At 64.1% G+C, this 57671-nt stretch carries 52 protein-coding genes (1 of these 52 running past the window's edge); 28 read left to right on the plus strand and 24 right to left on the minus strand.

All coding sequences use genetic code 11. The features are described 5' to 3' along the window. The first annotated feature begins 304 nt into the window (after nucleotides 1–304). The gene (locus C487_RS06525) at nucleotides 305–1084 is read left to right on the plus strand and encodes a PHP domain-containing protein (protein WP_006184910.1); all 780 of its coding nucleotides are present in this window, start codon (nucleotides 305–307) and stop codon (nucleotides 1082–1084) included. A gap of 56 nt (nucleotides 1085–1140) precedes the next feature. Next, nucleotides 1141–1305, plus strand: coding sequence for a DUF6757 family protein (locus C487_RS20965; protein ID WP_006183007.1), 165 nt, complete (start codon nucleotides 1141–1143; stop codon nucleotides 1303–1305). Nucleotides 1306–1321: 16 nt separating this feature from the next. Here the strand turns inward: C487_RS20965 and C487_RS06530 are convergent, their stop codons facing one another. After that, nucleotides 1322–1645 carry a 4Fe-4S dicluster domain-containing protein gene (locus C487_RS06530; RefSeq protein WP_006184912.1) on the minus strand — a complete coding sequence of 108 codons (324 nt, stop codon included), beginning with the start codon at nucleotides 1643–1645 and terminating at the stop codon, nucleotides 1322–1324. 229 nt (nucleotides 1646–1874) lie between these two features. On the opposite strand from C487_RS06530, the gene hemB reads away from it, so the two are divergent. From hemB to hemL, 3 genes are all read left to right on the plus strand, one after another. After that, the gene (gene hemB, locus C487_RS06535) at nucleotides 1875–2885 is read left to right on the plus strand and encodes a porphobilinogen synthase (RefSeq protein WP_006184913.1); all 1011 of its coding nucleotides are present in this window, start codon (nucleotides 1875–1877) and stop codon (nucleotides 2883–2885) included. A gap of 493 nt (nucleotides 2886–3378) precedes the next feature. Further along, nucleotides 3379–5079 carry an ammonium transporter gene (locus C487_RS06540; protein ID WP_006184914.1) on the plus strand — a complete coding sequence of 567 codons (1701 nt, stop codon included), beginning with the start codon at nucleotides 3379–3381 and terminating at the stop codon, nucleotides 5077–5079. Nucleotides 5080–5295: 216 nt separating this feature from the next. Further along, a complete protein-coding gene (gene hemL, locus C487_RS06545; RefSeq protein WP_006184915.1) occupies nucleotides 5296–6642 on the plus strand; it encodes a glutamate-1-semialdehyde 2,1-aminomutase in 1347 nt (448 codons plus the stop codon). 138 nt (nucleotides 6643–6780) lie between these two features. On the opposite strand, the gene C487_RS06550 is transcribed toward hemL, so the two are convergent. Continuing rightward, nucleotides 6781–9096, minus strand: coding sequence for a nitric-oxide reductase large subunit (locus C487_RS06550; RefSeq protein ID WP_006184916.1), 2316 nt, complete (start codon nucleotides 9094–9096; stop codon nucleotides 6781–6783). A gap of 186 nt (nucleotides 9097–9282) precedes the next feature. Continuing rightward, entirely contained in the window at nucleotides 9283–9648 is a 366-nt protein-coding gene (locus C487_RS06555; RefSeq protein ID WP_006184917.1) for a group I truncated hemoglobin, read from the minus strand. A gap of 209 nt (nucleotides 9649–9857) precedes the next feature. Here C487_RS06555 and hemC point away from each other — a divergent pair, with 209 nt between their 5' ends. From hemC to C487_RS06580, 5 genes are all read left to right on the plus strand, one after another. Then, a complete protein-coding gene (gene hemC / locus C487_RS06560; RefSeq protein WP_006184918.1) occupies nucleotides 9858–10997 on the plus strand; it encodes a hydroxymethylbilane synthase in 1140 nt (379 codons plus the stop codon). 14 nt (nucleotides 10998–11011) lie between these two features. Next, entirely contained in the window at nucleotides 11012–11809 is a 798-nt protein-coding gene (gene cobA, locus C487_RS06565) for a uroporphyrinogen-III C-methyltransferase (RefSeq protein ID WP_006184919.1), read from the plus strand. Between the two features lie 3 nt (nucleotides 11810–11812). Beyond that, nucleotides 11813–12556: a uroporphyrinogen-III synthase gene (locus C487_RS06570; protein WP_049907987.1), complete on the plus strand. Its 744-nt coding sequence runs from the start codon at nucleotides 11813–11815 to the stop codon at nucleotides 12554–12556. A gap of 84 nt (nucleotides 12557–12640) precedes the next feature. Continuing rightward, nucleotides 12641–12970 carry a PQQ-binding-like beta-propeller repeat protein gene (locus C487_RS06575; RefSeq protein WP_006184921.1) on the plus strand — a complete coding sequence of 110 codons (330 nt, stop codon included), beginning with the start codon at nucleotides 12641–12643 and terminating at the stop codon, nucleotides 12968–12970. A 167-nt stretch (nucleotides 12971–13137) separates the two neighbouring features. Next, nucleotides 13138–14622 carry a DHH family phosphoesterase gene (locus tag C487_RS06580; protein WP_006184922.1) on the plus strand — a complete coding sequence of 495 codons (1485 nt, stop codon included), beginning with the start codon at nucleotides 13138–13140 and terminating at the stop codon, nucleotides 14620–14622. 76 nt (nucleotides 14623–14698) lie between these two features. Here the strand turns inward: C487_RS06580 and C487_RS06585 are convergent, their stop codons facing one another. Continuing rightward, nucleotides 14699–15454 (minus strand): CehA/McbA family metallohydrolase, encoded by a 756-nt coding sequence (locus C487_RS06585; protein ID WP_006184923.1) that lies wholly within the window; start codon nucleotides 15452–15454, stop codon nucleotides 14699–14701. Between the two features lie 1070 nt (nucleotides 15455–16524). Between C487_RS06585 and C487_RS06590 the strand changes: the two genes are divergently transcribed. Both C487_RS06590 and C487_RS06595 read left to right on the plus strand, forming a co-directional pair. After that, nucleotides 16525–17463 (plus strand): DUF7551 domain-containing protein, encoded by a 939-nt coding sequence (locus C487_RS06590; protein ID WP_049907988.1) that lies wholly within the window; start codon nucleotides 16525–16527, stop codon nucleotides 17461–17463. Then, complete coding sequence (locus C487_RS06595; protein WP_006184925.1) at nucleotides 17460–18260, plus strand: DUF7260 family protein; 801 nt, start codon at nucleotides 17460–17462, stop codon at nucleotides 18258–18260. Before C487_RS06590 ends, C487_RS06595 begins: the two co-directional genes overlap by 4 nt. Before the next feature lie 30 nt (nucleotides 18261–18290). On the opposite strand, the gene C487_RS06600 is transcribed toward C487_RS06595, so the two are convergent. After that, entirely contained in the window at nucleotides 18291–18683 is a 393-nt protein-coding gene (locus C487_RS06600) for a hypothetical protein (protein ID WP_006184926.1), read from the minus strand. Nucleotides 18684–18903: 220 nt separating this feature from the next. Between C487_RS06600 and C487_RS06605 the strand changes: the two genes are divergently transcribed. Both C487_RS06605 and C487_RS06610 read left to right on the plus strand, forming a co-directional pair. Then, nucleotides 18904–19221: a DUF5783 family protein gene (locus tag C487_RS06605; protein ID WP_006184927.1), complete on the plus strand. Its 318-nt coding sequence runs from the start codon at nucleotides 18904–18906 to the stop codon at nucleotides 19219–19221. A gap of 78 nt (nucleotides 19222–19299) precedes the next feature. Further along, a complete protein-coding gene (locus C487_RS06610) occupies nucleotides 19300–19665 on the plus strand; it encodes a NifU family protein (protein WP_006184928.1) in 366 nt (121 codons plus the stop codon). A gap of 127 nt (nucleotides 19666–19792) precedes the next feature. On the opposite strand, the gene C487_RS06615 is transcribed toward C487_RS06610, so the two are convergent. The 4 genes from C487_RS06615 to C487_RS06630 all read right to left on the minus strand — a co-directional run bounded on the left by C487_RS06615 (nucleotide 19793) and on the right by C487_RS06630 (nucleotide 24452). Then, on the minus strand, nucleotides 19793–20701 hold the full coding sequence (locus tag C487_RS06615; protein ID WP_006184929.1) for a ketopantoate reductase family protein: 909 nt from the start codon (nucleotides 20699–20701) through the stop codon (nucleotides 19793–19795). A gap of 116 nt (nucleotides 20702–20817) precedes the next feature. Further along, nucleotides 20818–23268, minus strand: a complete 2451-nt coding sequence (gene csg / locus C487_RS06620; protein ID WP_006184930.1) for an HVO_2072 family ArtA-dependent S-layer glycoprotein — start codon at nucleotides 23266–23268, stop codon at nucleotides 20818–20820. 455 nt (nucleotides 23269–23723) lie between these two features. Then, complete coding sequence (locus tag C487_RS06625) at nucleotides 23724–24017, minus strand: DUF7130 family rubredoxin-like protein (protein WP_006184931.1); 294 nt, start codon at nucleotides 24015–24017, stop codon at nucleotides 23724–23726. A 96-nt stretch (nucleotides 24018–24113) separates the two neighbouring features. Next, complete coding sequence (locus C487_RS06630) at nucleotides 24114–24452, minus strand: DUF7130 family rubredoxin-like protein (RefSeq protein WP_006184932.1); 339 nt, start codon at nucleotides 24450–24452, stop codon at nucleotides 24114–24116. Nucleotides 24453–24862: 410 nt separating this feature from the next. Here C487_RS06630 and C487_RS06635 point away from each other — a divergent pair, with 410 nt between their 5' ends. Continuing rightward, complete coding sequence (locus tag C487_RS06635) at nucleotides 24863–25774, plus strand: alpha/beta fold hydrolase (RefSeq protein ID WP_006184933.1); 912 nt, start codon at nucleotides 24863–24865, stop codon at nucleotides 25772–25774. Nucleotides 25775–26028: 254 nt separating this feature from the next. Here C487_RS06635 and C487_RS06640 read toward each other — a convergent pair whose 3' ends face one another. Then, nucleotides 26029–29691, minus strand: a complete 3663-nt coding sequence (locus C487_RS06640) for a DNA polymerase II large subunit (RefSeq protein WP_006184934.1) — start codon at nucleotides 29689–29691, stop codon at nucleotides 26029–26031. 1 nt (nucleotide 29692) lies between these two features. Then, the gene (locus C487_RS06645) at nucleotides 29693–30112 is read right to left on the minus strand and encodes a PPC domain-containing DNA-binding protein (RefSeq protein ID WP_006184935.1); all 420 of its coding nucleotides are present in this window, start codon (nucleotides 30110–30112) and stop codon (nucleotides 29693–29695) included. 253 nt (nucleotides 30113–30365) lie between these two features. Here C487_RS06645 and C487_RS06650 point away from each other — a divergent pair, with 253 nt between their 5' ends. The 6 genes from C487_RS06650 (at nucleotide 30366) to C487_RS20970 (ending at nucleotide 36897) form a co-directional block, all read left to right on the plus strand. Then, nucleotides 30366–31949, plus strand: coding sequence for an ABC transporter substrate-binding protein (locus C487_RS06650; RefSeq protein ID WP_049907989.1), 1584 nt, complete (start codon nucleotides 30366–30368; stop codon nucleotides 31947–31949). A 114-nt stretch (nucleotides 31950–32063) separates the two neighbouring features. Continuing rightward, the gene (locus C487_RS06655) at nucleotides 32064–33065 is read left to right on the plus strand and encodes an ABC transporter permease (protein WP_006184937.1); all 1002 of its coding nucleotides are present in this window, start codon (nucleotides 32064–32066) and stop codon (nucleotides 33063–33065) included. Between the two features lie 2 nt (nucleotides 33066–33067). Beyond that, entirely contained in the window at nucleotides 33068–34099 is a 1032-nt protein-coding gene (locus C487_RS06660) for an ABC transporter permease (RefSeq protein ID WP_006184938.1), read from the plus strand. Nucleotides 34100–34101: 2 nt separating this feature from the next. After that, nucleotides 34102–35268: an ABC transporter ATP-binding protein gene (locus C487_RS06665; RefSeq protein ID WP_006184939.1), complete on the plus strand. Its 1167-nt coding sequence runs from the start codon at nucleotides 34102–34104 to the stop codon at nucleotides 35266–35268. A gap of 10 nt (nucleotides 35269–35278) precedes the next feature. Continuing rightward, on the plus strand, nucleotides 35279–36595 hold the full coding sequence (locus C487_RS06670) for an ABC transporter ATP-binding protein (protein ID WP_006184940.1): 1317 nt from the start codon (nucleotides 35279–35281) through the stop codon (nucleotides 36593–36595). Nucleotides 36596–36741: 146 nt separating this feature from the next. After that, complete coding sequence (locus C487_RS20970) at nucleotides 36742–36897, plus strand: hypothetical protein (RefSeq protein WP_162831889.1); 156 nt, start codon at nucleotides 36742–36744, stop codon at nucleotides 36895–36897. 146 nt (nucleotides 36898–37043) lie between these two features. Here the strand turns inward: C487_RS20970 and C487_RS06680 are convergent, their stop codons facing one another. The 3 genes from C487_RS06680 to C487_RS20975 form a co-directional block, all read right to left on the minus strand. After that, the gene (locus C487_RS06680) at nucleotides 37044–37676 is read right to left on the minus strand and encodes a hypothetical protein (RefSeq protein WP_238705313.1); all 633 of its coding nucleotides are present in this window, start codon (nucleotides 37674–37676) and stop codon (nucleotides 37044–37046) included. A gap of 222 nt (nucleotides 37677–37898) precedes the next feature. Continuing rightward, complete coding sequence (locus tag C487_RS06685) at nucleotides 37899–38414, minus strand: hypothetical protein (protein ID WP_006184942.1); 516 nt, start codon at nucleotides 38412–38414, stop codon at nucleotides 37899–37901. Nucleotides 38415–38584: 170 nt separating this feature from the next. Further along, nucleotides 38585–38746, minus strand: coding sequence for a DUF7556 family protein (locus C487_RS20975; protein WP_162831890.1), 162 nt, complete (start codon nucleotides 38744–38746; stop codon nucleotides 38585–38587). A 132-nt stretch (nucleotides 38747–38878) separates the two neighbouring features. On the opposite strand from C487_RS20975, the gene C487_RS06690 reads away from it, so the two are divergent. The 3 genes from C487_RS06690 (at nucleotide 38879) to C487_RS06700 (ending at nucleotide 42291) form a co-directional block, all read left to right on the plus strand. Next, on the plus strand, nucleotides 38879–39733 hold the full coding sequence (locus tag C487_RS06690; RefSeq protein WP_006184944.1) for a CBS domain-containing protein: 855 nt from the start codon (nucleotides 38879–38881) through the stop codon (nucleotides 39731–39733). Beyond that, nucleotides 39726–41507 (plus strand): glycine--tRNA ligase, encoded by a 1782-nt coding sequence (gene glyS / locus C487_RS06695; RefSeq protein ID WP_006184945.1) that lies wholly within the window; start codon nucleotides 39726–39728, stop codon nucleotides 41505–41507. The genes C487_RS06690 and glyS overlap by 8 nt, the downstream gene beginning before the upstream one ends. A gap of 193 nt (nucleotides 41508–41700) precedes the next feature. Further along, entirely contained in the window at nucleotides 41701–42291 is a 591-nt protein-coding gene (locus C487_RS06700; protein ID WP_049907995.1) for a diacylglycerol/polyprenol kinase family protein, read from the plus strand. Between the two features lie 42 nt (nucleotides 42292–42333). Here the strand turns inward: C487_RS06700 and C487_RS06705 are convergent, their stop codons facing one another. The 5 genes from C487_RS06705 to C487_RS06720 all read right to left on the minus strand — a co-directional run bounded on the left by C487_RS06705 (nucleotide 42334) and on the right by C487_RS06720 (nucleotide 46485). Beyond that, the gene (locus tag C487_RS06705; protein WP_006184947.1) at nucleotides 42334–42834 is read right to left on the minus strand and encodes a TspO/MBR family protein; all 501 of its coding nucleotides are present in this window, start codon (nucleotides 42832–42834) and stop codon (nucleotides 42334–42336) included. A gap of 99 nt (nucleotides 42835–42933) precedes the next feature. After that, nucleotides 42934–43800: a hypothetical protein gene (locus C487_RS06710; RefSeq protein ID WP_006184948.1), complete on the minus strand. Its 867-nt coding sequence runs from the start codon at nucleotides 43798–43800 to the stop codon at nucleotides 42934–42936. A 249-nt stretch (nucleotides 43801–44049) separates the two neighbouring features. Beyond that, nucleotides 44050–44988: a M48 family metalloprotease gene (locus C487_RS06715; protein ID WP_006184949.1), complete on the minus strand. Its 939-nt coding sequence runs from the start codon at nucleotides 44986–44988 to the stop codon at nucleotides 44050–44052. A 231-nt stretch (nucleotides 44989–45219) separates the two neighbouring features. After that, a complete protein-coding gene (locus tag C487_RS20190) occupies nucleotides 45220–45546 on the minus strand; it encodes a hypothetical protein (protein ID WP_152422483.1) in 327 nt (108 codons plus the stop codon). Between the two features lie 168 nt (nucleotides 45547–45714). Then, entirely contained in the window at nucleotides 45715–46485 is a 771-nt protein-coding gene (locus C487_RS06720; RefSeq protein ID WP_006184950.1) for an SH2 domain-containing protein, read from the minus strand. Nucleotides 46486–46989: 504 nt separating this feature from the next. Between C487_RS06720 and C487_RS06725 the strand changes: the two genes are divergently transcribed. After that, a complete protein-coding gene (locus C487_RS06725; protein ID WP_006184951.1) occupies nucleotides 46990–49437 on the plus strand; it encodes a DEAD/DEAH box helicase in 2448 nt (815 codons plus the stop codon). A 69-nt stretch (nucleotides 49438–49506) separates the two neighbouring features. On the opposite strand, the gene C487_RS06730 is transcribed toward C487_RS06725, so the two are convergent. The 3 genes from C487_RS06730 to C487_RS06740 all read right to left on the minus strand — a co-directional run bounded on the left by C487_RS06730 (nucleotide 49507) and on the right by C487_RS06740 (nucleotide 52049). Further along, the gene (locus C487_RS06730; RefSeq protein ID WP_049907992.1) at nucleotides 49507–50358 is read right to left on the minus strand and encodes a phosphatase PAP2 family protein; all 852 of its coding nucleotides are present in this window, start codon (nucleotides 50356–50358) and stop codon (nucleotides 49507–49509) included. Between the two features lie 404 nt (nucleotides 50359–50762). Beyond that, on the minus strand, nucleotides 50763–51509 hold the full coding sequence (locus C487_RS06735; protein ID WP_006184953.1) for an Sjogren's syndrome/scleroderma autoantigen 1 family protein: 747 nt from the start codon (nucleotides 51507–51509) through the stop codon (nucleotides 50763–50765). 75 nt (nucleotides 51510–51584) lie between these two features. Then, entirely contained in the window at nucleotides 51585–52049 is a 465-nt protein-coding gene (locus tag C487_RS06740) for a TIGR00725 family protein (RefSeq protein ID WP_049907996.1), read from the minus strand. Nucleotides 52050–52289: 240 nt separating this feature from the next. Between C487_RS06740 and mdh the strand changes: the two genes are divergently transcribed. Continuing rightward, on the plus strand, nucleotides 52290–53204 hold the full coding sequence (gene mdh / locus C487_RS06745) for a malate dehydrogenase (protein WP_006184955.1): 915 nt from the start codon (nucleotides 52290–52292) through the stop codon (nucleotides 53202–53204). Between the two features lie 81 nt (nucleotides 53205–53285). Here mdh and C487_RS06750 read toward each other — a convergent pair whose 3' ends face one another. Next, a complete protein-coding gene (locus C487_RS06750) occupies nucleotides 53286–53531 on the minus strand; it encodes a ferredoxin (RefSeq protein WP_006184956.1) in 246 nt (81 codons plus the stop codon). 213 nt (nucleotides 53532–53744) lie between these two features. On the opposite strand from C487_RS06750, the gene C487_RS06755 reads away from it, so the two are divergent. Then, nucleotides 53745–54953, plus strand: coding sequence for an inorganic phosphate transporter (locus C487_RS06755; protein WP_006184957.1), 1209 nt, complete (start codon nucleotides 53745–53747; stop codon nucleotides 54951–54953). Nucleotides 54954–54978: 25 nt separating this feature from the next. Here the strand turns inward: C487_RS06755 and C487_RS06760 are convergent, their stop codons facing one another. Continuing rightward, the gene (locus tag C487_RS06760; RefSeq protein ID WP_006184958.1) at nucleotides 54979–55443 is read right to left on the minus strand and encodes a universal stress protein; all 465 of its coding nucleotides are present in this window, start codon (nucleotides 55441–55443) and stop codon (nucleotides 54979–54981) included. A gap of 141 nt (nucleotides 55444–55584) precedes the next feature. On the opposite strand from C487_RS06760, the gene C487_RS06765 reads away from it, so the two are divergent. Next, nucleotides 55585–57671, plus strand: partial view of an ATP-dependent DNA helicase gene (locus tag C487_RS06765; protein ID WP_006184959.1) — the 5' portion only. The gene runs 283 nt beyond the window's last position; 2087 of the gene's 2370 nt are visible here — the first part of the coding sequence; it begins with the start codon at nucleotides 55585–55587; its stop codon lies beyond the right edge, outside the window.

A 57671-nucleotide genomic window follows, 5' to 3' on the forward strand; every position in this document is an offset into this window, starting at 1 on the left:
TACGAAGAGCTTCGTCGAGTCATCAGCAGCAATGAGATGCTCTCACGGGCTCACGCTGTGCCGGCTGTCGAGACCTCGGGGTAAACACGTACTATAAATCAAATAGAGGGTGCTGTTTTCAGCCGTCTCAGTGGCTCAGCCAGGAACTCTATGGGGGTAAACACATGCGATAATTATAAACATTGTCCATGCATGTTTCCTAGTAGCACTGTATACCTAATACACCTAGTAGGCCCCTAGAGATCGCGACGGTCGGGACGGGAATGAAGAAATGCCTTTAGCAACGGGGCCGTTCGGATACCGTATGACATATGCGGACTTACACGTCCACACGACCCGCTCGGACGGCAGCCTCGCGCTCGAGGCGGTCCCCGAGGCCGCTCGTCGCGGCGGCGTCGAGGTCGTCGCGGTGACGGATCACGATCGGGTCCAGCCCTTCGACGGGCCGGTCGTCGAGCGCGACGGTGTGACGCTCGTACACGGAATCGAGTTGCGGGTCGAGACGCCGGGGGGACAGCGGATCGACCTGCTGGGGTACGGACTCGAGCCGAGCGCGTCGCTCGAGGCGATTCTCGCCGACATTCAGGACAACCGGATCGAACGCGGGCGGGCGATCGTCGACTGCGTGGAGTCGCGACTGGGGATCGATCTCGACGTGACCATCGACGGCGGATTCGGGCGACCGCACATCGCGCGAGCGATCGAGGCCCATCCCGGAACAGAGTACGAGTATCAGGGCGCGTTCGATCACCTCATCGGCTCCGACTGTCCGTGTTACGTGCCCCGGGACGTCCCGTCGTTCGAGACGGGGCGGGACGCACTGGCCGAGTCGTGTCGGCTCGTCTCGCTTGCGCATCCGCTGCGATACCGGGACCCGGACCGCGCGCTCGCGCTGGCGGCCGACCTCGATGCCGTCGAACTCCAGTATCCCTACGGCCGGGATGTCGCCCGCGAGCCGGTCAAGCGCGCCATCGAACGCCACGACCTGCTCGCGACCGGCGGCAGCGACGCTCACGACGACCGCCTGGGAATCGACGGCCTCTCTCGGCGCGCGTACGACCGACTCGGGTTGACAGATAACTAACCCAAATCCTGGCCGCGAGCGGAGGGTTCAATGTGACGTGGTCCCAACAGCGGGATATGAACTGCCACTACTGTGACCGCGAGGCCGCCTTTGCGGCTGAGTCCGATGGACTCAAAGTCGGCCTCTGCGAGGAACACTTCCGCGAGCGGTTACAGGAACTCGCCGAAGCCGACGGGCTCGAGAGCCTGAAGGAGAAAGTCGACGTCGATCGCGCCGAGTAAGCGTCGCCGCGTCGTTTCAAGCCGTTCGTCCGGCGTCGACGTCGATGGCGTCGACCGGACAGACGTCGACACAGAGCATGCAATCGATACACTGTGCTTCGTTCGCTGGGTCGGCTTTCTCTTCGCTCTCGGGGTGACCCGGCGTATCGATCCACTCGAAGACGTCGACGGGACAGTCCTCGACGCAGGCACCGTCGGCGAGACAGATGTCGAAGTCCACGGCGACGTGCGTTCCGTGAATACCGAGTTCTTCGGGCTCGTCGACGGGGCCCCAGACCGAGTGGCCCTCGTGTTCGTCGACCTGGTCGCGGTTCTCGTGGAACTGTGGGTCTATGGCCATTGCTAGCAGCTTAAATGTGAGACGCGTACTTAAAAGTGCGTACTCGCTGCAATTCGCGTTGCGACGGGACCCGCGGAACGGGACAGCGCATACGTCGAGGGGCCGTGGGACGACCGAGTTGGCCGCCGAGCGACACCGAAACCGGTCGGGATGGCGGCTCCGGACCCGACAGCGGCGAGGATCGATCCGCGAGCGAGGCGCTTTTGCGACTCCTCTCGAAAACACGAATATGGATCTCACCCATCGCCCCCGGCGACTCCGACAGGATCGCGTTCGCGACCTCGTCAGCGAGACGAGCCTCGAGCCCGCCGATCTCATCGCGCCGGTGTTCGTCGATGCGACGACCGACGAGCGCATCCCCATCGAGTCGATGCCCGGCCACGACCGCGTGCCGATCGACGGGATCGTCGCCCGCGTCGAGGACGTCCTCGAGACCGGGGTCGAGGCGGTCATGCTCTTTGGCATCCCCGAATCGAAGGATCCCGAGGGGAGTCGCGCCTGGGCCGACGACGGCGTCGTACAGGAGTCGGTGCGGCGGATCACCAGCGAGACGGACGCTTACGTCATTACCGACGTGTGTCTCTGTGAGTACACCGATCACGGTCACTGCGGTCCGCTCGAAGCGGAGCTACGCAGCGAGGGCGGTCTCGAGGACGGGCCGGCCTGCGAACCCACGATGACCGTCGATAACGACGCGACGCTCGCGGCCCTGGAACAGATCGTCACCTCCCACGCCCGTGCGGGCGCTGACATGGTCGCCCCGAGCGGGATGATGGACGGGATGGTCGGAACCATCCGATCGGCGCTGGACGAAGCGGGGTTCGAACACGTCCCGATCATGAGCTACGCGGCCAAGTACGAGAGCGCGTTCTACGGCCCGTTCCGGGACGCCGCTGACGGCGCGCCCGCGTTCGGGAACCGCCGGCACTATCAGATGGATCCGGCCAACGCCCGCGAGGCCGTACGAGAGGTTCGCCTGGACGCCGAGCAGGGCGCGGACGTGATGATGGTCAAACCCGCGCTCCCGTACCTCGACATCATCAGTACCATCCGCCGCGAGTTCGACCACCCCGTCGCCGCCTACAACGTCTCCGGCGAGTACGCCATGCTTCACGCCGCCGCCGAGAAGGGCTGGCTCGAGCTCGAGGCAGTCGCCACGGAATCGCTGCTGTCGATCAAGCGGGCAGGTGCGGATCTCATCCTGACGTATTTCGCCGAAGACGTTGCACAGCGGCTGTAGCGACGGTCTCGACCGCTGCCGATTCTCTCGTGTGAGCCCCCGAATCGAAACCGACCACGTTCTGCCGCAGGGAACGGTCGATTAGACGAACGTCAATATCGTCCCCGGATCGCGTGACGGGGCGGCAATATCTGCCGCGCGCGGGCGCAATCGCGTCGGGACGGCCCGTTCGGGCGACGATTCGCGGGGAAAGTATTCGATTTCGAGCCGTTCGCCACCCGATCCTGGGTGACAAACACGTAAAATATAACCGCCGCTCGAAAAAGACGTGATTTCCAATGCCCTTATATGCATTAAATCTGCTTTAGCATTGGACGGATAAACCTATTACAGCCAATATTCCGCCCATTCGTCAACGCTAATCCTTAAATAGAGCAGAGACAATCGACCCAAACGTGATTAAGAGGACGATCATGAACGAAGCTGCACTAAAAGAGGGCGATCGTATGGTGAGTGGAAGTTGCAGTGACCGGGAGAGAGGGGTGAGTATCTGATGGAGCCGACGCTCCTGCAGACCGACGTGGACCCACAGGTCATCGCCGACGGGGTCAATCTCCTGTGGGTGCTCGTCGCGACCTTCCTGATCTTCTTCATGCACGCCGGCTTCGCCATGCTCGAGGCGGGACAAGTGCGCTCGAAGAACGTCGCCAACCAGCTGACGAAGAACCTGTTGACCTGGAGCGTCGGGGTCGCCGTGTTCTTCCTGATCGGTGCGGCGATCTCCGGCGTCGTCGGCGGCGATGGATTCTCGCTGACGTTGGCCGCCGAAAACCCGAACGCGTGGGTCGACTGGCTGTTCGGTGCCGTCTTCGCGATGACGGCGGCGACCATCGTGTCGGGAGCCGTCGCCGGCCGTGCGAAGCTTCGTGCGTACGTCGGCTACACCTTCGTGCTGGCCGCGGTCATTTACCCGGTCGTCGCCGGGATGGGGTGGGGCACGGCAGGGCCGCTCACTGCAGATGGCGTGCTCGGTGCCGTTATCGGAGCCGGATTCCACGACTTCGCCGGCGGGATGATCGTCCACGGAATGGGCGGCATCGCCGGTCTCACCGCTGCCTGGGTGCTCGGCCCGCGCATGGACCGGTACAACGACGACGGCAGTGCAAACGTTATTCCCGGCCACTCGCTGACCTTCGCCGTGCTCGGAACGCTCATCCTCGCGTTCGGCTGGTACGGCTTCAACGTCGGAACCGCGGCGACCGTCTTCGAGGTCACCGACTCCGGTGACCTCGCGCTCGCTTCCTTCGCGACCGTCGGCCGCGTCGCCCTGACCACGACGCTCGCGATGGCGTGCGGTGCGATCGGAGCCGGCCTCGTCGCGTGGCTCAAGACCGGCAAGGTCGATACGCTCTACGTCGCGAACGGCCTCCTCGCCGGTCTGGTCGGCATCACCGCGATCCCCGACACCACTGCGTGGTGGGGCGCGTTCGTCGTCGGCGGCATCGCCGGCGCACAGTTACCGATCGTCTTCGAGTTCGTCGAGGACTACCTGAAGATCGACGACGTCTGTGCGGTCTTCCCCGTCCACGGCTCTGCGGGTATCATCGGAACGCTCCTGTTCCCGTTCGTGGCGGCACCGGGCGTCGTCGATAGCGTCGGGACCGCGTTCGCGGCGCAGATCGCTGGCGTCGCCGTCATCACCGTCTGGACGGTCGCTGCGACCGCGATCGTCTTCGGCGCGTTCAAGGCCGTCGGACAGGCCCGCGTCTCCGAGGAACACGAACGCGACGGCCTCGACGTCTCCGAACACGGCGTCGACACCTACCCCGAGTTCGGCCAGCCCGATGTCGCCACCGATGGCGGCCACACGGAGGAGATCATCCGTTCCGACGGCGGCGATCCGAACGACGGGCGGATCAAGATGGTCACCGCGATCGTCCGCCCCGACCGCCTCGGCGCGATCAAGCAGTCGCTGGCCGAAGCCGGCGCACCGTCGCTGACCGTCACCAACGTCTCCGGTCGCGGCTCTCAGCCCGCGAAGAAGGGCCAGTGGCGCGGCGAGGAGTACACGGTCGATCTCCACCAGAAGGTCAAAATCGAATGCGTCGTCGCCGACATCCCCGCCCAGGAGGTCGTCGATGCCATCCGCGAGGGTGCCGAAACCGGCGAACCCGGCGACGGCAAAATCTTCGTCATGCCCGTCGAGGGCGCGACGCAGATCCGCACCGGCAAGACCGGACCCGACGCCGTCTGAATTCGGGACGCGGCCGACCGTGCGGTCCCCGTCGATTCGATCGAAGGCACCGGCAGTCGATGCGGTCTCGTCCGGTTCCCCGGTTTCTCGAGCGACCACGAGTGGCGGGTGAGCGGCCGAGTAAACGACCCCACGCGTACACGTTCGGCAGTTCCTGCCGGCGGATCGGCGTCGAACCTCGGTACTACTTTGCCCCGCGACTGCGAAAGCCCGCGCATGACCGAGGACAATTCACGCGAGCTGTACGACCGGGCGCTATCGGTGATGCCCGGCGGTGTCAACTCAGCGGTTCGCGCGGCAATCGAACCCTATCCGTTCTTCGTGCGGAAAGGCGAAGGCGGTCACGTCATCGACGCCGACGGGAACCGCTATATCGACTGGGTGATGGGGCTCGGCCCGCTGCTGTTGGGTCACGACCTCCCCGAGCAGGTCCAGGCCGCCATCCAGCAGAAGGCCAGCGAGGGACCGATGTACGGCACGCCCACGCCGGTCGAAGTCGACCTGGCGGAGTTCGTCGTCCGCCACGTCCCCAGCGTCGAGAAGATCCGGTTCGTCAACTCCGGGACCGAAGCCACCACCTCCGCCGTGCGACTCGCGCGGGGGTACACCGGCCGGAACAAGATCGTCGTCATGCAGGGCGGCTACCACGGTGCCCAGGAGTCGACGCTGGTCGAGGGCGACGCCGACGATCCGAAACCGTCCTCGGCGGGGATTCCGCAGTCGTTCTCCGAGCACACCCTTCCCGTCCCGTTCAACGACGAGGAGGCCATGCGCGAGGTCTTCGAAGACCACGGCGACGACATCGCGGCGGTCCTCACCGAACCCATTCTGGGTAACTACGGCATCGTCTACCCCGAATCGGGCTATCACGAGTTCCTCCGCGAGATCACCGACGACCACGGCTCCCTGCTGATCTTCGACGAGGTCATCACCGGCTTCCGCGTCGGCGGGCTGGGTTGTGCACAAAGCGAATTCGGCGTCACGCCGGACCTGACGACGTTCGGCAAGATCATCGGCGGCGGCTTCCCCGTCGGCGCGATCGGCGGTCGCGCCGAGATCATCGAGCAGTTCACACCCTCCGGCGACGTCTTCCAGGCCGGCACCTTCTCGGGTCACCCCGTCACGATGGCGGCCGGCCTCGAGACGCTGAAGTTCGCCGCCGCAAACGACGTCTACGACCACGTCAACGGACTCGGCGACCGGCTCCGGCATGGGCTGACCGACATCGTAACCGATCAGGCCCCCAGCTATACCGTCACCGGAACGGACAGCCTGTTCAAAGTAATCTTTACGCGGGACGGGCCGGGTCCGGACTCGCTCGAGGAGCAGTGCGAGGCCGGCTGTCGGCAGGACCCGACCTGTTCGCGATACGACTACTGTCCGAAAAACGCCGCGGACGTCAAAAACGCCGAGACGGAGCGCTGGCGGCGCATCTTCTGGGGCGAAATGAAAGATCGGGATGTCTTCCTCTCGCAGAACCAGTTCGAGTGTCAGTTCGTCAGTTACGGCCACACCGTCGCGGACGTCGAGGAGACGCTCGAGGCGTACAAGGAAGCGCTCTGATCGCGTCCCGTTCGGTGTGTTCCCGACGGCGAACTCGCCGCGACCGGCGGTATCGGCGGGGCCGACGGCGTCACGGCCGCGCGCTCACGGCTCCCGACCGAGCGTCGAACGGCGAAAACCGAGGCGGAGTCACCAGGGTCAGTCGTCGTCGCTGACCGGGTCGGCCGGGCTGCGGTCGCCGAAGATTCGGTCGGCGATGACGTGACCGCTCGTCTCCTCGGCGGTCGCCTTCCGCTGGAAGAGGAGTTTCGCAACGACGTCCCAGGCGAACAGGACCGCTCCGAGGATCAACAGCGTATCACCGGGCATACGCAGCCAGAACAGCGTCTGGATGAGCCCGCCGTTGTAGAACTCGAGGCTTCGCGAGGCGGCATACCCCTGCGTGAACGCGGTCTCGAGTTGGAGGAAACCGACGGGGAGCAGCGACAGGAACAACATCAGCGCGAGGCCGAGGTTGCACAGCCAGAACGACCAGCGCAGCCGGCGTTCGGACCAGTGGGTGTTACGAGTGGTCACGCGGAGGATGTAGACGGCCATTCCCATCGCGAGGAAGCCGAACGCACCGAACATCGCGCCGTGGGCGTGGGCGACCGTCAGATAGGTCCCGCTCTCGAAGTAGCTGATCACCGGCAGGTTGATGAAGAAGCCGATCACGCCGGCCCCGAAGAAGTTCCAGACGGACGAGGCGACGATGAAGTAGAAGGCCATTCGGTAGGGGAAGTCCGTGCCGGCGGTGTCCATCGCACGGTACTGTCCCAGCGCCTCGTAGAGGATAAAGAGCAGCGGGATGAACTCGAGGGTCGAGAAGACGCTCCCGATCGGCAGCCAGACTTCGGGGAGGCCGGCCCACCAGTAGTGGTGAGAGACGCCGATGATGCCGCTGCCCATGACCAGCGCGGCCTGGAAGATGACGGCTTTCTCGGCGGATTTCTTGGTGAGGAGGTTCATCGAGACCAGCGTCAGCGCGATAACGACGATGATGAAGAACTCGAAGACGCCTTCGACCCACATGTGGACGACCCACCAGCGCCAGAACTCCGTCATGACGAAGTTCGTCTCGGGCGTGTAGAGGAAGCCGGCCATGAACAGCAGGCCGATAGACCCGCCCGCGTAGACGATCATATGGGCCAGCCCGTAGCGGGGTTCGCGGTCGAGTAACGGTTTGAACCCGCGTGCGACCAGGGCAGTCCAGCCGAGGAAGCCGACCAGCAGCCCGGCCTGCCAGATACGGCCGATCTCGACGTACTCCAGCCCCTCGTTGCCCAGGAGCCACCAGAGTTGGCCGTCGAAGACGTTGTTGATGCCAAGCCAGATGCCGGCCAGACCGCCGACGGCGACGACGAGCAGCGCGCCGATCAGACCCTTGATGTAGAGGGCCTGCTTGCGCGGTTCGTGACCCGTCAACAGCGGCGCGAGGAACAGTCCGGCACCGAGCCACATCGTGGCGATCCAGAGCACGCCGAGGTCGACGTGCCAGGTCCGGGCGATCGACCAGGGAAGCCACTGGAGGATGTCGAACCCGAGTAGCTCGTTGAGGCCGAAGAAGCCGTCACGCTCGATGTAGTAGTGGGCGAGCAGACCGCCGAGGAACGTCTGGAGAACGAACAGCACCGCCCCGATGAGGATAAATCTGGTACTCAGTAGCTGACTCGGCGTCAGATCGATCTCCTTCGGATGGGGGATCGAGACGCCCCCGGCCTCCGGTTCGGGGAGTTCGACGGCCTGGTAGAGCCAGATCGCGATCCCGGCACCGGCGACCAGCAACACCATCGCGATGACGCTCCAGGTCATCACGGCCCCGCCGGCGTCGTTACCCGCGGCCGGCGAGTACGGGAAGTCGTTCGTGAACGAGACGTCGGTTCCCGGACGGTCGGTGTGAGAAATCCAGGCGGTCCACAGCGCGAAGTCGGCGAACTGCTCGGCCTCTTCCTCCGTCGGAATCAGCCCCTCCTGAATCCCCCGCTCGCGGTCGCCCTCGTGGTACGTCTCGACGTAGTCCTGACGCACCTGCTCGTGGGCATACGCCTCCGCCGCGGAGTACTCGACCCGCTCGCCGTGGGTACTCGACTGGAGTTCCTGACGAACCGTCTCGTCGATCGCGGCCTGTTCGGGCGTCTCGAGGTCCTCGTAGGCCGTCTCGTACTCCTCCTGCGCGTAGTAGTCGCGCATGTAGTCGGTCTTCAACTCGAGGGTATCGGCCGTGTAGTCGACGTCGTAGTAACTACCGCGGCCCAGCATCGACCCCTGGTTCATCAAGCCGTTCTCCTGGAAGACGGTTTTCCCGGACTGCACATCGTCGCTCGTCGCGACCGTTTCGCCGTCCGGACCGACGATCGTGTTCGGGATCTCCGGTTCGTTCTCGTAGGAGAGCCACGCCCCGCCGCCCATGACGACGAGGTTCACGACGAAAATCGTCGCGAGAAACATGGCGAGTTGTTTTCTGGATATCTGCATGACAATCGGACCTCGAACCTGAACCCCCCTCAAATAACCCAGTAGTTCCTACGATCTGGAAGAAGGCCCGAACACGTTCGCAGGGGCTGTTAGGGGACGTGAGTTCGTAGCGATCCCCCAACCGTCCGTCGATCGACGGCGGTCGGGGGCTCCGACCCGCTCACGAAGCGGAACGGGCGAAAACAGTCAGTCCGCGGCCGTGACGATCGCGTCCTGATAGCTCGCGATTTCCTCGAGAACCGACTCGCGGTCGTCTTCGTCGACGTCGAACTCGGCGGGCGCGTCGTCGAGGTGCGTCGCGATGGCCTGGAAGTCCGTCGGCGTGATACCCATATCCGCGTGAACGGCTTCCATCTCGCCGCCATCGTACTCGACCGGACCGCCGGTGACCGAACTGATGAACTGGGCCTGATGTGCGCGCTGTTTCTGCATATCGACGTCGTCGAAGTAGCCGACGACCTGGTCGTCCGCCATGATACGGTCGTAGAATTCGTCGACGACAGCCGTAATCGCGTCTTCACCGCCGAGTCGCTCGTAGAGGGTGTCTGCCATTCGGTCAAATATTCGACTGCCACGTAATATAAATAGCATCCCGAACGTGTTTCGCGAAAACATTGTGTGTCAACCTCAATCGAATGAGTTCGGAGCCACTGCAGCAGTTCCATCACGCGACCCGATTCCGTTCCGGTTCGTGAAATCGCGTGCGTTTCCCGCGTCGGACAAGCGTGCGCTTTTCATACTCGAGGCACCGACTGCACCCTATGAGAACGCGCGGGACGTTGCGACTGGCGACGAGGGGGTCCACACTCGCCCGGCGACAGGCCACCCTGGTACAGGAGGCCCTCGAGGAACGGCGGTACGAGGTCGAACTCGTCACCGTGGAGACGACGGGGGACCAGATCAGAGACGAATTGATCCATCAACTCGGGAAGACCGGCGCGTTCGTCCGCGAACTGGACGAACGCGTCCTCGACGGGGAGCTCGACGCCGCGATCCACTCGATGAAGGACATGCCGACCGAACAGCCCGCGGAACTCGTGACCGCAGCGGTCCCCGAACGGGGACGGCCCGGCGACGTCCTCGTCACGCCCGACGGGGCGACGCTCGAGGAACTGCCATCGGGCGCGACCGTCGGGACCTCGAGTCTCCGCCGGCGCGCGCAACTGCTCTCCGAGCGCTCGGACCTCGAGGTCGAGCCACTGCGCGGGAACGTCGACACGCGCCTCGAGAAGTTGCTCGCGCCCGCGCTGCAAGCGGAACACCAGGAGCGCTCGGAGGCGGACAAAGAGCGCAAGGGCAACACCGGTAACGAGGACTTCGAGCCCGAATACGACCGCACGGTCGACGAGTGGTTCGACGATCTCTCGGAACTCGAGAAGGGCGCGCTCGGCCGCGAGGTCGAGACCGAGTACGACGCTATCGTCCTCGCTGGCGCGGGCCTCGAGCGCAGCGGGCTCGCCCACTACGTCGACTATCAGGAGTTGTCGACGTCGACGTTCGTTCCCGCACCGGGACAGGGGGCGCTCGCGGTGACCGCACCCGACGGGGAGACGGCTCGGGATATTCAGACGCACATCGATCACCCGCGAAGCCGCGTCGAGACGACCGTCGAGCGGACGATTCTGTCGGAACTCGGCGGCGGCTGTATCGCGCCGATCGGCATCTACGCGATCGTGCAGGGCGAGTACGTCCACACGAACGTCAGCGTCTTCGACCGCGACGGCGAGGAGTCGGTGACCGCCAGCCGGGACCTGCCGGTCGAGACGTACGCCGATGCCGCCCGCTCGTTCGCGCGGGACCTCGCGGATCGCGGCGCGGCGGAACTGATCGAGCAGGCCCGAGCGGCGGCTGACGGCGACGACGGGACCGCCTCCGAGGGAGATAAGCCTGAGGGGAAATAGCTAGCGAGTACCGAATGTCAGACAACGCTATCGACGTCGACTCGGGCACCGTCTACCTCGTCGGCAGCGGACCCGGCGACCCCGACCTCTTGACCGTCAAGGCAATGCGCCTGCTCGAGGCCGCGGATGTCGTCCTCCACGACAAGCTACCCGGCCCTGAAATCATCGATATGCTCCCCGAGGACCGCCGCGAGGACGTCGGCAAGCGCGCCGGCGGCGAGCGAACGCCGCAGTCGGAGATCAACGAGCGACTGGTCGAACTCGCCCGCGAGAGGAACGCCGTCGTCCGGCTCAAGGGCGGCGACTCCTTCGTCTTCGGTCGCGGCGGCGAGGAGGCGGAGTACCTCGCGGCCCACGACGTGCCGTTCGAAGTCGTCCCCGCCGTCACCTCGGCGATCGCCGCACCCGCGGTGGCCGGAATTCCAGTCACGCACCGCGATCACGCCTCCTCGGTTTCCTTCGTGACGGGCCACGAGGACCCCACGAAGGAGGAGTCGGCGGTCGACTGGGACGCCCTGGCCGCAACCGGCGGTACCATCGTCGTCCTGATGGGTGTCGGCCGGCTCCCGGACTACACGGACGCGCTGCTCGAGGCTGGCATGGCTCCCGAAACGCCGGTCGCACTGGTCGAGCGGGGCACCTGGCCGGGCCAGCAGGTCGCGACGGGGACTCTCGAGACCATCGTCGACGCCCGTGACGAGGCGGGTATCTCCCCGCCCGCGATAACGGTGATCGGCGATGTCGCCGGCACGCGCGAGTCCATCGTCGACTTCTTGCGAAACGACTACGGGACAGCCGAGGACGAGGCGTAACCGATGAGTATCTCACCTACAGTGGCCGTCTTCCGCCCCGACGACGACCGCCTCGAGCGGGCCGTCGACGTGCTCGAGACCCTTGGAGCCGAGCCGGTCCCCGACCCGATGCTGGCAGTCAACGCGACCGGCACGGTTCCTCGAACAGACGCCGAGTACGTCGTCTTCACCAGCAAGACCGGCGCGGCACTCGTCTCCGAGGCGGGCTGGGAGCCGGGCGACGAGATCGTCTGTGCGATCGGCCCGGCGACGGCCGACGCGCTCCGTGAAAAAGGGTATGCGGTCGACCTCGTCCCCGACGAGTTCACCTCGAGCGGGCTCGTTACGGCGCTCGAGAGCCGGGTCGACGGCGCGCGCGTCGAGGTCGCGCGTAGCGACCACGGCAGTTCGGTGTTGCTCGAGGGGCTCGACGACGCGGGCGCGTACGTCCACGAAACGATCCTGTATCGGCTCGTTCGGCCCGAGGAAAGCGGCCGCTCGGTCGAACTGGCCGCCGAGGGGGACCTCGACGCCGCCTGTTTCACCTCGTCGTTGACCGTCGAGCACTTCCTCGAAGCCGCCGCCGAACGCGGGGTTCGCGAGGACGCACTCGCGGGACTCGCGGATGCGACCGTCGGCGTGATCGGCGAGCCGACGGCCGAGACTGCCGCCTCGCTCGGAATCGACGTCGACGTGGTGCCCGCCGAGGCCACGTTCGATGCGCTCGCTCACGAGACGGTCGCAGCGATCCCGAGTCGGAGCGAGTGAGCCCGTCTCACGGGGCCACCCGTCCCGGGGAAGAATCGGCGATCTGGAAGGCTTTATTTATCGCCGACGGGGCAGGTGTCATTCGTGACCGACCGTCGTCCCGTCCTCAAAACGATCGCCATCGGTTTGAGCAGCGCGGCCGGGTGTCTCGGCACGACCGGCGATGACGCCGTCAAACGACTGGCCCCCGAACGGGAACTGTGGTCGTTCGAAGCCGACGGTCGACTCCTCGCGACTCCCGCCGTGTCCACGTCGGTAGCCTCGATCGGAACGTCTACGCGCTCGATCCGGAGACGGGCGAGGCTCACGCGGTTCGAAACTGACAACGTCGTCATCGCCGCACCGGTCGTCGCCGACGACGTTGCTTACATCGCGAGCAACGACGGACGGGTCTATGCCCTCGACGTACTCTGATTCGAGGCCTCCCCTCCCGATGAGAGACTCGTGTGCGAGGGCGGCGGCCTCGATCACCGTACTGACTGGTGTGGCGGATCGAACGGGAACCGTACTCGATAGCGATCGGACTCGCCACGATCCGCGTGACCGCACCTTTATCCCCGAAGCCGCCCCACAATCCCTCGATGGCAGGGCCGGTTCCCGAACTCGAGGATCGCGCGAGGGCGTGCGCAACACGGCTGTGCACGGCCGATCGCGTGTTGCTCGCTTCCCACATCGACGCCGACGGACTCACCAGCGCCGCGATCGCTGCACAAGCGCTCGAGCGCGCGGAAATTCCGTTCGAAACGGTCTTCGAGAAGCAACTCGACGAGGACGCGATCGCCGCGATCGCGGCGACCGACTACGAGACCGTTCTCTTTACCGACTTCGGGAGCGGCCAGCTCGACATCATCGGCGACCACGAGGATGCGGGCGAGTTCACGCCCGTCATCGCCGACCACCACCAGCCCGCCGACCGGGACACGGAGTTCCACCTCAACCCGCTCCTGTTCGGCATCGACGGGGCCTCGGAACTCTCGGGTGCCGGCGCGAGTTACGTCCTCGCCCGGGCGCTGGCCGACGTGTCCGACACCGATCCGGAGACATCGGTTGCGGCCGATGGAGGGGCCGCCACCGCGTCGGGGACCGCGAACGCCCGCGCCGACAACCGCGACCTCGCCGCCCTCGCCGTCGTCGGTGCCGTCGGCGACATGCAGGCCGCCGGCGGCGAACTCCACGGCGCGAACGAGGGCATCGTCGAGGAGGGCGTCGCGGCCGGCGTCCTCGAGACGGGGAAGGACCTCGCACTGTACGGCAAACAGACCCGGCCGCTCCCGAAACTGCTCGAGTACGCCACCGACGTCCACATCCCCGGCATCTCGAACGACGAGAACGGCGCGCTTCGCTTTCTCGACGGGCTCGACCTCGAGTTGCAACGCGACGGCGAGTGGCGGCGCTGGGCCGATCTTTCAAACGACGAGAAACGGACGGTCGCCAGCGCGCTCGTCCGGCGTGCCGTCTCGAGCGGCGTGCCCGCGACGAAGATCGACGGGCTCGTCAGTACGGCCTACGTCCTGTGCGAGGAACCCGTCGGGACCGAACTCCGGGATGCAAGCGAGTTCTCGACCCTGTTGAACGCGACCGCCCGCTACGAGCGGGCCGACGTCGGGCTGGGTGTCTGTCTCGGGGACCGAGACGGCGCGCTCGAGCGGGCGCGCCAACTGCTGCGGGAGCACCGACGGAACCTCTCGGCGGGCATCGATCTCGTCACGAGCGAGGGGGCGACCCAGGAGGAGCACGTCCAGTGGTTCCACGCGAGCGACGAGATCCGTGAGACCATCGTCGGTATCGTCGCCGGGATGGCGATGGGGAACGCGGGGATCAGCCGCTCGAAGCCGATTATCGCCTTCGCCGAAAAGAACGACGAGGAGATCAAGGTCTCATCGCGAGGCACCCACTCGCTCGTCCGGCAGGGACTCGACCTCTCGGTCGTGATGGGCGAGGCCTCCCGGGCCGTCGGCGGCGACGGGGGCGGTCACGACGTCGCGGCAGGGGCCACGGTTCCGAAAGGGAAAGAGGACGTGTTCGTCGAACGCGCCGACGAAATCGTCGGCGAGCAACTCTCCTGATCCCAACAGGCGACCGTTTTTCGAACCGGCTCGGAGAACGAAGTCCTACAAGGAGGCGAGCGACTCGAGACGCGACTCAGGTCGATCCGTCCATCGAGGCCGGGACCGTCGGTAACAGCGGCGCGCGCGAGGTGAACATGTAGGCCGTTTTCCGCACCGCACCCTTCCCGTACTGGACGGCGCTCTTGTGGATCGGTGTCCGCTTCCCGCGGATCTGGGTCCGGCCTTCGAGGATGGCCTCGACGAGATGGGCACCGTCGATGTCGGCTTTCGTCGGGGTTGCCGTGTCGGGTGTCACGACGACCTCGGTGTAGGCTTTGCCGACGTTCGGCAGGTAGTGGGCGTCGCTGGCACCGATCTGTGGATAGTCGCGGCGCTCGGCGAACGTCCGGGCGCGTCGATTGCGGTAGCCGGTAAAGACCATCGAGTTGTAGGTCTCGATCGCGTCGGCGTCCTCGATGGTGCCTTTTCGGACACCGTGTCGGCTGCGCTGGAACGGATGGGGGACGATCGCCACGCCGCCGAGTTCGCGGACGGTTTCGACGGTCTCCATGAACGGTTGCCCGGCATCGGGCCGCGTCTCGACGCCGATCGCCAGCAGGTGGCCGTGCTGCGTCGAGACCTCGACACCGGGGATACCGATCAGCCCGTAGTCGGGCGCGAGATCGGCGGCACGCCGTGATTCATCGATCTCGTCGTGGTCGGTGATAACGACACCGTCGAGCCCGATATCGGCGGCATGCTCGAGGATGAGTTCGATCGGTTCGTGCCCGTCGTAGGAGTCGTCGGAGTGGACGTGAAAGTCGATCGCGAACGTGATCTGAGTTGTCATAGGGGCCAACGGTGCAGCGGGAGCGCTACCACCAATAACTCGTTATCCCGCATAAACACTGTGCTGCCGCCGGCAGTCACGGATCGGTCGAAATTCAATATATCGTTACTTGGTTTATTGGTCGGATCGTCCGTCCCCGAGGGCAGACGCTGAGGGCTCGAGACGGGGCCACGCGGCCGAAACCGATCGACAGCCGTTCCAACGGTATTGACGACCGAAAACGTCGGGAACCGACGGCCCGTCGAAACAGGTCTCGCCGAAAGCCGGTTCGACGCCGCACTTCGACGGTGGCACGGTTCGAGTGCCCGTCGCAGTTCGATCCTCATGCGCTCTCACCCTGGGTTCGACGACCGCGGATGGGAGAGGACGGGCCGCTCGAGAACTGCCGCGCGGGCGAGTTCGAGCGTGTCGATGGAACTCCGTGGACACCACGAGTTCGTCCGGGAACTCGTCGATTCGGACCGTAGCCGGCCCGATGAGGTCGCCCGTGCGCTACCCAGAAGCAGGCGGTCAGCAGCCCTCCACCGGTCACTCGGAGCACTCGCGTCGCCGATGGCGTCGGAGTCGAATGGACAAACACCGTTCGCGCCGCTTCGCAAGACACTGGTGACGTGGCCGTGCTCGAGGCGATTCGCTGCGGTTCGTCCGCACCGAAAAGAGAACGATCAGCCGCGCGGGTCGGTTTGGTGGCCGAACTGCTCGCGAACGGTTGCACCACCGGCGATGCCGCAGGTCGCCCCAGAACGGTCGTGTGGAACGTCGGTCAGCGGCGCAAAGACTCGAGTTCCGAACCGGAAACGACGGAGCGGATCGACTTTCTGCCCGTGAATAAATTGTATATCGCTACATGAAATTGCCGGTCGGCGTGCCAGGAATCGTCGCGGAGCGTGATTAGGCGGGCCTAAAATTCGGTGGACTTATCATGTTTTAGGTTAGCCTAAATGATAAGCGAGCGGTCCCCGATGGTACTGGTGAGAGCGGATAGCGGTAAACGGGCTTCAGTCCGACTCTCGCCGGCGCGAACGGTCGGGACGGCCGCGACGGAACCCGAACACGACTGGAGGAAACCCATGGTCGGAACGACACTCCGCGACATTCGAACCCACATCGAACGACTGGCCAGCGACGACGGGGAGTACTACGTCGTCTGTGCGCGCTCCGGCGAACGACCCGTGCCGGTCGCCGGGAAGCGGTTCGCGACCCGGACGGACGCGGCCGACGCCGCACAGGCGACCGAACAGTACCGCGCCGCGCTCCGACGGTACGATCCGCAGTTGCCGTTTTACGATCCGGTCGCCTGTCAGGAACGGCCGGCGGACGCGAACGCAGCGGCGCAGGCGGCCGGGGAGTCCAACGCTCCCACGCGAGCGCTTGGGAACGGCGATACCCAGACCACCCCGCCATCGGTCGATCGGGACCCCTGGGACGACAGCCCGTTGATCAGTTTCTGCCACGACGTCTCGGGGGCCGTCTTCGAGTCGCTCTCAGCCCGCGACCACGAGGACGCTGAGCGGGCGATCATGGAGACGTACATGGCCGCCGCCGAAGCGACGACCGACCGGAACACGCTCTGTCTGGTCTTGCTCGAGACCATGGCATCGGAGCTCGAAGCGCACCTCGAGACGGCCGAACGGATGCAGGTACTCCGGGCCGCGGCGACGAACCTCTCGCCGGTCGAACCGGCGGCCGATCCGGTGGAAGCGAGCCTCGCCTTTCTGGACTCGCTGTCGCTGATCCGGGAGTACGGCGTGACGCGGGATTCGACCGATTCGACGGACGGGACCGACGACGTCTGGACCGTCTCCCTGCGGGGCTACGCGATCGAGTGTGGCGAGTCCCGGTTTCCGACGCTGCCGATCGGGATCGATATTCTGCGACGGTCGGGAACGCCGGACGAACCGCTGGGCGTGACCGACGTCACCGCGCTCGGCGAAGGCGACTGGCAGTTCGTCCTGCGAAGCGATGCGACGGCGAGCGGACTCGTCTGTACGTGGGGGGAGCGTCAATGACCGGATCGACCGCCGTTCATCGGGCACTCGACTGTGTCGACGAGGAACGGGCAGCCGTCGAGAAACGGGACGCGGCGTTCGAGGCGTTCGCACGGCGCGTTCGCGAAGTCCCGGCGGAGCGTCCCGCGGCCGCCCGCTCCCAGCAAGCGGTCGCAGCGACACCGGCGATGGCGACGACGGTTCAGACCGGGCGATCGACTACGACGGGCGATCGCTGTGTCACCGTTCGGGAGGCGTTCGCCGAAACCGTCCGTCCCCACAGTATCGCCGACTGCGAGGCGGACGAGTCGCTCACCGAGACGATCGCCGCGGAACTGAGCGAAGACATCGCCGTCGCGCTCGCGTCGGAAACGGGCTGGACGCCGCCGCTCAAACGGGCCGTCCTCGAGACGGTCGAGACCAGGCGAACGGAAGCAGACGTCGTCCAGCAAACCCTCCGGAGCGAGCGGGAGACGCTCACGGACGCCCGCGACGAGATCGACGACATCCTCGCGTGGCTCCAGTCGATGGCCGACGAGTCGCTCCTCCAACGTGACTTCGAGACGTTACGGGAGAACCACGATCGACTCGCGACCTATCGGGATCGACTCGAGACGCTCACGGCGGACCGACAGGCGCAGTTTACCCGCTCGACGAACCGCTACGGACCGGGCGGGACCCGATATCGAACGCTGGTCGAATCCGTCTACTCGGACTGTGCGGTCCGATACCCGCTGCTCTCGAGCGCGACGCGGCTGTACGGGATCTGCGGTGACTGTCAGCGGACGGTTCGAGCGCACCTGTCGCGGCGCGTGTAAGCCGACGGGACGCGACCGCGAACCTGGCGGCTACTCGGAGGACGCGGACATCCCGCTCGGCACGAGATCGGAGAGCGAGACGCTATGGAGGACCTCACGGACCGTGAACGGGTCGTCCGCCGCCGAGACCGTATCGTGAATGCGATGCATACACTCGAGCAATCCGTCGACGGCGGCTCGCTGCGTCGAGACGCGGCCGATCGACTCCGAGATCGCACGGTCCGTGAGGAAATACCGATAGCGAAGCTCCCAACACCGACAGAGACCGAGCCCCGGATGCGACCGGTCGGCCGCGGTGGCCTCCGCGATCAGTTCGATCGGGGGGCGGCTGTGCCGATAGGTGAACCGTTCGTCACGGCGTTCGGCGAGTCCCCATCTCGGCGGAAGCGCCTCCGGCGGGATGGGGTCCTGTGTAGCGGCCATGTACGTTCGATGTCGCCCAGACAGGGAGTGTCCGTTCCGCTTGCGAGCGCGTGGTCCTATATACCGTCCCCCTACTACGGCAGCGACCTGTCACGTTTTCGGGTCGACACGGTCGGTCCGCGATGCGAACGTGCTTCGGTGCGGTCGATCCGGACCGCGGCGTGCCCGCGAAGCGAGGGGGATCGTCCGACTTTTGTCTCCGCCAGCGCTGAACTAGGGTATGGCCGACTTCGATCCCGAGAAGTTCGAGGACAAATACGCCAACTACTTCCCCGAACTCCAGCAGGCGTACAAGAACGCGTTCAACCGGATGAACGACCGCTACGACTCCCAACTCGTCCACGCGATCGACCAGGAGGTGTTGAACGAGAGCGAACCGTTCTACGAGGGCGACGGCGAGTTCCGCGTCGAACTCCCCGACGAGCCCTACGATCGGCTCTCGGGTGTGCTCGTGGAAGAAGAACGATTCGACGATGTCTTGGAGACACACGTCGAGGAGATCGAGACCGAGCTCCGGCGAGTATTCGGGTTCAACTAGGGGGGTAGCCGTCGCCGACGCCGGCAGGCGAACATGGAGGACGGAAGGTTTAGGGGGGCTGATACCCAATGGATTTCCATGAGCACGGAAACCCAGAACGACGGGGACGACCTCGAGGACCGCGTGACGAACTTCCTGCGACGGAACTTCCCGCAGATCCAGATGCACGGCGGCAGCGCAGCGATTCAGGACATCGACCGCGAGAGCGGCGAAGTCAGCATCGCCCTCGGCGGGGCGTGTAGCGGCTGCGGTATCTCGCCGATGACGATCCAGGCGATCAAGAGCCGGATGGTCAAGGAAATCCCCGAAATCGAGAAAGTCAACGCGTCCACCGGCATGGACGGCGGCGACGAGGAGATGGGCGGCATGAGTCCCTCCTTCCCCGGCGAGACCGTCGACGACGACGGCGGCAACGCCGACGAAGGACCGGAAGCACCGTTCTAACTCGTCCTCGTCCGGCGGAGGTCGAACACCGATTCGATGGGTTTGCTAACGTGACCGCAGAGCCCCGACTCCGTGATCCGTCGGTATAGTCGGGGCAGTCCCCGAGAAGCGCGATCGTGGACGGCCCTCATCGCACGTCGCGGCCGCGCTCCCAGGTCCTGACCAGTGTCGTGAGCGTCCGGTTCGTCGGTACCTCGAGCCCCAACGCTGCCGCTCGGTCGACGACGTGGCCGTTGATCGCGTCGATCTCGGTGCGCCGTTCGGCGAGAACGTCCTGGCGCATCGAGGACGTGTTCGTGGCCGTCGCTTCGGCGACGGCTTCCATCGCGGACCGCGCCTCACGGTTCGAGAGGGGGACATCACAGGCACGAGCGACGCGGGCCGTCTCTCGGACGGCCGCCCGCGAGAGGCCATCGGCCGGGTCCTCGAGCACGGCCCCGTTTTCTATCGCTGTCAGGGCCGTGACCGGGTTGATGCCGGCGTTGACCGCGAGTTTCTCCCACAGGCGTCGGGGCATGTCCTCGGCGACGGTCGTCTCGAGGCCCGCCGCCGCGAACGCCTCGCCGAGTCGGACCGCAAGCGCCGACGGGCCGCCCGCTCGCGCACCGAGGACGACCTCACCGACGCCAGTACAGTCGACGACGCCCGGCTCCCGCAGGACCGCCCCATAGGTCGCCGTCCCGGCGAGAACTGGGGCCTCGAGTCGCGCCGCAAGCGTCGCTTCGTTTCCCATGCCGTTCTGGAGCGAGAGAACGCCGTCGAACGTTCCCGTCGCGAGCCGTTCGGCGGCCGCTGCGGTGTCGAACGACTTGACCGTCACGAGGGCCAGATCCGCCTCGAGTCCGGTTCCGTCGGTCGTCGCCGCCGGAAACACGCGGTCGGGGGAGTCCGCTACCGCTCCCTCGAGACGCAGCCCCGACTCGTTGACGGCGCGGGCGTGGGCCTCGCGAGCGACGAGCGTGACGTCGTGCTCGCGGGCGAGCAGCCCGCCGATGAGACTGCCGAGGCTCCCGGCACCGAAAACGACGAGTTCCATGGCTCGAGGTGGTGCGAGCGCGATGATAACGATTACTGTCGGCGGCCGTACTCGAGACGGCAAAAGAGTTTGCCGTGGATATGGCGGCTACCGTACGATCGAACGCGAAACGACGGTTAGTGGTGCCGATCGTCGCGACGAAGTGCCAGCACGGCTGCGAGCAGCGCGCCGATCGTAACGGTGATGCCAAAGCCCGGCATCCCGTCGTCGCTGATCTCATTGGACGCTTTGTCACTGGTATCGTCGGCCGTGTCGTCACCGTTGTCGTCGGATATGCCGTCGCTGCTCTCGTCGGCCGTGTCGTCGGAGTGGTCATCATCCGAGTTCTCGTCGTCCGATCCGCCGTCAGCAACGTCTTCGGGCTCCTCGGTGATCCGGATGTCCGCTCTATCGGTACTATCGCCGTCGTTGGTTTCGATGGTATAGGTACCGGGGTCGATACCCTCGGTGTCCAGTGTAACGTTCCACCGACCGTCAGCACCCCACTGCTCGGTCAATGCGAGATCGAACTGCGTGGCGGACGGACCATCGGTGACCTCCACCGAGATGGTGTTATCGTCGGGCTGGCGGTTCGTGACGCCTGTAACGGTCATCGCTTCTCCGGCGACGACCGTGCCCTCGCCAGCGCTGGCGCTCGAGACGTTCTCGATCGTGGTCTGTGGGTCGGTGTACTGGAACTGGAACAGACGGGAAATGTCGTCGCTCCCGGAGTCCCGCGTCGTTTCGCTCGCGATTCGTTCCATGACCTGCTGTTGGGACGTGGACCCGGTGTTGAGCTGTGTGTACATACTCACGAACTGTTGTTCGACGGTACCGCCGTCGACGCTTTCGACCGATCCGTCCCCGGGGACGTTGTCACGGCCCTTCGAGTAGACGCTCATATAGACCGTCCCCTGGTTGATACTGGTATCAGTGCCGATCTCGGGTCCGAGATTGTTCCCGACCTGAATGTCTTCCGTCTCGAACACGTACTCCGAGTCGGTCGAGATCGGTCTCCGATCGTACGTCCCGTGCGGGCCGTAGAAGGACACGTATACCGAATCCTGGCCGGGAGCGGTCCCGCGGATCGAAAGCGTCTCCCCGTCGGCGACTTGGCCGTCGATAATACTGACGTGGTCGACGGTCAACTCGCCCTCAACCACACGCAACGACGAGGTGGTGCTCGTCCCCTGGTTGAAGTCCGACGTGGAGATGGTGTTATCGTCGGCCATCACCTCGTCAGCATCCGACTGGTCGATGACGCCGAAGCGGTACGTACCGGGCAGGCTGAGGCTATCGGAACCGGCCCCGCCGTCCCTGGAGAGCACGTAGTCCTCCTCTTCGAAGGTACCGTCGGAGTCGACGGCGATCCCCTGCTCGACGAGTCTCCAGTCGGCGTTATCGCGAACGAAGACCGCGACTTCGTCGGAGCCGTCCGCGGTACCGTTGATATCGATTTCGGACCCGATGACGTAGGAGTTCTCCGGGTTCTCGATCGTGATGTCGCCTCCCGAAACGTCGAGCGAGACGTCATCGATGGAGTCTGCACCGGCATCGACATCGGCAGCATCCACGCCGGTGTCGTAGACGTCTACGTCAACGGAACCGTCGTCGAGGTACTGGGTTTCGATCTGGCCGACGGCCGTCGTGCCGCCGATCCCGACTTCGGCCCACGCGAAGTCGATGTTCTCAGTGTCGTCGCTCCCGGGATAGACGCCAACTGCTTCCGTATCGTCGACGTTCCGGAAGATGCTCTCGGCATTGTCGGCAGTGATGCCGTCGCGGAATTCGGAGCGTTCGATCACAACGAGATGGGTGTCGCCATCGCTCCCCCCGCTGACGGTGTACCCGACGTTGTCGCCACGGACGGCACTGTCGGTGTCGACCTCGAGACCGAGGTCGGCATCGGTCCGCAACTCGACCGGTGCGGTTTCGACCGCATCACCGGAGTCGAGGTTCCCGGCACCCTGTGCGGTGACCGTGTATTCGCCGGCGTCCTCGGTGGAGAGATCCAGCCCGATGCTGTCGCCGGTTTTCTCGATCGTATTGTCATCGGTGACCTGATCCGTGACGTCAGTGCCGCTCTCGTCTTCGACGGAGATGTCGATGTATTCCGCATCGTCGAAGGAGTACTCCACGGCAACACTCATCGTATCGGCGTCTTCGGTCGAGATACTCGAGCCGTCGACGGCGTTGACGCTGCCGTCGTCGTACACGTTGTTGATCGTGAGGCCGGTCACGCGCGGGGTAGTGACAATCACGGTGTTCCCGTCACCGTCCCCGTACGTGCCGGTGAGCTGTGTCTCCGGAACGGGGGGCGCGAGCTGTTCGCCCTCGGCACCGCCGTTCTCCACACCGTTCAGCGTGTCTCGGGTGAAGTCATCGGAGAACTCGAAGTCGTCTTCGCCCTGATAGACGACATCGCCGGGATACACCGTCTGATCATCGTGATATCTCGCGTTCTGTGCAGCCGTTGCTCCGCCGACAAACGCTGCGGACATCGCAACGACGGAGAGTACCATCATCGCAGTGAGGAGCACTGCCCGACCCTTCTCGTGGACGGTTGCCGCGTCAGTTTCGGTCATCATTAGCTTCCAGCACCGAGTTTCCTGGCCGTATTCCGCCTCACGTTGAACGGCCTCGAGCGGGCTCGGTGCGACTCGGGCTCCCTGCACCCGGCAAGCACGAACGTGCGTGTCCGGTCGGTTTTACTCGGTACCTCGGCAACAATTGCGCCTTTGTTTGATAATAGTTCACTCATTGCGAACCGTTTTCGCAGTGTGTAACGATTGTTAATAAGACTGTCGATTTACACAACCAATATTTGTGAAGAAAACGTCGCGGACGATGCGCCCCGACGAAACCGATCACCCGGACGGGACTCGCCGCGCCGCTACCGGAATACCCGCCTTCCGACGGTGAACGACGGGATGACGACGCTCACTACTGAGACCGCGACCGAAAAACGGCCCGACCGTCGATGAGGGGCGAGGGTTCAGTGTCATCGAGAGAGGACCGATCGCTGAAACGGGTCTGCCGTCTCTCAATCTTCGGTCCAATAGTACAGTTCCTCCCGGTCGGCACCACAGGAGGGACACGCGTCGGGGATATCCTGGTCGAGTCGACCCAGTTCGCCACACTCCCAGCAGCGCCACATCAGTTCGGCCTCGCCGAACGCCTGACCCGACCGGACGTGTTCGACGCTCATCCCTTCGATGCCGTCCCGGAGCGTGATGTAGAGGCCGTTCTCGTCGATTCCCCGAACTCGCCCGATTTCCGTGCCGTCCTCGGCGTAGACCGTCGTCCCGAACGCCAGTCGCGGCTGTTCTTCTTTCATGTGTACCACTCGCATGGACCTACACCGTGAGCGGGAATAAATCCTAATGTGCTATAGAGAATTACGCAGTGCCACCAGCGGAGCGACAGCAACGAGTCAGTCCTCGGTCCAGTACATCAGGTCCTCCCGTTCGGTGTTGCAGTTCGGACACTCGTCGGGCAGTCCATCGTCGATCTCGCCCATCTCGCCACACTCCATACATCGCCACATCAGGTGCGCCTCGCCGAACTCGTGGCCCGAACGGGCGTGTTCGACGCTCATCGCTTCGGCACCTTCGCGGGTCGTGACGAAGAATCCGCTCCGCTCGAACCCCCGAATGCGACCGAGTCGGTTACCGTCCTCGTCGTAGACGGATTGCCCGAAATTGAGGTTCTCGATCTCCTCGACGGCCGCGTCGTCCCCTTCCGTCGCCGGCGTCTCGCCAGTGTTGACCATGACCGGGCTACATCCGCGACGTGAATAAAGTCACAGCGCGCATTGTGCAAGCGGTTGCTCGAGGTCGCAAACGTCGCTGTGAGCACGAAGCTGCGGTAGTCACGACACAACCAGCCATGATAGGAGGGAACACGGTAATAGAAAGTGATATACGGTCCTGGGATAGAGGTGGAGGGTATGATACACACCCACACATACAAGTCTCCATCCACTGACTTTTCGGCCGGGGAACGCTTTCCCCAGTTACGAGGGATGGGGCAGCCGTCGTTCGGTTCCACCGGGATGAAACGGACCGGGGTGGGACGGTCGGGAGACAAAAGTTGCCCATTGTGGCCACTAGACACGGCTATCAGGCGAAATCCGACTGCTAATACGGCCTCGGTCCTTCCCCCCTGTGACGTGATTCGATCATGAGCGGCACCGGCGTCGCCACCATCGGCGACTGTCGAATCGCCTACCGACGTGCGGGAACGAGCGGGCCGCCGATCGTCCTCTGTCACGGCGCGGGGATCGACGACGCGACCGTCTCGTGGCGACACGCGATCAACGCACTCGCGGCCGACTACCGCGTCTACGCGCTCGATTGGCCCGGATACGGGAACAGTACGGGCGAGGTCGATCACACCGTCGAGACCTACGTCGACGTGCTCGAGGGCTTCCTCGAGACGCTCCCCTTCGAGCGCGTCTCGTTGGCCGGCATTTCGATGGGGGGTGGAGTCGCGCTCGGCTACGCGCTGGACAACCCCGACCGCGTCGAGCGGTTGGCGCTCGTCGACAGCTACGGGCTGGGCGGCAAACTGCCGAGTGCGCTCCAGTGGAAGGTGCTATCACAGGTACCCGGCGCGACTGAGTTCGGCAAGATCGCGGCCAGCACCTCCACCAAGAGCGTTCGCATGGTCCTTGATAGTCTCGTCGCGGACGCCGACCGACTGCCCGACCGCTTCGTCGACGACATCAGGCAGAAACTGATGGAACCGGGCTCGATACGGGCCTTCGAGGAGTTCCAGAACAACGAACTCTCCTTCAACGGCCGCGTCGCGACGAACTTCGTCGACGACCTCGAGTCCCTGTCGGTCCCGACGCTGCTGATCCACGGCCGGGACGATCCGCTGGTACCCGTCGAGTGGTCGAAGCGAGCAGCGACCCTGATCCCGGACGCCGAACTGACGCTCGTCGACGACTGCGGCCACTGGACGCCTCGAGAGCGACCGGAGCGGTTCAACGAGCACCTTCGGAACTGGCTGCCGGACCCCCACCACACACCGGAACCGCGATACACCAAGGAAGGGATGCCGGGAGTCACGCGCGCCAGCAGCGATTAAGGCCGCGTCGCTCGTTATTCGGTTTCAATTCGGCCGGGAGCGCGTGTTCGCCGCGCTCCGCGGCGAATCGCGCGACCCGGGGGAGGGCAGGCCCTTCCCCAGTATCGACCGCGAGCGAAGCCGCGGCTGAGCGAGCGGGCCGACGACTGATGTGAGCGAACGACCGGCGGGAGTGAGAGAACGGACGGAGGAGTGCTTTCGATCGAACTGTTACCGCGGGACAGCTTTGGTAGCCCGCAGAGTGCCATTTCGGTTCACATGAAGTCCTCGATCCCGCTCTGCTTGTTCTTGTCGTTTTCGAAGATACTCTCGAGTGAGCGCTCCAAGACCTCTAAGCGTTGTTTCGTGTAGTCACGGCAGTCGTACTCGTCGGCGACCTGAATGGCGGTCTGCATGTACTTGTTGACCGATCCCTTGTGAACGGTGAGATTGACGCGACCGCCACACTCCCGACAGTCGCCGGTCAGGGGCATCCGCCGGAACTTCTCGCCGCAGTCGAGACAGCGCGTTTCCTGTCGGGAGAAGGCCCGCAGGTTCCCGATGAGGTCCGGCAGGAAGTGGTACTCGATGACCCGTTCGGCCACGTCCGTCTCGTCGACGGCCTCGAGTTTGCGCGACAGCTCGAGCTGGGCGTCCATCTTGTCCATCATCGAGCCCAGCGTCTTGTACGCCGAGAGGTCCGGCCCCATCGCGATGTTGGTGGTATCGTGGGTGTGGTCGAAGCCGGTGTACTCCAGGTCGGTACCGAGGTTTTCCTCGGCGATTTCGATGTCGACATCCTCGGGGTCGGCCTGCTCGCGGGTCGCGAGATAGAAGTCGCGGGGGTACTGCGTGACGACGTCCATGTTGTGGGCTTCGTCGTCGATCTCGGAGGGATCGATCCGGGAGGACATGACCAGCGGGGCGTCCATCTTCCCCCCGCGCTGGTCGGGCAGAAACGTCTTACTAAAGTTAAGTAACCCGTCAAGTAGCAGCATCACGCAGTCCTCGTCACCGTCACAATTCCGTCGTTTAGCGGCGTGAAAGTACGGATGTGCGTATCCCACGGCCGCGCTCGTGAAACCAATCACCCTCCCGACAGTTGCTGCCGAGGTGTGAGGGGCCATCCCGAAGACGAGTTCCCCCACCAAGTCCTGGCGGTCCTCGAACTCGTAGAAGGACCCGAGGCCGTAGTACTGCTCGAGCAGGTCGTCGATGAAGCCGGCGGTCCGCAGCATGTGTTCGGCCGCGCCGTCCGAGAGGACGATGTCCTGCACTTTGAGTTCGACCAGCTGGTCCTCGTGAGTCAGGGGTTCGCCGTGGATGTCTTCCTCGTAGCCGAGCGCCTGGAGTTGGCCGACATCGATATCGAGTTCGCTGGCCCGAACCGACGTGACCGGGAGGTCGGTCATGTCGTAGCGGACGGTCCCGTCCTTGAACGAAGAAACGTCGTGTTTGGCCCGCAGAATGCCCTTCTCGATCGGTTCGGGGACCTTGATCCGCGACGAGAGTCCCTTGACGCCTTTGAGGATCTCGAAGGCGTTCTCGCGTTCCCCAACTGACTCGAGGGCGCTTCGGAACTCGTCGTTGACGTCGATTTCGCGGGTCTCGACGCAGGTACCCTCGCGCTCGCAGCGGTCACACTCCACGCGGCCGGCCTCGTCGGGCTCGAGGGACTGGTCGCAGTCGGGGCAGCGATAGTCCGGCGTGGTGCGGTCGTCGCAGTCCGGACAGCGGTTCTTGAAGGTCTCGGTCCCACACGAGTTACAGCGCTGGCGACCGACCTCGAGTTCGACGACGCCGGGGGTGTCGGACATCGTCTCGGCGTGTTTGGCGGCGTCGGCGACGTTGCGCTGTGTACCGCCGGCCTCGCCGATCGGGAACAGCGTATGGACCGCCGGGCTCAGATCGCGGCTCTCGGACTTCTCCGGTCGGCCCATCCGGTTGCCGATCCGCGTGGGCGCGCGTTCGCGAACCTGGAACGGCGCGACCTCGTTGACCGCCTCGATGGCGTTGTCGCCCGCCGCTTCGTGACCCCAGGTACGGGCGCGATCGGAGAGGTCGTCGTCCGACCACGTCCGCTCGAGTTCGATCGCCGTCGCCCGTTCCTCGCGCTCGAGCGCAGCGCCGTCGGCGGCAGTACGCCGGGGCTCGAAGCCGACCGAGCGGACGAACGGCCGCCAGTCGTCGATCTCGATGCGGTCCTCGCCGGGCCGCTGACGGTGTTCGATGACGATCGTCTCGAGGGCGTCGGCGACGGTGTCGTCGGACGCGAGGACGAGGATGCTGTCGTCCCCGTTGCCGTCGACGCTGCCGTCGCCGTCGCGCTCGATCCGACCCTCGGCGACCGCCGCCGCGAGGTCGCAAAAGGCGTCGACCGAGATGTCGTGCCATAGGTAGGTGTACTCGGGATGGAGGGGGGCATCGTACTCCGTGGCCCACTCGACGGCCTCCTCGGGGTCGGGAAACTCGAGATCGATCCGTGGATCGTCCTCAAGGGCCTGTACGTCGACGCCGGCGGCCGCAAGGTCCTGAACCCACCACTCGTAGGTGTAGGAGGCGGGCGCAAGGGGGTGGTTGTTCTCGACGAATTCACCGTAGTTGACCAGGTATTCGCCGAGGTCGAGGATTTTCTCGACGCCGTTTCTGATCTCGAGGGCATCTTCGGGGTCGTCGATCCGGCGGACATCGCCGTTGGCGAGTTTGACCGTCGGCCCCTCGATGGAGTCGACGGGGACGACGCCGGCGGCCTTGCCGGGCCGTTCGGTCTTGATCTGAGTGCCCGTCGCGAGGAAGTCGTCGACCAGGTGCATCGCGGCGGGGTGGACGCCGGCGGTCGCGAAGCCGTGGTTGCGCGCGCGGCCGTAGCGCAGTCGGAACCCGCCCTCAGCACAGGGATGGGAGAAGACCGGTCGGCCGGCGATCAGGTCCCGGAGGAACTTCTCGGAGGTGTCGACGCGGGGCGGTCCCTCGGGGTCGTCGGCGGTGTCGTCACCGTCGTCACCATCGTCCCCGTCGTCCGTGTCCGCGTCCACGTCGGCGTCGTCCGACGACACATCGTCGGCATCGTCCCCGTCGTCGGCGGCCTCGGCCTCGTCGTCGTAGTTACCGTCGATGAGGTCCTGCAGCCACGGCCAGTCGATCTCGTCTAGGTTCCGGGTGTAGCGCTGGATCTTCGGGGCCTTCAGCGCGATCCCCTCCCCGAGGACGAGACACATCCCGCCGCGGGCGCTGTTGGTATCGACCCGCTCGAGGTCGCGGAAGCCCGAGACCTCCTCGTCGCCGGTGGCCTCCCCGTCTAACATGATCGGGAGGTGGTTGGCGATGAATTTGGCCTCCTTCGCCTTCGGGCAGTACTGGAGTCCCGTCTCCTTGTCGTAGAGGGCGATCTCCTCGGCGTAGCGCTCGACCTCCTCCTGGCGGGCGTTGAACTGCTCGATGCCGACGAGTGCGCGCGTGTAGTCGGCCACGAGCACCGACAGCGCCTGTGCAGTCCCCCCGGCGGAGCGGATCGGGCCGGCGTAGTAGACGTTGACGAACTCCGTCCCGTCGTCGTTCTCGAGGATTTCGACCTTGTCGATCCCCTCGATCGGGGCGGCGACGACGCCCTCCGTCAGCAGGGCGACCGCGGTCCGGACCGCACCCTCGACCTTGCCCGCTCTGGTCTCGTAGTCACCGACGCGTCCCTCGGCGAAGTCCTCGGCGAGTTCGAGGGCCGCCTCCTCGCGTGACATCTGGCACTCGAGTTCGCGGACCCGCTCGGCGACGCCGTCGATCCCGAGGATGTTCTCGACGCGGTCGGCCATGTCCTTGGCGACCGGAATCTCGACCTCCGGTTTCGGATCGCCGCCCCGTTCTTTGGCCCGTTCGGCGACATCGAAGGCGTCATCGAGTTGGTCCTCGAGCCGCCGGAAGTAGCGTTCGTCTTCCGGGCGCATGTTAGAGCCAGAGGTCGAGTTCGGTGGTGTCGTCGTACTCGCGCTCGAGAGGCTCCTCGAAGACGCGCATGTGGACTTCGCCGGCCCAGACTGTCGCCTCGTTCAGGTGGCCGGCGACCGACTCGCCGTCCGGCCCCGAGAGGACCGCGTGAGTGTGGGCAAAGCGTTCGCCGTCGAACCACGAGACGTTCCCCGTACAACTCGCGACCTCGAGCGGGTCGTCGAACGCGATCGACTCGTACTCGCAGGCGTCCTGATCGTAGAACCACAGTTCGGCGTCCTGGACCGCACCGAGCGCTGTAAACCAGGCGGCGTCGGCCTCGACCGCGTCGGCGAGCGACTCGATCTGGGCCCGCCAGTCGGCACCCGTCTCGAGGCGGGCGACGTACTCACCCGTGGTCTCGACGGCTCGATAGTTCATATCCAGCTACTGGATCGGCCGATAGAAAAAGCTCATCGTTTGTTCGGAGGGGAATACGGACGTGACTGTGGTAGTAGCAAACATCGATGGCTATTAATAATACGAACTACTTCCCACACAGATATGGGAGACCATCACCATCGAACATGCATGACGCCTCGACAACTAGTTACGTTCCAGGATAGAACTTTCCGGCATATATAGCGTTAACACCAAAAATTATATATTCCATCTCATAGGAGTTGTCATTGGTATGTCAAACCACACGTCAGAACTGTCCCGACGACGGCTACTCGCGTCGGGCACTGCCGTCTCCGCGGCAGCGATCGCAGGGTGTATCGGTGGGAGCAGTAGCGACGGTGAAGTGTTCCACTACACGCAGGAAAAGTCTCGAGAGGACCAGTACGATCCTATCGTCTCGAACGACACCTACAGCTTTCAGGTGATCGAACGGGTCTTCGACGGACTCTACGAGTACAACGAGGGACTCGAATTACAGCCCAAAATCGCGGCGGGCGAACCGACGGTCGAGCGCGATGGAACCCGGTATATCTTCGACATCAAGGAGGCCGCAACGTTCCACAACGGTGACGACGTGACCGCCGCCGACGTGGGTCACTCGTTTACCGCGCCGGTCGAAGAGACAACGGAGAACGCCGCCGAATACAACATGATCGAGAGCACCGAGGTCATCGACGACTACCAGCTACAGGTCGACCTCGGTGACGATCCGTACGGCCCGTTCGAACTCACGACGATGGGCGTCCCGGTGGTTCCCAAGGACATCCGGACCGACGATCGCGACAAGTTCAACAAGGACCCGATCGGTGCGGGGCCGTTCAAGTTCGCCGAACCCGGGGACAACTACGTCGAGGTCGAGAAATGGGACGACTACTGGGGCGATCTGGAACCGAACGTCGAGCGAATCCGCTTCAAAGCCCACGACGACAACGCAGGTCGCGTCTCCAGCATCCGTTCCGGAGACACCGACGTGATCTCGGAGGTTCCCAACGAGGACTGGGACGTGCTCAAGAACGAAGAGAACATCAACCTCCATTCCTCGGAGAGTTCGACGTACATGTACATGGCCTTCAATTGTAACGAAGGGCCGACGACCAATCTCGAGGTACGACAGGCGATCGCCCACTCGTTCTCGATGGAGAGCTTCATCGAGAGCAGCGCCGAAAACGTGACTACCCCGATGTACAGTCCGATTCCGCCGGTCGTCAACGAAGTCTGGGGGTTCCCGGAAGACGAGTACAAGGACATGCTGCCGGAGTACGACCCCGACCGAGCGAAGTCGTTGCTCGACGAACACGCACCGGACGACTTCGAGCCAACGATCCTCACGCCGTCGGGACTTCGGGCACAGCTCGCGGAACGAATCGCCACCCGACTCGACGCAATCGGCTACGGTGCCGACGTCCAACAACTCAACTTCGCGACGCTGCTCGACAAGTACCACACGGGCAACGCCGACGATTACCAGATGTACCTGCTGGGATGGTCCGGCGGTGGCGACCCGGACGACTACTTATATGCACTGTTCCACGAGAGCCAGACCGGTGCAACCGGCAACCAGGGCCACTACTACGAAGGGAGCGATTCCTTCCACGACGACCTCCTTCGGGCGCGGAACATGGCCGACCAAGATGAGCGATACGACATCTACGACCCCATTATTCGGGAGATCGTCGAGCAGATTCCGGTCCTGCCGGCGTTCACGCAGGACAACACGATGGCGTCACGCGACTACGTGAACGACCTCCAGGCCCATCCGGACTCCGCGACGAACCCGGTCTTCGTCTCCGATTACGCCAACGTCTCAATAGAATGATTGATTTGGCTGGGAGAGATTCGCCGGGAGTACCGACGATTCCCTGAGCATAGCGGGTTGAACGACCGCAAACGAAGATGACCGCGACGAATCAACGGACAGATTCACGGATTCATGAAATTACTCAAATACGCGACATACAGGCTCTTGCAGTCGATCCCCGTCCTCATCGGGATCTCCATCATCACGTTTCTGCTTGCGAACCTGGGACCGGGCGACCCGGTCAGTCTCATGCTACAGGGGCAGGAACAAAACGAGGCGTTGGTACGGGCGATCGAACAACGGTACGGACTCAACAAACCGCTCCACGAGCGGTACCTCACGTACATGGGCGGCCTGCTAGAGGGAGACCTCGGGCAGAGCATCCACTATCGACGGCCGGTAACCGATCTAATACTGGAACGGGTCGGGCCGACACTTCTATTGGTCCTGTCGGCATATGCGTTCGCCCTCGTCACGGCGATCCCGCTCGGAGTCATCGCCGCCAACAAGCGAAACGAACCGAGCGATCACGCGTCCCGAGTTGCCGCGCTCATCGGTGTCAGCACCCCATCGTTCTGGATCGGGATCGTGCTGATATTGATCTTTGCCGTCAAACTCGAGTGGTTACCGTCGAGCGGACTCATCTATCCGTGGCGGCCCCCCAGTACCTATCGGTCGATAGACGGCCACCTCGAGCTGTACTATCAGTCGCTCAGACACTTGCTGTTGCCGATGATCGCACTGGGAACGCTGCAGATGGCGACGATCATGCGCGTCGAACGGACCCAGATGATCGAATCACTGCAAGGCGAGTACGTCAAACTCGCCCGCGCGTACGGCGTTCCCGAGCGAACGATCCTGCGAAAGCACGCGTTTCAGGTCGCCCAGTTACCGATCGTCACCATCGTCGGGGCCAACCTGTCGACGGCGATCGGCGGTGCCGTCATCGTCGAGACGGTGTTCAACATCAACGGCATGGGACAGCTATTCGTCGACTCGATCCAGCAAAACGACTATCAACTCATGATGGGGGTGACGATGATGCTTGGCGTGTTGTTCGTGCTCGGCGTCATCGTTACCGACATCTCGTATGCGTACATCGATCCACGGGTCACCTACGGTGAGAGTGAATAACTATGGCAGTCGGTGAATCACAACTCGACGGCGAGACGGAATCGGGAGCCGAAGACGAAGTCGAGGCACGTGTCGGGTGGCGGTACACCGTCGCACGGATCAAACAGGACACGACGGCCCGGTTGGGGTTGTACGTCGTGTCGTTTACGTTGTTCGTCGCGATGTACACCCTGATCGACAGCAACCTGTCACGGCTCACGTTCGGACAGGTGTCCAATTACACGTTCGCACAAGTGCTGCCGTTCTTCGATCACCCTACGCACATTCCGGATCCGGGTGAGGGCACCCAGCACATGCCGCCGTACTTCCCGCTGGCGGAGCAGTCGTGGAACCCGTTGCCGGCGGGCGGCACGCTCGAGCATCCACTGGGAACCGACCACACCGGCCGGGACTACTTCACCAGAGTCGTCTACGGCACGCAGGTGTCGGTGTTCGTCGGGCTCATCTCGACGTTTATCGGCCTCAGCGGTGGAACGGTCATCGGTGCCGTCGCGGGCTACTACGGTGGAAAAGTCGACGACATCCTGATGCGGATCGTCGAGACGGTGTACGCCATCCCGCCGCTGATCCTCATCATCGTCTTCACCGTCTTCATCGGCGGGGCCAGCATCTGGTATGCGGTACTCGGTGTCGGGATCGCCTTTATCCCGATCTTCGCCCGCATCATCCGGAGCCAGGTCCTGAGTGTCCGCGAAATGGACTACATCGAAGCCGCTCGAGCGGCCGGCGTGAGAGACCGCAACATCATCATGCGACACGTCGTCCCCAACAGTTTCGCCCCGATGCTCGTGTACGCGACGCTCCAGATCGGCGTCACCATCCTCATCGTCGCGGGACTCTCCTTCCTCGGGTACGGTGCACAGCCACCGACCCCGGACTGGGGACAGATGCTCAACATCGCGCATCGCAACTACATGCATTCGAATATCTGGCTCTCGATCTGGCCCGGTATCGCGATCATGATCACCATCATGGGCTTCAACCTGTTCGGCGACGGCCTGCAGGACGCCCTCGACCCACAGATTGACGATTAACTATGAGCTCCGAACCACTACTTCGCGTCGAGAACCTCAAGACGCAGTTCTTCACCGAGGAAGGTACAGTACGCGCGGTCGACGGCATCTCGTTCGAGGTCCGCGAGGGCGAGATCGTCGGCCTCGTCGGCGAGAGCGGCGCCGGGAAGTCGGTCGCCTCGATGAGCATCATGGGACTCGTCGAGAGTCCCGGCGAAATCGTCGGCGGCGAGATCACGTACAAGGGCGAGACCCTCTTCGGCCTCGAGGAGGGGCCGGACGGCGAACTCCGGGAGCGCGACGACATGCTCTCGAGCGAGGAGATTCGCACCCGAATCCGGGGCAACGAGATCGCGGTGATCTTCCAGGACCCGATGGAGTCGCTGAACCCCGTCTTCACCGTCGGCGGCCAACTGCGCGAGTTCATCGAACTCAACCGCGGGCTGCCGGAGGACGAGGCGCGAACGGAAGCGATCGACATGCTCCGCGAAGTGGGCATTCCGGACCCCGAAGAGCGCTACGACGAGTACCCCCACCAGTTCTCCGGGGGGATGCGCCAGCGCGTCCTCATCGCGATGGCGCTAGCCTGTGAGCCCAGCCTCATCATCGCCGACGAGCCGACGACGGCCCTAGACGTCACCGTCGAGGGACAGATCCTCGATCTCGTCGACGACCTCCAGGAGAAGTACGGGACGAGTTTTATCTGGGTCACCCACGATCTGGGCGTCGTCGCGGAGATCTGCGACCGGGTGAACGTCATGTATCTCGGCGAGATCGTCGAGAAAGCACCGGTCGACGACCTGTTCTACGATACCAAACATCCCTACACGAACGCCCTGTTGAACTCGATTCCCCGTCCCGACCGGACCGTTACGGAACTCGAGGCGATCGAGGGTGTGATGCCCGAAGCGATCAGCCCGCCGTCGGGCTGTCGGTTCCATCCGCGCTGTCCGGACGCGCGGGAGGTGTGTAAACGCGCCCATCCCGAGGCGAAGACGGTCGCCGACGCCGATGGGGAGCCACATCAAGCGGCCTGTGTGAAACACGACGCGTTCGATGCGGGCTACGACCAGAGCTCGCCGCTCGAGGGAGCCGCGGTCGACGCCGGACCGGCGGCGGTCGAGGAGCCGGAGTCCGAGCTCACGGCAAATCCGGCCGGCGACGACAGCGGAGGTGAGCAGCGTGAGTAGCGGCATTCGAATGGACGAGGACAGCGGCTACGACAGCGACGACGCCCTGCTCGAACTCGACGGCGTGACGAAGTACTTCGGGCAGGAGTCGGGGCTGTTGGCCGGACTGGAGTTCGAGCCAAATCAGTTCCCGCCGGTCAACGTCAATCGGGAGACGGTGAAGGCGGTCGACGACGTTTCCCTCGAGATCCAGCCCGGCGAGACGCTCGGGCTCGTCGGCGAGTCCGGCTGTGGCAAGAGTACGCTCGGGCGGACGATCCTGCGGTTGCTCGAGCCGACCGACGGGGACATCTACTTCAAAGGCGAGAACCTCGCCGACCTCGGCGGGGGAGAACTCCGCCGGATGCGCTCGGACATGCAGATGATCTTCCAGGACCCACAGTCCTCGCTGGATCCCCGGATGAAGGTCGGCCAGATCATCGAGGAGCCGATGCGGGCCCACGATATGCTCGACGACGAAGGGCGGCGAGCGCGGGCGAAAGAGCTTCTCGAGAAGGTTGGCCTCGATCCGCGCCACTACAACCGGCATCCACACGCGTTCTCCGGCGGCCAGCGACAGCGGATCAACCTCGCACGGGCGCTATCGGTCGACCCCGATTTCGTCGTCTGTGACGAGCCGGTCTCCGCACTGGACGTCTCGATCCAGGCGCAAGTGCTGAACACCATGGAATCGCTCCAGGAGGAGTTCGGGCTCACGTACCTCTTTATCGCCCACGACCTCTCGGTCATTCGGCATATCAGCGACCGCGTGGCGGTGATGTACCTCGGAAACATCGTCGAACTCGCCGAGAAGGAAGAGCTGTTCGAGAACCCCCAGCATCCCTACACGCGTGCCTTGCTCGATTCGATTCCCGTCCCGGACCCGCGAGAGAACGGTGTTCGGGGCGTACTCGAGGGCGAGGTGCCGAGCCCGGTCGACCCGCCGTCGGGGTGTCGGTTCCGAACGCGGTGTCCGCGCCTGATCGCACCCGATACATACGACTGGTCCGAGGAGAAGTGGGCACAGACGCGAGCGTTCATGCGGGCAGTCAAGCGACGCTCGTTCGAACCGATGCCGGCCGCTCGGATCGAGGCCGAGTTCTTCGACGGCGACCGGCCCGGAGGCGAGGCGGGATCGATCATCGACGAGGCGATCGATCTCGTCGCCAGCGACGGCGGCGGCGGTGGGGACGGTGACGACAAATCCGACCGGTGGGCGACCGCGACCGACCTGTTGCTCGAGTCCTTCGCCGAGCAGAGCATCTGTGCACACGAGCGACCGGCGTACGACCTCGAGTCAGAACACGGCGACGGCGACCACTTCGCGGCCTGTCACCTGCACCGGTGAGGGTCCGGACCGAGCCTGCACCGATCGCTGACCGAGAAGCGGAACCGGCCGTGCGAACTGTTCACTGATACGCCGGTCAGTGATGGTTAAACACGGTCAATCATCGCAAAAACCCTTAAGCCGCTGCCGGAACTATTTACTCATACATGAGTAAGACACTCGCCATCCTGGCAGCGCACACGAAAACCGGTGCGAAGGTACAGCGAACGATCGAACACTCGCCCTCGTTTTCGGGCGTCCAGACGAGCGACGACGGCCAGCCCGAGACGCGCGTTTCACCGGGCGGGTTCCTGACCGGATAGCCGAACAGTCGATCCGCGACGGCACCGAACCCTGATCGCTCGAGATCGGAGTCGACACGACGGATTATGGACGGCACGGGGCCGCGGGACCCGATGAGTTTCGAGTCGGCACGGCCGATCACGCTGAAAGCGAGGAGTCAATCGCGTCACTCGCAGGGAAGTGTGGCAATCGAACAAGGTTCAGATAAGTCCCGGTAGATGACGGTATTGCTCGAGGAGAGGTCCTGAAACTGCACCGAGGTCGGTTTTGCGTCCACGCAGAGAGTTTTCGTCTCGCCGCTATCGACAGTCTGAGTGTTGGTCGTGCCGCCGTTGCAGTTCGACGTGGTGTGGTGGACCGTCACCGACGACCCCTCCGTGACTTCGATTTCGAACTCCGTCGCGCCCTTGTACTCGTCCAAATCGTATTCGGCGTAATCGATGACGTTGAACGCGAAGTCGGTCGAGCCCTGCGGATCGAGGGTAAGCGTCCGATCAGTGCGACCGTCAGGATTGAGCAGCCACCCTTGTCGTTCATTGGGGAACACCGTCGTCTCGAAATACCCCTCGGAACTGTCTCTCGATGAGTCGTAACTCCCACACGGGTACACATACGAGGCGTCGAGTTCGTATCTCACGTCGATCGGTTCCGCGGACGTATAGAGGTCGAGTTCATCCGCGGTAAACCACGGGTCGCACCCGTTCGCTGCTGCACCGGTATTGGCGAGTCCGATCGTTGCGACGGTACCGACTGCGACGCCAGCGCCGTTCTTCAATATTGATCGTCGGTTGTATTTCATTACTGCACCTACACCATCAACAGTTGTTAACGTGAATGTTCGACATAAAATTTTGTGTACCTAATGTATATGGGTTCTGGACGGAGAATTGTTGCAGGCCCGCATTCCGATCACATTAGTTGCTACCATACGTCACGAATCCTACGGCCGAAGACAAATGGATCGGTCGTAGTGGATCGGAGCGAGCGGTCGGGTAGTACCACCGATCGGAGAGCGCCAGTGTCACTCGAGTCGGATCGTCGTCACGTCCGCGGGCCGAGCCGCCCCCTCGGCGGTCGCGACGAACGCCCGAATCTCGTGTTCGCCGGCGTCGGGGACGATTGATTCGTGGCGATCGCCGCCGGTTCGCTCGAGGCGACCGTTCCAGGTCACCGAGACCCGTTTTCGCTCGCCGCCACGGAAATCGAAGGTCGCGGGCCGCTCCGGTGTGTACCGGCGCTCGTCGCTGGCCTCGAGGTAGCCGTCGACGGTCCAGCCCCAGCGCCGTTGCCGTGGCGTCGGGAGTTCGACGGGCACCGGGAGCCGATTTTCGAACGTGACGGTGATCTCGACGGGCTCGTCGCGCTCGTAGACGTCTCGGTCGGTCGTGACCGACACGGTGATCGCGCGCCGGGCGACCGCGCGGGGAACCAACGACGCGAGGACGGTGACCGGCGAAAAGCGCGAGCCGTCGCGCTCGAACCCGAACTCGTCGCTCGAGTCCTGCGACTCCTCCCGTCGCGGCCGAGAGCGCTCCATGGATGCAGCGACCGGTGCGTCGTACTAAACGGTAGCGGTCGTCGACCGTCGCCGCGACCGGCCGGTTCGCGGTGAGTTCGGCGGCTGCCGTCCGGTCGGCGGTCCGGTCGGGCAGCGATCACAGCCGGCAACGGACAATGAGACACGAAACGATCCCCTCCCACCCCCAGTTATCGCCAGGCCGAAAGCGTCGGTGCGTCATCTGCCTGCATCGACAGCCAGGCACCGTCCGCGGAGATGTCCGCGATGACGTACTCGTCGCTCGTAGCCGTCGAGTCGATCGAACCGACGATCGTATCATCGGACGCCATGGCGTGGGGGTTCGTCGCCATGTGAGAGAGTGACAACCAGATACATATAAACTCATCGAATCGGACTGTCCAGCTGCGGGACTGATCGGAAGCCAAACCGATATCGGGTGTGAAACACTGGGTTTATACTCATTTTCGCCGTACCGTGGGGATATGAACGTAGCCGACGCGATGACGCCCCGCGAGGACGTGGTCACTGCCGACCTGCCGGGTACTCGTTCGGACGTACTCGAGTACCTGCAAGAACAGTCGTTCTCGTCCGTCCCGGTCGTCAAACCGACCGACAACGGGCCGGAGTACCGCGGTCTCATTTCCCGAGAGAGCCTCATCGAGCAGCCCGACGAGGACCAGCTCGTGATGCTGATGGAAGAGAACGTCCCGACGACGACCGCCGAGACGAACCTCGAGGACGTCGCGCGAACGATGGTCGAGGCGAACGCGCGCCGCGTTCCGGTCGTCGACGGCGAGTTCGAGGGGATCGTCACCGTCACGGACATCATCCACGCGATCGCGACGGGCGATCAGCCGACCGAGGGCACCGTCGGGACCTACGCGAGCGGGGACGTCAACACGACCTACGAGGGGACGCCCCTGCCCGTCGCCGAGCGGGAACTCTCCTACGCGAACGTCCCCTACGCCATCGCGCTCGACGACGACGGTCGCATGAGTGGTGTCCTTACGGAGGTCGACGTGCTCGAGGTCGCCCGGATCGTCGAGGGCGAGGAGGAGACGGGCGACAACTTCGGCGATCAGGACGACGACTGGTCCTGGGAGGGCATCAAGGCGGTCGGCAGTCGCTATCTCCCCACGCGGGACATCGAGCTTCCGGCGGGGCCGGTCCGGGAGTTCATGACCGACGAGGTCGTGACGGTCTCGGCAGAGATGTCGATCCAGGAGGCCGCCCAGCGGATGATCACCAACGACATCGAGCAGATTCCGATGGTCACGGGCGAGGACCTCGTCGGCGTCGTCTGTGACGTCGATCTACTGGAGGCGCTCTATGAGTGAGCACGAGCACGCGGCGAGCGCGGACGAACCGACGAGCGAGAAACTGGTCGAACTGGCCAAGCGGCGGGGCTACTTCTTCCAGTCCTCGGGGGCGTACGGCGGCGTCGGCGGCTTCTACACCTTCGGCCCCCAGGGCGCGGCGCTGAAGGGCAACGTCGAGGACGCCTGGCGCGATCGCTTCGCGGTCGCGGAGGGCAACATGGAGATCGACGCGCCGACGATCATGCCCGAACCCGTCTTCGAGGCTTCGGGCCACCTCGACGGCTTCGACGACATGCTCGTCGAGTGTCCCGACTGCGGCGAGAGCCACCGCGCGGACCACGTCGTCGAGGACAACACCGACTACGAGGACGCCGAGAGCCTCCCCATTCCCGAGGTCGAGGAGGTCATCGCCGAGTACGAACTCGTCTGCCCCACCTGCGGTGCGGGGCTCGCGGGGCAGGCCGTCGACGCGTTCAACCTCATGTTCGCGACGAACATCGGCCCCGGCGACTCCGACCCCGGCTACCTGCGTCCCGAGACCGCCCAGGGCATCTTCGTCGAATTCCCGCGGCTCAAGGAGTACGCGCGCAACCAGCTCCCCTTCGGCGTGACCCAGATCGGCCGCGCCTACCGCAACGAGATCAGTCCCCGGCGCTCGATCATCCGCACCCGCGAGTTCACGCAGGCCGAACTCGAGTACTTCATCGATCCCGAGGAGGACGAGCCGGACCTCGAGAGCGTCGCCGACGTCAAGGTGACGCTCTACCCCGCCAGCGAGCAGAACAAAGAAGACGGCGAGGAGATCCGGACGACGATCGGCGCGGCCGTCGACGACGGAACAATCGCCAGTCCGTGGGTCGCGTACTTCCTCGGCGTCGCGAAACCCTGGTACGATGCCGTCGGCGTCGACATGGATCGGTTCCGGTTCCGACAGCATCTCTCGGGCGAACGCGCCCACTACGCGGCGGACTGCTGGGACGCCGAAAGCGAGATCGACGGCAACTGGATCGAGATGGCCGGCTTCGCCTACCGGAGCGATTACGACCTCTCGAAACACGCCGAACACTCCGGCGACCGCTTTACGATCTTCAAGCAGTACGACGAGCCCAAAACCGTCGAGCGCGCGACGGTCGATCCCGACATGAGCTACCTCGGCCCGGAGTTCGGCGGCGACGCACAGGCCGTCGTCGGGGAACTCGAGGCGCTCGCCGAACGGGACCGGTCGGCGTTCGACGGCGACACCGTCGAGATCGAACTCGAGGGCGAGAGCCACGAGATCCCCGTCGAGAAGACCGGCTTCGCCGTCGCGGAGCAAACGGAAGCGGGCGAACACATCGTTCCGCACGTGATCGAACCCTCCTTCGGGGTCGACCGGCTGGTCTACACCGTCCTCCACCACGCCTACCGCGAGGATGAGGTCGCCGGCGAGGAACGGACCTTCCTCGAACTCGATCCCGAGGTCGCACCCACGTTCGTCGGCGTCTTCCCCCTGCAAAACGACGGCGAACTCGAGGAAGCGGCACGGGACATCGCCGCGGATCTCCGCGAAGCGGGCCTATCGGTCACGTACGACGACTCGGGGAACATCGGTCGGCGCTACCGCCGCCAGGACGAGGTCGGCACACCGTTTTGCGTGACGGTGGATTACGAGAGTATCGAACAGGACGAGGGTGGCGTCACGGTCCGCGAACGCGACTCGACGGACCAGAAGCGACTCGCGATCGACGAGCTGCCCGAGACGCTGTCGGCGATTCGCGCCGGCGATCTCGCGTTCGACGATCTCGAGGAGTAGGCGACGGCACCCGCATTGCAGAGAGGCCGTTTTGCGACGGGGGTGGGAACGATCTCGGTCCCACTTTGCGGAACGATACGCGACGGCGCACGGTGAAAATCGGCATCGGTCGTCGCCACGCCTTTAAATAATATATAGTACTCGGGAGAACTAACCGACGGACTGAAGGTCACCTCTCCCAAGGCAGGACATGATGGCCGACGAACTGAAGCGGCGACTCGTCCACGCCAGCGGTTCGGGGCTGGTCGCCCTCTATCTGCTCGCCGACTTCCTCGAACTCGGGCTCACCTGGCCTCGATTTCGGGTCCTCATGATCGTCCTCGCGACCGGCGCGCTCGTCCTCGAGTTCCTGCGACTCCAGGTCGGGCTCGACTGGCGGCTCTACGACGTCCTCACCCGCGAGTACGAACAGGATAACCCCGCCGCGTACGCGCTCTACCTGATTAGCATGGCCGCCGTCGTGGTGATCTTCAAACCGGCGATCGCGCTGCCCGCGATGTTGATGCTCGCGCTCGGCGACCCGATCAGCGGGGCCGTCTCGGACAACACCCTCCAGCGGGTCAAATCACCGACGGTGCTGGGCACGATGTTCCTCGTCTCGACGATCATCGCGCTCCCGTTCCTGCCGCTCACGGCGGCGCTGCTCGCCGCAGCGGGCGCGACGCTCGCCGACGGCGTGACGGTCGAAATCCGCACCTACATCATCGACGACAACCTGACGATCCCGATCTACGCCTCCTGTCTGGCGTATCTCGTCCTCGAGTTCACGCCGGTGTCGATGTAGGCTCGCCGACCGCCACACCGGTCGTTCGGCCGTGAGGCCGGATCAGGCGTTCAACCGCCAGAGCTCGAAATTGAGGACGACTGCGAACGTTACCCACGCGAGATACGGGACCAGCAACGCTCCAGCGCGGCGGTCGACCCGTCGGAAGGCAACGAGCGTTCCGACGACGAGCCCCCAGAGGACGACGACGATCCCCAGCGCGACCAGCGGGGCCTCGAGCGCGAAGAAGGCGGGCGTCCAGGCGACGTTGAACAGCATCTGGAGGACGAAAGCACCGAGCGCGAGGCGACGCCCGTCGGCGTCGCTGCGCCAGACGAGCCACAGCGCGATGCCAAGGAGGATAAAGAGGAGCGTCCAGACGACCGGGAACGCGATCGTTGGCGGATAGAACCACGGTTTCTCGAGGGCGCGGAACCACGGCGTGTCGGGCGAGGAGAACACGCTGGGAGCCGCGCCGACGATGGTGACCAGCAGGACGAAGCCGATCGCCGTGAGGATTGAACCGCCGTCCGGGAGGTGGTGGGTGATCGATCGGAACGCCATACACGTCCTACGTCACCGGCGGGGTTATACGAGGGGCCCGCGCGGGGTCGACTACGGACCCGGCTGCCGGCGACGGGTGGGAACGAGCCGTATCGGAGGCTACACGTTGTGAGGCACCCGATGGACGACCTCGGTCGTTCCGTCGATGGTGGCGGACACGACCAGTTCGTCCCCGTTCGGATCAAGGGTGATCGTGGCGGTGTCGGTCGCGCTCGGATCGTCCATCGTAGCGGAGGCACCGAAAACCGTCGATTCGACGGTCACTACGTCGACATCCGGCGCGTCCGCGAACTCGACTCGAGCGCGGTGTCTGGCACCCGACGTGTCGAACGAGACCGCGTCGACGACGCGTCCCTCTTCGTCGATGATCGAGTCGTCGCGAATCTCGTCGGGGTCGGACCGGGCGGGAAGCCACCAGAGAATCGTCCACTCCCCGTTCTCGGTGACCAGAACGATCTCCACCTCGTCTTCGAACGCCTCGCCGGCCGTGTCGCCGGGTTCCATCGTCGCCGAAACTAGCGCCGTGTCACTGCCCTCGACGACCGTCGCGAGGTCGTCCTCGACGAACAGCTTGGCACCCGGGATCGCACGGAGGTCCGCGACGGTGAGACCGGTGTCGTCGAGTTCGGTGTCGAACGACTCGATATCGAGCCCCGGTCGGTCCGTGCCCTCACCGTCCGTCGTCGCATCGAAGTTGTCCGGATGCAGGCTGCTCGAACCGTGGACGAGAGCGGCAAACGCGTCGCCGTCGCCGGCGTCGACGGCGCGGAGAAACGCTCGAGCCGTCGCTTCCGGACCGTCCGGCGTCGCTTCGATAGTCCGTTCGTCGGTCGCGTCGTCCTCGTCGTTATCGTCGGGTTCGTCGGCGATACCGCCAGTGCTCGCGAGGGGACTCTCGTCGAGACAGCCTGCAAGACCGGCGGTACCGACGAGGCCAGCGGCAGCGAGATAGTGTCTGCGATGCATTGCGTCCCATTCGAGGCTGAACGGATGGAAGAACCCCCAGTCGATTTTGGCGGACGGCGACCGACGATCGACTGCTCTGGATCGGCGGTTGGTGGGCACCAAACGGCTCTGTCTCCCGGCGGGGCTGGGGAAGACGACGGTGTGTCTGTTTGTCACCGCCAATCGGCCGATGGACGCCGACAACTCCCGAGATGATGTCCGGCAGTCTCGTTGAGGGGGGTGGCCGCGAATGCCCGACCGGTGACCGAGTCACGATTCCCGTTGGAGCCTCGAGAGCGATTCAATTCGATCGGTCGTCGGTGGGTGTGTACCGAGGAATCGGCGGTTGAGTTGGTAGAGTCGTTTTCGGAGCCACCAGTACGACGGCTCAGCATCGCCTTCGGGACCGAGCATGATCTTTTCGGGTGTCATCGGTTCCAGTGGCAGAATCGAGAGCGAAGAGACAGCCGAACCGTCTCGGAGGTCACGCTCGGGTGCCTCGGAAATTTCCCGATCTAATCGAGAGAGCGCACTGGCGAGGGCGGCGGGTGAGCCGGTCACCTCCGCGGCGGCCCGGTCCGCAGCGCGTTCCCTGGCTCTGGAGAGGTGAGCCGTGAGGAGTCGTCCGACGACCCACACGGCGGTCGACAGAAATACGAGTAGCACGGCCGTCACGATCCCGGGATGATCGATCCGTGCGAGTCGTGACCGGAGTCCGGCCGCGAGAACGACGGGAAGGGAAACGACCGTCATGACCATCGCGTCTCGGTTTTTGACGTGAGCGAGTTCGTGAGCGATTACCGCTTCGAGTTCGTCCGGATGATCGAGCGTCTCGATCGTTCCGCGCGAAAACACCAGATGGATGTTCGTCGGTCGAAATCCGACCGCCAGCGCCTCGGGAGCGTCGCGCTCCGAGACGGCGATCGTCGGCGGTGGCACGTCCAACTGAGCAGCGACGCGAGTCGCTGTCCGGTGCAACTTCGGAGCCGTCTCGCGATCGACCGGATGTGCATCCGAAAGCCGTTCGATCGTCTCGAGGTGTCTGTACTCGATATACGCGATCGCGACTACTATCGTGACCGTAACACCGGCAGCGATCGAGACGGGGGACGCACTTCCGATCAGGACGAGTCCGCCGTAAAACGTCGCCCACACGCCGACGAGGAGTCCGATCGCGACTAAAACTAGTCCGGCGAGCGAAGCGACCATCCGTAATTGTAATCTGCGTACTGCGGAGGGCATACGCGATATTTCGAGACAGTTTTTCAAAAGCGCAATGGTGACGGATTACTAACTACAGGCCGTCTCTCATATATTTTCGGAGAGTAGCTACTACGCACTCGAGTAGCCGCTTCGCGGCCAGTACGGATCATGAAGCAGTCATGAACGAGCGAGGATTCCGGCGTGATGAATCTCTCATTGAATTCGATATGGGTGTCATCACTGTTCGAGAGATCTGGTTCTGTGAGTTCGTATTCCACCGACAAGCGCTCCACCTCCAACGACCACGAGAACACCGATAGTAAGGAGACTTGCACCTCCACGCATGAGAAAGCCGGCGATGGCGAGCGAGAGGATACCGAAGCCAGCCATAATATACCCGAACATCGTTGGACGTACAATTACGATCAAAAGACCCAACCAAACGATTGTTGGATAGAGAGAGAATATACTCACTCCAGCCATAAAGTACCCAACAATACTAATGGCAAATATTAAAAGTGCTAGAACCAAATACACGTATTGCCAGCGTTCCAGCGAAGTCATACAGTTTTTGCTACTGTATAATTATTCATTAATCTTTCTATAGTCAGAACAAGATTATACGAACTAGATATGGCACTATGTCTTTTGATTTGTCGAAATTACTAGATAATCGGAAATGCAAAATATGTGTTTCAATATGTGACAAATATTGGTTTTTTACGTTTGTGTCTACGGAATTGCACCAGGAATAGGCGGGGTAGCAGCCATCGTCGCGAATGCAACTGCAATTCCAATGGCCGTGAGGATCAGAAGCACTCCCGGCGGACTTATGCCTGCCGCATCGTACAGATCCTCTGCGAAACTGTAACTTAGGTCGTACAGCGCTTGAGCGAGTTCGCGAATCGATACCTCTCGTGGATCCGGCATATCCGGGCACTTCGTCACAACACACGCCTTCTGACCAGTGCTTGTCAGTTCGAGATAGAAGCACCCGTTGGCTTCGTTGATCATCGCGTTAAAGCCGATCTGGTATTGAATGTCTCCTTCGACCTCGCCGTCATCAATGTGGACACTGGGCCCGTAGCCGAGCGTCATACCGACACGTCTCCCGGTAAAGTTGACATCTCCGCAGGAAAGCGGCATCTCCGTCACTGGGTTATTAGCGAGTGCGCAGAATTCGTCACCGAGTGGAATGTCAACGCACCAGTTAAAAGGCAGTCCGGTCGGAACGCCGGGAATCCAACTCGGCCAGTTCGGTGTCACTACACCGTCGTCGTCGAGTTCCTTCCGAATCTCTTGTCGGGCTATTCGGTTGAGCTCGGCAACGACAGCATCTTTCTCTTCTTCAGTGAATTCGTACTCGGTGGCGTTCTCAGATGCATTCTCCTTCGCTTGTGCGCTTCCTGCTGCGGAGAGAAGAACACCGGAACTCGCAATACCGAAACCCGCTTTTCGGAGGATGTTTCTTCGATTAACATCACTGTCTTCTTTCCCAACCATATCCGATTAAAACCATTTCCCCCAGCATATTAGTTTTTATATCATTAGTAGTATTAGGAAACATTAATAGTTATAACTATTAATAATAATAAGTGTGTTCATACCAGTACTAGACCTCAAGAATTATATCGGAACGGCAGTCTCGCGGTCGACTATGGCTCGAGAACCACCAAAATTAGTCCCAAGAGCAATTATGTGTGGCCAAAACTGTCCCGATATAATTGGCGGAAATGATCCGGATTGAGCCTTCGAGCGGGCGGCCAGGGAGGACTAATCGGACATCGCTGGAGTAAGGAGAGCGAACTGATCGGAGTTACAAGGATGGTATCACAATACGAGGTTATTACGTCCAGTGCGAGACCGAAGAGTACAACATGTATACCACAATTCATGATCCAGCAGGGTAGTCGACGTCGAACATGATTCGAATACACCGTGAACGACCGCGTTCACTTTCACCCCGCTTTCTCAATGCTTAACCGCGACCGTCTCGAATCGCCGGCAATGGCAGCACAGGACGAGGACGTCGCTTCTATCGAGCATCCGCTCCTCGAGCCCGACTTCTTGGAGCGGCGACTCTACCAGCTGAAGCTCGCGGGGACGGCCGCGAACCACCACACGCTCGTCTGTCTCCCGACGGGGCTGGGGAAGACGACGGTGAGCCTGCTGGTCACCGCACGGCGACTCGAGGAGGTCGGCGGCAGGGCGTTGATGCTCGCGCCGACGAAACCGCTCGTCCAGCAGCATGCGGACTTCTACCGCGAAGCGCTGCAGATCCCCGACGAGGAAATCGTCGTCTTCACGGGCGACGTGAGCCCGGACGATCGCGCCGCGACGTGGGAGTCGGCAACCGTCGTGATGGCGACGCCACAGGTGATCGAAAACGACCTCGTCGGGAGTCGAATCTCGCTCGCCGACGTGACCCACGTCACCTTCGACGAGTGTCACCGGGCGACCGGCGACTACGCCTACAACTACATCGCCGAGCGCTACCACGCCGACGCCAAGCGGCCGCTCGTGACGGGGATGAGCGCCTCGCCCGGTGGCGACGAGGAGGCCATTCTCGAGGTCTGTGAGAACCTCGGCATCGACGAGGTCGAGGTGATGACCGAGGAGGACGCCGACGTCGACGAGTTCACCCACGACACCGAAGTCGAGTGGGAGCGTATCGACCTGCCCGACGAGGTCCTCGAGATCCGCGACGCGCTACACGAGGTGATCACGGAGCGCCTCGAGAAACTCAAGGAACTCGGGGTCGCGAGCTCGACCCAGCCCGATCAGTCCCAGAAGGACCTGAATCGGATGCGGGCCGAGTTGCAAACGTTGATCAACAACGACCAGTCTGAGGGGTTCGAGGGGATGTCGATCCACGCCGAGGTGATGAAGCTCCGGCAGGCCGTCACGCTGGTCGAGACCCAGAGCGTCGAGGCGCTCCGGCGGTACTTCGAGCGCCAGCGCAATCAGGCCCGGACCTCGGGCGCGTCGAAGGCCAGTCAGCGGATGGTTTCCGATCCGCGCGTGCGCGAGGCCATGCGGAAAGCCGAAAGCTTCGACGAGATCCACCCCAAATACAGGAGAGCGCGCGTGCTGCTGGCGGAAACGCTGGGACTCGAGGGCGGCGAGCGGGTGATCGTCTTCACCGAGTCCCGCGACACGGCGGAGGCGCTGACCGACTTCCTCTCGGACAGCTTCGACACGAAGCGGTTCGTCGGGCAGGGCGACCGCGAAGGCTCCGACGGGATGACCCAGAAGCAACAACAGGCGGTCTTAGACGAGTTTCGCGCCGGCGAGTTCGAGGTCCTCGTCTCGACGTCGGTCGCCGAGGAGGGGCTGGACGTGCCCGAGGTCGACCTCGTCCTCTTCTACGAGCCCGTGCCGACGGCGATCCGCTCGATCCAGCGGAAGGGACGGACGGGTCGACAGACCGAGGGTCGGGTCGTCGTCCTCATGGCCGAGGACACCCGCGACGAGGCCTACTTCTGGATCTCCCGGCGGCGCGAGAAGGAGATGGAATCGGAACTGCGTGAACTGAAAGGACTGGCCCCCGAAATCGCCGAGGAACTCGACGACTCACAGCAGTCACTGACCGATTTCGAGGGGGCAGGCGAGGGCGGGGTGAAAGTGGACGGGAACGACGAACACACCGACGCCGTTGGCGATTCCTCCAGCGGAAGCGAGGGGGTTGCAGCGGGGCCGGGACTGCAGGCGTTCGGAGAACGCAACTCGGAAACGGGTAGTGATCAGGACACTGGAGACGAGGCGGACGAGATCGAGACCCACGAACCACACGCCGACGGCGACACCGTTGCGGTCGTCGCCGACCAGCGGGAGATGGACGCGAACATCGCCCGGGACCTCTCGCGACGCGAGGAGTACGAGATCAGCCTCGAGACGCTCGACGTCGGCGACTACGTCCTCTCCGATCGGGTCGTCGTCGAGCGCAAGTCCGTCGCGGACTTCGTCGACTCGCTGGTCGGCGGCGACCGCTCCGTCTTCGAACAGGTCGGCGCGATGGCCCGCCACTACTCGCGGCCGATCGTCGTCATCGAGGGCGAGGGGCTGTACGAACAGCGGGACGTCCACCCGAACGCGGTCCGGGGAGCGCTCTCGAGTCTCGCGGTCGACTTCGGGGCGAGTGTCCTGCGGACCGACGACGAGGACGATACGACCGAACTACTCGCGGTGATCGCCGGCCGGGAACAGGAGACCGCCGACCGGGAGGTGTCGGTCCACGGCGAAAAGGGGACCAAGACCCTGCGCGAACAACAGGAGTACGTCGTCTCCTCGATCGCCGAAATCGGGCCCGTCACGGCCAGGTCGCTGCTCGAGGAGTTCGGCACCGTCGAGGCGGTGATGATCGCGACCGAAGACGAGTTACAGGAAGCGGACGGCGTGGGGACAGTGACCGCCGAGCGGATTCGGGAGGTCATCGGAAGCGACTACACGGGCTGAGCAGCCGAGCGATCCGGTGGCCGGGTTGTGATCGGCCAAGCGCAGTACTCGAGCGACCGGGGTCACGGCTCAGTCGTTCATTTCGGTCGTGAGACCCGTCTCCCGGTCATCCGACGCCGAAACGGGCTCACCCTCCGCACGAGCGACGAGCCGTTCGGCGGTGAGGACACACCACACTCCGAGTACGACGCCCGCGACGACATCGATCAACCAGTGAATCCCCAGATACATCGTCGAGAAGACGACGAGGGCGGCGACGACCGATGCGATCGGGTACCATCTGGGGTATTCCCGGCGCGACCGCCAGGCGAATATCGCGACGATGATCGCCAGCGACGTGTGGAGCGACGGGAAGACGTTCGTGTTCGCCGACACCTCCGCCGTGAGTTCCTGTGTCTGCGGGTAGAACTCGTACATGAGCCCGCTGACGGTCGACAGATGATTGCGCGGTCCGTAGGCGACGAACAGCGTATAAAACACCGAGCCGACCAGGGTGTTGAGGGCGTACGCGATGAGCAGTTGCTTGAAGCGTCGCTGGGTCGCCAACAGGAAGTAGAGCACGAGAGCGGACACCAGCAGGTACGGGAACCCGAACATGTACATCGCGGAGAAGAATCCGATCAACGAGTCGGGAACGATCGACTGCAGGCCGGCGACGAACGAGCCTTCCACGGCGTAGATCTCCGCGGTAATGTCCCAGTCGAGCGCATACGAGAGTTCCAACCTGCGGTAATGCGTCCATCGCTTCACCAATAACACCAGCAGCGTGACGCCGAGATAGGGCGCGATACTCCGGCCCCGGTCCTCGAGTTCGGCGATCGTTCGCGGGAGCGCCGAAGAGCGGACACAGAGCGCACAAGTGGCTGTAACGCCGATACAGACGGTTGCCATCGTAATGAACGTAACGTATCCTAATGCCATCGGTGGCTCGCCTCCGTCTCAGGGGGTGGCAAATGATCGCGAGCCGCGGGCGAACGAGTATCCGGACACGAGGGAGGGCGACGAGTCGTGCGTGGTGGCTACGCTTGCGGCTTCGACGATGCGCGAGTCGAAGCCGTCGGGCCGACGGACACTCGGATCGTGACGGCTCAGCGCCGCGTGTTCCTATCGGGTGGTAACATTCTACTTAATTTAAATCTACTGATACCCAACGTGGCCGAGTCGGACGGGACGCGGGACCGCGAGGCACCGGTGAAAAGCCACCTCTGTGTGACGTGTACGGTCGTGACTCGATGGTGCTCAAACCGAGCGACCGTCGATGGATTCAGCGTGCTGTCGTCCGTCGACGCCGGCTACAGTCGGCATTGCCGCCGTCTCGAGGACGGTCAGCGCAGCGTTGCCAACGTCTCGCCGGCTTCACGAGCCGCCTCGAGACAGTCCGCCGCGTAGCGGGGGTCGTCCGTGGCGGCGGCCGCTTCGGCGAACTTCTCGAGCGACCGGACGAGCGCATCGCGAGCGGCATCGAGATCGCCGTCGGCCGAGGACGGACCGGTTGCGGGAAGCGGTCGGTTGCGGTCGGAGCCGGACCGACGGTCGTCGGGGCGGGGAGTCGAAGCGGCGCGGTCGGCCGACGTGGCGTCGGGACGGGACTGCGAGGGGCCGTCGTCTCGAGCCGGCGTCGACGGCTGCGGTTGCCGGTCCGGGGTCGGCGCACTCGTCTCCCGTCCGCGGTCGGCGTCGCGCGGGTCGGTCGCCGTCGTCTGGTTGGACGCGGACGCCGTCTCGGCCGCTGTCGGCGCGGCGTCGTCGGTATCCGGCGCGGTCGCGTCGGCGGCGTCGGGTCGATCGGCGGACTCACCGGCGGCAGTCCCGTCGCCCGCACCCTCTGCGGCCGACTGGGCCTCGAGATCAGTCCCCTGGACGGCGTCGGGGTTCCCGTGACAGCTGGGGCAGAAAGTCGTTCCGTCGTCCTGGAAGAGGGGGTCGCCGCAGGTCCCGCAGTGAGCGTTGGTCATCGTCGCACCCTTGAGCAGTAGGTCGCTCATCCGCTGGGTCGCCTTACGCTCTTCTTTGTCCTGCTCGTACTTCTCTCGAAGTTTCTCGCGCTCGGCTTCCTTGTCGAAGTCACTCATATTCGTCTAGAGGCGGCGGACCGTCGAAAAAGCTGCGAAGGGGAGGGCGGCCCCATCGACGGAACCGCGCTCGACTCACCGCGGTCGCTCAAGCGCGGCCTCGGCGGCATCGACGGCCTCGGTGGGGGTGTCGGCGGTTTCGATATCGATCTCGAGGGCGGAGATGTCGTGGGTCCCGAGGCCGACGACGGGACGGTCGTAGACCCCGGCGAAGCCGATTTCGGAGAGGGTACCGACGCCGCCGGCCAGCGCGATGACCACGTCGCCGTTCAGCGGGACGAGCGCGTTCCGGGCGTGGCCGAGACCGGTCGCGATGGGAATGTCGACGGCGTCGTTGGCGGTCCCGCGGCGCTCGCCGGGGAGGATGCCGATCGTGGTTCCGCCCTCGGACTTCGCGCCGCGACAGACCGCCGCCATCGTTCCGCCGCGACCGCCGCAGACGACGACGTGACCGCGAGCCGCGAGTTCGCGGCCGAGCGCTTCCGCGCGGGCTGTCTGTTCGTCCGTGATCGTCCCGCCGCCGATGACGCTGGCGCGCATACGCGAGACACCGCGGGCGGCGACCATGATCGGTTCGGTCTCGAGTCGCCGGGGACTCGAGCAGCGGTGAGCGTCGGATCGGGGAAACGGCAGTGAGCGGCCGCTCGAGCAGGCGGGCATACCACGGTCCACGGAGCACGGGACGGAATACGTCAGTCGTCGAAATATTTATCGCCGAATCGGTTCGAAGTCAGAGGTTTCGACGGATTTAACGTGTGTGGTGGGGAATCATTACGTGGTATGACGAAAGTGAGCGTGGTCGGCGCGGCCGGGACCGTCGGGGCCGCTGCGGGCTACAACATCGCGCTTCGGGACGTTGCGGACGAGCTCGTGTTCGTTGACATTCCGGACAAGGAAGACGACACGATCGGCCAGGCCGCCGACGCCAACCACGGTGCGGCCTACGACTCGAACACGACGATCCGACAGGGTGACTACGAGGACACCGCGGGATCGGACGTCGTCGTCATCACGGCGGGCATCCCGCGTCAGCCGGGGCAGACGCGGATCGATCTGGCGGGTGACAACGCTCCGATCATGGAAGACATCGGCTCCTCGATCGCCGAACACAACGACGACTTCATCACCGTCACCACGTCGAACCCGGTCGACCTGCTGAACCGCCACCTCTACGAAACGGGCGAGCGCGCCCGCGAGAAGGTGATCGGCTTCGGCGGCCGACTCGACTCCGCTCGGTTCCGGTACGTCATTTCCCAGCGCTTCGACGCTCCGGTTCGGAACGTCGACGCGACCATCCTCGGCGAGCACGGCGACGCACAGGTCCCCGTGTTCTCCAAGGTCCGGGTCGACGGACGCGACCCCGAGTTCGACGAGGACGAGAAAGAAGAATTACTCGAGGAGCTCCAGACCTCGGCGATGAACGTCATCGAGAAGAAGGGCGCGACCCAGTGGGGGCCGGCGACCGGCGTCGGCCACATGGTCGAAGCCATCCTGCGTGACACCGGCGAGGTCCTCCCCGCGAGCGTGACACTCGAGGGCGAGTTCGGCCACGAGGACACCGCCTTCGGCGTGCCGGCGAAGCTCGGTTCTGACGGCGTCGAGGAGATCGTCGAGTGGGACTTAACCGAGTACGAACGCAACCAACTCGGCGAGGCCGCCGAGAAGCTCTCCGAGCAGTACGACGAGATTTCGTAGACGACGATTACCCGTCGCGATTTTTCGCGGCCATCGTCACCGGGTACTCAGCGGAGCCGAGGACAGAGCGACGGAGCCGTCTCAGGGAATCAACTGCTCGCCGTCGTCGTCGTAGATTTTGATCGCGTCGACGGGACAGGACCGGGCGGCGAACTTCGCGTCCAGTTCCGCATCAGCAGGGACCTCACGGACGAAGATGCCGTCTTCAACTTCCTCGCTGTCGGCCAGAACTGCCTTTCCCTTCGATTTGTCTTTCTCGAAGGCGTCCCATTCGGCGACGCACTGGAACATCCCGATACAGGTGTCCTCGTCGAATTCGACCTTCATACGAGGGTGTTGGGTCGATCGGCGTAAATCGGTAGCGGTCGCCAATCGAGGCCCACGGTATCAGTTGTGATGCTCTGGCGTGGCTTTATCCTTCTGCGGATCACCCCTCGAGTTTCGAGAGCGATGCGGCACGACGGAACCGAGGAGTCCATGGTCCACTGTCGAGCCAACGCTTTTCCACGAGGTCGTAGAATGACAGGTACGAGAGACGGAATGGTCGCACTTTCCTCCGCGGTCCTCGTCGGGACCGCCATCCTGACCTGTCTGTTTATGGCGTGGGTACTCGGGGCGAACAGCAACTCGCCGCCCTTCGCTCCCGCGATCGGTGCGAACGCCATCTCGACGATGCAGGCGGCGTTCGTCATCGGACTGCTCGCGGCTGCGGGTGCCCTCATGCAGGGCGGCAGTATCTCCAAGACCGTCGGCGCGGATCTGATCGATGGGGTGACGATCACGCCGCTTGCGGCCACCGCGGGGCTGCTGACCGCGGCGGGGTTCATGGCGGTCGGGATCTACACGCGGTATCCGATCCCCGCGGCGTTCGCGACGACGGGCGCGATGGTCGGTGTCGGCCTCTCGCTGGGCGGCGATCCGGCGATCGACACCTACCGACAGCTCGGACTCTTCTGGCTGCTGGTGCCGATCATGTCCGGCGGATTGGCGTACGCGACGGCGACCGTCCTGCGGCGCGACGACGTTCCCGAGACGGTCGGCGTTCCGCTGCTAGCCGGTATCGTCGGGGCGATCGTTGCCAACGTCCGCCTCGGCGTGATTCCCGATCCGACCGCCGAACAGGGCACCCTGGCCGGCTTCGTCTCCCGGCAGTTCGGCGGCGGACCGGCGCTCGCCGCCGGCGTCGATCTCGGAACCGTCCTCGTGACCGTCGGGGTCGGCGTCCTCGCGTTCTACTGGAGCCGCGAGCGCGTCCGGGTCTCCGTCGAGAACGGCATCCGCTCGTTCCTGCTCGTCCTCGGCGGCATCGTCGCCTTTTCCTCGGGCGGCTCGCAGGTCGGCCTCGCGACCGGCCCCCTCGAGAACCTCTTTCGCGTCGAACTCGGCCTGCCGGGCATCCTCCTGCTCGCGATCGGGGCTACCGGAATCCTCGCCGGTGCCTGGATGGGCGCGCCACGGTTGCTGCAGGCGACGTCCCGGGAGTACGCTCAACTCGGCGCTCGCCGCTCGATCGCGGCGCTGGTCCCGGGGTTTATCATCGCACAGTTGGCGATCGCGCTCGGGATCCCCATCTCGCTGAACAACATCATCCTGTCGGGGGTCATCGGCGGCGGGCTGGCCGGCGGCTCGGCGGGCGTCTCCCGGCGCAAGATCGGCGTCACGATCACCTTCTGGCTGGTGACGCTCTCGAGTTCGGTCGTCGTCAGTTACGGCCTGTATCGGCTGTTCGCATCGGTTATCCGCGGCTAGCCTCGGGTCGTTCCGACGAGGCGCGTCAGTCGAGCACCGTCACCGGCTGTGCGGTGCGGTCGACCACCGTGGCGGCGATGTCGCGACCGAGAAACCGCCTGAAGAATCCCGTCGATCCCGTCCGAGAGCCGTACATGACGACGTGATCGATCCCCTCCTCGGCGGCGTACTGCGGGACGACGGTTCCGGGTCGCCCCTCGGCGGTCTCGATCCGGACCCGGTCCGAGGCCGCATCGGCGACTGACTCGAGCAAGTCGGTTGCGCTGGCCCGCGTCTGCGCCCGCCGGTCCTCGCTTCGCTCGAGAATGCCGCCCTCGCTGAGCGGCGCGTCCAGCGGCGTTATGACGGCGAGCAGTACGATGTCGGCGGCAGGAAAGGTCTCGAGGGCGTAGGCGAGTGCCTCGTCTTCCCGCGGACGGCCGAGCGTGGGAACGAGAACGTGGTCGGGATGGGAGTCGGCCATACGGGCCTGTTCGACCGCCGGTCGCATCGGTCTATCGGCGTCGAACGACTCGGACGGGAGAAGAAACCAACCGGCTACTCGAGCGCACGCGAACAACCCGATTGCTCGCCGTGAATCGGGGCGGCAAAAGACGATACTTTAAACCGCGGGACGCGCCAAGGGAGGACAATGAATATCGAGGAGCTGTCGGGGCTCCCGGCCGGTGCCGTCGACCACTTCCGGAACGAGGGCATCGAGGAGCTCTACCCGCCACAGGCAGCGGCGGTCGAGGCCGGCGCGACCGAGGGTGAGAACCTCGTCGCAGCGGTCCCCACCGCCAGCGGGAAGACGATGATCGCCGCCCTATCGATGCTGTCGGCGATCGAGCGCGGCGGGACGGCGCTGTACATCGTCCCCCTGCGGGCACTCGCCAGCGAGAAGAAAGACGAGTTCGAGGCCTACGAGCGCTTCGGCGTCACGGTCGGCGTGACGACTGGCAACTACGAGAGCACCAGCGACTGGCTCGCGACGAAGGACATCGTCGTCGCCACCAGCGAGAAGGTCGACTCGCTCGTCCGCAACGGGGCCGACTGGCTCTCGGATCTTACCTGCGTCGTCTCGGACGAAGTACACCTCATCGACGACCGGAATCGGGGGCCGACGCTCGAGGTGACCCTCGCGAAACTCCGCAAGCTCAACCCTCGTATGCAGCTGGTCGCGCTCTCCGCGACGGTCGGCAACGCCGACGAAATCGCCGACTGGCTCGACGCCGCGCTGGTCGATACCGACTGGCGACCGATCGACCTGCAGATGGGCGTTCACTACGGCAACGCACTGAATTTCGACGACGGCTCGACCAGAGAGGTTCCCGTCGAAGGCAGCGAAAAACAAGAGGCCGCCCTCGTCCGCGACATCCTCCAAGAAGAGGGCTCCTCGCTCGTGTTCGTCAACTCTCGACGGAACGCTGAGGCCGCCGCACGACGGTTAGGCAGCGTCTCGAAGAACGAACTGACCTCCGAGGAGCAGACCGAACTCGCGGAACTGGCCGCCGAGATCCGGGACGACAGCGACACCGAGACGAGCAAGGATCTGGCCGAGGCCGTCGAACGCGGTTCGGCCTTCCACCACGCCGGCCTCTCGAGTACCCAGCGAACCATCGTCGAGGATGCCTTCCGGGACCGACTCCTAAAAGTGATCTCGGCGACGCCGACGCTCGCCGCGGGGGTGAACACGCCCGCCCGCCGCGTGATCGTCCGCGACTGGCGGCGCTTCGATCCCAGCGCCGGCGGCATGGCTCCGCTGGACGTCCTCGAAATCCACCAGATGATGGGGCGGGCCGGCCGCCCAGGGCTCGACCCCTACGGCGAGGCCGTGTTGCTCGCGAAGAACCACGACGAAAGCGAGGAGCTGTTCGACCGCTATATCTGGGCCGAGCCCGAGCCGGTGCGCTCGAAACTGGCGGCCGAGCCCGCCCTGCGAACCCATGTCCTCGCGACCATCGCCTCCGGCTTCGCTCGCACGCGCGGGGAGTTACTCGAGTTCCTCGAGGCCACCCTCTACGCCAGCCAGTCGAGCGAGGCCGGCCGGCTCGAGACGGTGACCGACACGGTCCTACAGTACCTCGAGTCAAACGACTTTATCGAACGCGAGACCAGTGGCAGCAACGGTACCGAAGGGGACGACGACGGAGCGTTCACATCGGCGGCCGCTCTCGCAGATGACGGCGGCCGCGACGAGGAACTCGAGGCGACCAGCCTCGGGCACACCGTCTCGCGGCTCTACCTGGATCCGATGAGCGCCGCCGAAATCGTTCACGGGCTTGCGGACGCCGACGAGCGTCCGACCGCGCTGGGACTCTATCAACTGATCTCACGGACGCCGGACATGTACGAACTCTATCTGCGCTCCGGCGAGGACGAACGATTCGGCGAACTCTTCTACGAACGGGAGGCCGAACTGCTGGGGAACGCCCCAAGCGAGTTCGAGGAGGAACGCTTCGAGGACTGGCTCTCGGCGCTCAAGACGGGCAAACTGCTCGAGGACTGGGCGACCGAGACCGACGAGGAGCAGTTGACCGACCGCTACAAGATCGGGCCGGGCGACCTCCGCGGAAAGGTCGACACCGCCGAGTGGCTGCTCGGGGCGGCCGAGTCCCTGGCCGCGGAGATCGACAGCGAGTGGACCGTCGCCGTCCGGGAGGCCCGCGCCCGCGTCGAACACGGCGTGGGTGAGGAACTACTCGAACTCGTCGGGGTCGGCGGGGTGGGCCGCAAGCG

Source organism: Natrinema pallidum DSM 3751, from assembly GCF_000337615.1.
Lineage (GTDB): Archaea > Halobacteriota > Halobacteria > Halobacteriales > Natrialbaceae > Natrinema > Natrinema pallidum.

Coding starts and splice junctions, on each gene's coding strand:
- C487_RS06680 (WP_238705313.1), bottom strand. CDS start 37,676: ATGAAATACAACCGACGATCAATATTGAAGAACGGCGCTGGCGTCGCA.
- C487_RS06710 (WP_006184948.1), bottom strand. CDS start 43,800: ATGCATCGCAGACACTATCTCGCTGCCGCTGGCCTCGTCGGTACCGCC.
- C487_RS06740 (WP_049907996.1), bottom strand. CDS start 52,049: ATGCGCGCCAGCGTCATCGGCGGCGGGACGATCACGGACGAACAGACA.
- C487_RS06685 (WP_006184942.1), bottom strand. CDS start 38,414: ATGGAGCGCTCTCGGCCGCGACGGGAGGAGTCGCAGGACTCGAGCGAC.
- C487_RS06625 (WP_006184931.1), bottom strand. CDS start 24,017: ATGAAAGAAGAACAGCCGCGACTGGCGTTCGGGACGACGGTCTACGCC.
- C487_RS20970 (WP_162831889.1), top strand. CDS start 36,742: ATGAGTAAGACACTCGCCATCCTGGCAGCGCACACGAAAACCGGTGCG.
- C487_RS06570 (WP_049907987.1), top strand. CDS start 11,813: ATGAGTATCTCACCTACAGTGGCCGTCTTCCGCCCCGACGACGACCGC.
- hemB (WP_006184913.1), top strand. CDS start 1,875: ATGGATCTCACCCATCGCCCCCGGCGACTCCGACAGGATCGCGTTCGC.
- cobA (WP_006184919.1), top strand. CDS start 11,012: ATGTCAGACAACGCTATCGACGTCGACTCGGGCACCGTCTACCTCGTC.
- C487_RS06645 (WP_006184935.1), bottom strand. CDS start 30,112: ATGAACTATCGAGCCGTCGAGACCACGGGTGAGTACGTCGCCCGCCTC.
- C487_RS06715 (WP_006184949.1), bottom strand. CDS start 44,988: ATGGTCGCTTCGCTCGCCGGACTAGTTTTAGTCGCGATCGGACTCCTC.
- C487_RS06720 (WP_006184950.1), bottom strand. CDS start 46,485: ATGGTTGGGAAAGAAGACAGTGATGTTAATCGAAGAAACATCCTCCGA.
- C487_RS06550 (WP_006184916.1), bottom strand. CDS start 9,096: ATGCAGATATCCAGAAAACAACTCGCCATGTTTCTCGCGACGATTTTC.
- C487_RS06665 (WP_006184939.1), top strand. CDS start 34,102: ATGAGCTCCGAACCACTACTTCGCGTCGAGAACCTCAAGACGCAGTTC.
- C487_RS06540 (WP_006184914.1), top strand. CDS start 3,379: ATGGAGCCGACGCTCCTGCAGACCGACGTGGACCCACAGGTCATCGCC.
- C487_RS06725 (WP_006184951.1), top strand. CDS start 46,990: ATGGCAGCACAGGACGAGGACGTCGCTTCTATCGAGCATCCGCTCCTC.
- C487_RS06615 (WP_006184929.1), bottom strand. CDS start 20,701: ATGGAACTCGTCGTTTTCGGTGCCGGGAGCCTCGGCAGTCTCATCGGC.
- C487_RS06585 (WP_006184923.1), bottom strand. CDS start 15,454: ATGACAACTCAGATCACGTTCGCGATCGACTTTCACGTCCACTCCGAC.
- C487_RS06760 (WP_006184958.1), bottom strand. CDS start 55,443: ATGCGACCGGCGGTCGAACAGGCCCGTATGGCCGACTCCCATCCCGAC.
- C487_RS06580 (WP_006184922.1), top strand. CDS start 13,138: ATGGCAGGGCCGGTTCCCGAACTCGAGGATCGCGCGAGGGCGTGCGCA.
- hemL (WP_006184915.1), top strand. CDS start 5,296: ATGACCGAGGACAATTCACGCGAGCTGTACGACCGGGCGCTATCGGTG.
- mdh (WP_006184955.1), top strand. CDS start 52,290: ATGACGAAAGTGAGCGTGGTCGGCGCGGCCGGGACCGTCGGGGCCGCT.
- C487_RS06595 (WP_006184925.1), top strand. CDS start 17,460: ATGACCGGATCGACCGCCGTTCATCGGGCACTCGACTGTGTCGACGAG.
- C487_RS06605 (WP_006184927.1), top strand. CDS start 18,904: ATGGCCGACTTCGATCCCGAGAAGTTCGAGGACAAATACGCCAACTAC.
- csg (WP_006184930.1), bottom strand. CDS start 23,268: ATGATGACCGAAACTGACGCGGCAACCGTCCACGAGAAGGGTCGGGCA.
- hemC (WP_006184918.1), top strand. CDS start 9,858: ATGAGAACGCGCGGGACGTTGCGACTGGCGACGAGGGGGTCCACACTC.
- C487_RS06690 (WP_006184944.1), top strand. CDS start 38,879: ATGAACGTAGCCGACGCGATGACGCCCCGCGAGGACGTGGTCACTGCC.
- C487_RS06670 (WP_006184940.1), top strand. CDS start 35,279: ATGGACGAGGACAGCGGCTACGACAGCGACGACGCCCTGCTCGAACTC.
- C487_RS06655 (WP_006184937.1), top strand. CDS start 32,064: ATGAAATTACTCAAATACGCGACATACAGGCTCTTGCAGTCGATCCCC.
- C487_RS06630 (WP_006184932.1), bottom strand. CDS start 24,452: ATGGTCAACACTGGCGAGACGCCGGCGACGGAAGGGGACGACGCGGCC.
- C487_RS06755 (WP_006184957.1), top strand. CDS start 53,745: ATGGTCGCACTTTCCTCCGCGGTCCTCGTCGGGACCGCCATCCTGACC.
- C487_RS20975 (WP_162831890.1), bottom strand. CDS start 38,746: ATGGCGACGAACCCCCACGCCATGGCGTCCGATGATACGATCGTCGGT.
- C487_RS06640 (WP_006184934.1), bottom strand. CDS start 29,691: ATGCGCCCGGAAGACGAACGCTACTTCCGGCGGCTCGAGGACCAACTC.
- C487_RS06730 (WP_049907992.1), bottom strand. CDS start 50,358: ATGGCATTAGGATACGTTACGTTCATTACGATGGCAACCGTCTGTATC.
- C487_RS06600 (WP_006184926.1), bottom strand. CDS start 18,683: ATGGCCGCTACACAGGACCCCATCCCGCCGGAGGCGCTTCCGCCGAGA.
- C487_RS06590 (WP_049907988.1), top strand. CDS start 16,525: ATGGTCGGAACGACACTCCGCGACATTCGAACCCACATCGAACGACTG.
- C487_RS06750 (WP_006184956.1), bottom strand. CDS start 53,531: ATGAAGGTCGAATTCGACGAGGACACCTGTATCGGGATGTTCCAGTGC.
- C487_RS20190 (WP_152422483.1), bottom strand. CDS start 45,546: ATGACTTCGCTGGAACGCTGGCAATACGTGTATTTGGTTCTAGCACTT.
- C487_RS06735 (WP_006184953.1), bottom strand. CDS start 51,509: ATGAGTGACTTCGACAAGGAAGCCGAGCGCGAGAAACTTCGAGAGAAG.
- C487_RS06555 (WP_006184917.1), bottom strand. CDS start 9,648: ATGGCAGACACCCTCTACGAGCGACTCGGCGGTGAAGACGCGATTACG.
- C487_RS06530 (WP_006184912.1), bottom strand. CDS start 1,645: ATGGCCATAGACCCACAGTTCCACGAGAACCGCGACCAGGTCGACGAA.
- C487_RS06705 (WP_006184947.1), bottom strand. CDS start 42,834: ATGGCGTTCCGATCGATCACCCACCACCTCCCGGACGGCGGTTCAATC.
- C487_RS06700 (WP_049907995.1), top strand. CDS start 41,701: ATGGCCGACGAACTGAAGCGGCGACTCGTCCACGCCAGCGGTTCGGGG.
- C487_RS06635 (WP_006184933.1), top strand. CDS start 24,863: ATGAGCGGCACCGGCGTCGCCACCATCGGCGACTGTCGAATCGCCTAC.
- C487_RS06660 (WP_006184938.1), top strand. CDS start 33,068: ATGGCAGTCGGTGAATCACAACTCGACGGCGAGACGGAATCGGGAGCC.
- glyS (WP_006184945.1), top strand. CDS start 39,726: ATGAGTGAGCACGAGCACGCGGCGAGCGCGGACGAACCGACGAGCGAG.
- C487_RS06650 (WP_049907989.1), top strand. CDS start 30,366: ATGTCAAACCACACGTCAGAACTGTCCCGACGACGGCTACTCGCGTCG.
- C487_RS20965 (WP_006183007.1), top strand. CDS start 1,141: ATGAACTGCCACTACTGTGACCGCGAGGCCGCCTTTGCGGCTGAGTCC.
- C487_RS06610 (WP_006184928.1), top strand. CDS start 19,300: ATGAGCACGGAAACCCAGAACGACGGGGACGACCTCGAGGACCGCGTG.
- C487_RS06525 (WP_006184910.1), top strand. CDS start 305: ATGACATATGCGGACTTACACGTCCACACGACCCGCTCGGACGGCAGC.